General features: G+C 71.5%; 34 protein-coding genes and 1 pseudogene. 15 read left to right on the top strand and 20 right to left on the bottom strand.

Annotation, left to right across the window (positions count from 1 at the left end):
- From I5G_RS08715 to I5G_RS08690, 6 genes and pseudogenes are all read right to left on the bottom strand, one after another.
- A pseudogene (locus tag I5G_RS08715) lies at positions 1-752 on the bottom strand (histidine kinase); the annotation flags it as partial.
- 194 nt (positions 753-946) lie between these two features.
- Entirely contained in the window at positions 947-1,531 is a 585-nt protein-coding gene (kdpC, locus tag I5G_RS08710) for a potassium-transporting ATPase subunit KdpC (protein WP_022878714.1), read from the bottom strand.
- Between the two features lie 11 nt (positions 1,532-1,542).
- Positions 1,543-3,693, bottom strand: coding sequence for a potassium-transporting ATPase subunit KdpB (gene kdpB, locus I5G_RS08705; RefSeq protein ID WP_022878713.1), 2,151 nt, complete (start codon positions 3,691-3,693; stop codon positions 1,543-1,545).
- Positions 3,693-5,378 carry a potassium-transporting ATPase subunit KdpA gene (kdpA, locus tag I5G_RS08700; RefSeq protein WP_022878712.1) on the bottom strand — a complete coding sequence of 562 codons (1,686 nt, stop codon included), beginning with the start codon at positions 5,376-5,378 and terminating at the stop codon, positions 3,693-3,695. Before kdpA ends, kdpB begins: the two co-directional genes overlap by 1 nt.
- Complete coding sequence (locus I5G_RS24575) at positions 5,378-5,458, bottom strand: potassium-transporting ATPase subunit F (RefSeq protein WP_022878711.1); 81 nt, start codon at positions 5,456-5,458, stop codon at positions 5,378-5,380. Before I5G_RS24575 ends, kdpA begins: the two co-directional genes overlap by 1 nt.
- Positions 5,455-5,679, bottom strand: coding sequence for a hypothetical protein (locus I5G_RS08690; RefSeq protein ID WP_022878710.1), 225 nt, complete (start codon positions 5,677-5,679; stop codon positions 5,455-5,457). The genes I5G_RS24575 and I5G_RS08690 overlap by 4 nt, the downstream gene beginning before the upstream one ends.
- Before the next feature lie 365 nt (positions 5,680-6,044).
- Here I5G_RS08690 and I5G_RS08685 point away from each other — a divergent pair, with 365 nt between their 5' ends.
- The 4 genes from I5G_RS08685 (at position 6,045) to I5G_RS08670 (ending at position 8,373) form a co-directional block, all read left to right on the top strand.
- Entirely contained in the window at positions 6,045-6,374 is a 330-nt protein-coding gene (locus I5G_RS08685; protein ID WP_022878709.1) for a PadR family transcriptional regulator, read from the top strand.
- A 1-nt stretch (position 6,375) separates the two neighbouring features.
- Entirely contained in the window at positions 6,376-6,735 is a 360-nt protein-coding gene (locus I5G_RS08680; protein WP_022878708.1) for a DUF1048 domain-containing protein, read from the top strand.
- Between the two features lie 91 nt (positions 6,736-6,826).
- On the top strand, positions 6,827-7,615 hold the full coding sequence (locus I5G_RS08675) for an ABC transporter ATP-binding protein (RefSeq protein WP_022878707.1): 789 nt from the start codon (positions 6,827-6,829) through the stop codon (positions 7,613-7,615).
- Positions 7,612-8,373 (top strand): ABC transporter permease, encoded by a 762-nt coding sequence (locus tag I5G_RS08670; RefSeq protein WP_022878706.1) that lies wholly within the window; start codon positions 7,612-7,614, stop codon positions 8,371-8,373. Before I5G_RS08675 ends, I5G_RS08670 begins: the two co-directional genes overlap by 4 nt.
- Positions 8,374-8,617: 244 nt before the next feature.
- Here the strand turns inward: I5G_RS08670 and I5G_RS08665 are convergent, their stop codons facing one another.
- Positions 8,618-8,983: a PLD nuclease N-terminal domain-containing protein gene (locus I5G_RS08665; RefSeq protein WP_022878705.1), complete on the bottom strand. Its 366-nt coding sequence runs from the start codon at positions 8,981-8,983 to the stop codon at positions 8,618-8,620.
- 630 nt (positions 8,984-9,613) lie between these two features.
- Complete coding sequence (locus I5G_RS08655) at positions 9,614-11,653, bottom strand: APC family permease (RefSeq protein WP_022878704.1); 2,040 nt, start codon at positions 11,651-11,653, stop codon at positions 9,614-9,616.
- Between the two features lie 183 nt (positions 11,654-11,836).
- On the opposite strand from I5G_RS08655, the gene I5G_RS08650 reads away from it, so the two are divergent.
- Positions 11,837-12,904, top strand: a complete 1,068-nt coding sequence (locus I5G_RS08650) for a VanZ family protein (protein WP_022878703.1) — start codon at positions 11,837-11,839, stop codon at positions 12,902-12,904.
- A gap of 158 nt (positions 12,905-13,062) precedes the next feature.
- Here the strand turns inward: I5G_RS08650 and I5G_RS08645 are convergent, their stop codons facing one another.
- From I5G_RS08645 to I5G_RS08635, 3 genes are read right to left on the bottom strand one after another with little or no spacing between them, the layout of a single operon-like run.
- A complete protein-coding gene (locus I5G_RS08645) occupies positions 13,063-13,938 on the bottom strand; it encodes a neutral zinc metallopeptidase (protein WP_022878702.1) in 876 nt (291 codons plus the stop codon).
- Positions 13,939-13,993: 55 nt separating this feature from the next.
- Positions 13,994-14,497 carry a hypothetical protein gene (locus I5G_RS08640; RefSeq protein WP_022878701.1) on the bottom strand — a complete coding sequence of 168 codons (504 nt, stop codon included), beginning with the start codon at positions 14,495-14,497 and terminating at the stop codon, positions 13,994-13,996.
- A 46-nt stretch (positions 14,498-14,543) separates the two neighbouring features.
- Positions 14,544-15,758 carry an amidohydrolase gene (locus I5G_RS08635; RefSeq protein WP_022878700.1) on the bottom strand — a complete coding sequence of 405 codons (1,215 nt, stop codon included), beginning with the start codon at positions 15,756-15,758 and terminating at the stop codon, positions 14,544-14,546.
- Positions 15,759-15,947: 189 nt separating this feature from the next.
- Between I5G_RS08635 and I5G_RS08630 the strand changes: the two genes are divergently transcribed.
- Positions 15,948-17,141, top strand: a complete 1,194-nt coding sequence (locus tag I5G_RS08630; protein WP_022878699.1) for an NAD(P)/FAD-dependent oxidoreductase — start codon at positions 15,948-15,950, stop codon at positions 17,139-17,141.
- A 63-nt stretch (positions 17,142-17,204) separates the two neighbouring features.
- Positions 17,205-18,383 (top strand): DUF4190 domain-containing protein, encoded by a 1,179-nt coding sequence (locus I5G_RS23995; protein ID WP_022878698.1) that lies wholly within the window; start codon positions 17,205-17,207, stop codon positions 18,381-18,383.
- A gap of 248 nt (positions 18,384-18,631) precedes the next feature.
- On the opposite strand, the gene I5G_RS08615 is transcribed toward I5G_RS23995, so the two are convergent.
- On the bottom strand, positions 18,632-19,633 hold the full coding sequence (locus tag I5G_RS08615; protein ID WP_022878697.1) for a LacI family DNA-binding transcriptional regulator: 1,002 nt from the start codon (positions 19,631-19,633) through the stop codon (positions 18,632-18,634).
- A 28-nt stretch (positions 19,634-19,661) separates the two neighbouring features.
- The gene (locus I5G_RS08610; RefSeq protein WP_022878696.1) at positions 19,662-21,341 is read right to left on the bottom strand and encodes a glycoside hydrolase family 13 protein; all 1,680 of its coding nucleotides are present in this window, start codon (positions 21,339-21,341) and stop codon (positions 19,662-19,664) included.
- A 223-nt stretch (positions 21,342-21,564) separates the two neighbouring features.
- On the opposite strand from I5G_RS08610, the gene I5G_RS08605 reads away from it, so the two are divergent.
- Positions 21,565-22,089, top strand: a complete 525-nt coding sequence (locus I5G_RS08605; RefSeq protein ID WP_022878695.1) for an adenine phosphoribosyltransferase — start codon at positions 21,565-21,567, stop codon at positions 22,087-22,089.
- Between the two features lie 117 nt (positions 22,090-22,206).
- Here the strand turns inward: I5G_RS08605 and I5G_RS21475 are convergent, their stop codons facing one another.
- The 4 genes from I5G_RS21475 to uraD form a co-directional block, all read right to left on the bottom strand.
- Positions 22,207-23,454: a sodium/hydrogen exchanger gene (locus I5G_RS21475; RefSeq protein ID WP_022878694.1), complete on the bottom strand. Its 1,248-nt coding sequence runs from the start codon at positions 23,452-23,454 to the stop codon at positions 22,207-22,209.
- 335 nt (positions 23,455-23,789) lie between these two features.
- Complete coding sequence (gene hpxO, locus I5G_RS08595; protein ID WP_022878693.1) at positions 23,790-24,974, bottom strand: FAD-dependent urate hydroxylase HpxO; 1,185 nt, start codon at positions 24,972-24,974, stop codon at positions 23,790-23,792.
- Positions 24,975-24,983: 9 nt separating this feature from the next.
- Entirely contained in the window at positions 24,984-25,304 is a 321-nt protein-coding gene (gene uraH / locus I5G_RS08590; RefSeq protein ID WP_022878692.1) for a hydroxyisourate hydrolase, read from the bottom strand.
- On the bottom strand, positions 25,301-25,828 hold the full coding sequence (uraD, locus tag I5G_RS21470; RefSeq protein ID WP_022878691.1) for a 2-oxo-4-hydroxy-4-carboxy-5-ureidoimidazoline decarboxylase: 528 nt from the start codon (positions 25,826-25,828) through the stop codon (positions 25,301-25,303). Before uraD ends, uraH begins: the two co-directional genes overlap by 4 nt.
- A 676-nt stretch (positions 25,829-26,504) precedes the next feature.
- Between uraD and allB the strand changes: the two genes are divergently transcribed.
- The 5 genes from allB to I5G_RS08555 all read left to right on the top strand — a co-directional run bounded on the left by allB (position 26,505) and on the right by I5G_RS08555 (position 33,506).
- On the top strand, positions 26,505-27,833 hold the full coding sequence (gene allB, locus I5G_RS08580) for an allantoinase AllB (RefSeq protein WP_036327147.1): 1,329 nt from the start codon (positions 26,505-26,507) through the stop codon (positions 27,831-27,833).
- Positions 27,830-28,969, top strand: a complete 1,140-nt coding sequence (locus tag I5G_RS08575; RefSeq protein WP_022878689.1) for an acetamidase/formamidase family protein — start codon at positions 27,830-27,832, stop codon at positions 28,967-28,969. Before allB ends, I5G_RS08575 begins: the two co-directional genes overlap by 4 nt.
- Positions 28,970-29,147: 178 nt before the next feature.
- Entirely contained in the window at positions 29,148-30,773 is a 1,626-nt protein-coding gene (locus tag I5G_RS21465; RefSeq protein WP_022878687.1) for an AtzH-like domain-containing protein, read from the top strand.
- Positions 30,774-31,002: 229 nt separating this feature from the next.
- Positions 31,003-32,232, top strand: coding sequence for an alanine--glyoxylate aminotransferase family protein (locus I5G_RS08560; RefSeq protein WP_022878686.1), 1,230 nt, complete (start codon positions 31,003-31,005; stop codon positions 32,230-32,232).
- Positions 32,229-33,506 (top strand): allantoate amidohydrolase, encoded by a 1,278-nt coding sequence (locus I5G_RS08555; RefSeq protein WP_022878685.1) that lies wholly within the window; start codon positions 32,229-32,231, stop codon positions 33,504-33,506. The genes I5G_RS08560 and I5G_RS08555 overlap by 4 nt, the downstream gene beginning before the upstream one ends.
- A 102-nt stretch (positions 33,507-33,608) precedes the next feature.
- Here the strand turns inward: I5G_RS08555 and I5G_RS25285 are convergent, their stop codons facing one another.
- Positions 33,609-34,949 (bottom strand): hypothetical protein, encoded by a 1,341-nt coding sequence (locus I5G_RS25285; protein ID WP_036327126.1) that lies wholly within the window; start codon positions 34,947-34,949, stop codon positions 33,609-33,611.
- A gap of 218 nt (positions 34,950-35,167) precedes the next feature.
- Between I5G_RS25285 and I5G_RS08540 the strand changes: the two genes are divergently transcribed.
- Both I5G_RS08540 and I5G_RS08535 read left to right on the top strand, forming a co-directional pair.
- Complete coding sequence (locus tag I5G_RS08540; protein ID WP_187288821.1) at positions 35,168-36,034, top strand: helix-turn-helix domain-containing protein; 867 nt, start codon at positions 35,168-35,170, stop codon at positions 36,032-36,034.
- A 140-nt stretch (positions 36,035-36,174) separates the two neighbouring features.
- On the top strand, positions 36,175-37,029 hold the full coding sequence (locus I5G_RS08535; RefSeq protein WP_026095780.1) for a PhzF family phenazine biosynthesis protein: 855 nt from the start codon (positions 36,175-36,177) through the stop codon (positions 37,027-37,029).
- A 440-nt stretch (positions 37,030-37,469) separates the two neighbouring features.
- Here the strand turns inward: I5G_RS08535 and I5G_RS08530 are convergent, their stop codons facing one another.
- On the bottom strand, positions 37,470-40,292 hold the full coding sequence (locus I5G_RS08530) for a molybdopterin-dependent oxidoreductase (protein ID WP_022878681.1): 2,823 nt from the start codon (positions 40,290-40,292) through the stop codon (positions 37,470-37,472).
- Between the two features lie 43 nt (positions 40,293-40,335).
- A complete protein-coding gene (locus tag I5G_RS21455) occupies positions 40,336-40,875 on the bottom strand; it encodes an FAD binding domain-containing protein (protein ID WP_275574421.1) in 540 nt (179 codons plus the stop codon).
- Positions 40,876-41,039 lie beyond the last annotated feature (164 nt).

Genomic DNA, 41,039 nt, shown 5'->3' with positions numbered 1-41,039 from the left:
GCGCGCCGGATCAGCGTCTCGCCCTCCGCGCCGCCGGTGAGTGCGACGACGACCCGCTCGCGGGCCTGCCACGACCCCTCGATGCCCTGCTCGACGCGGTACCGCTGCAGCGCGGAGTCGACCTCGTCGGCGAGCCACAGCAGCGCGAGCTCGCGCAGCGCCGTGAGGTTGCCGAGACGGAAGTAGTTCGACAGGGCCGCGTCGATCCGCTCGGCGGGATAGACGAATCCGGATGCCAGCCGGTCGCGCAACGACTGCGGGGCGAGGTCGACGACCTCGATCTGGTCGGCCGCGCGGACCACGGCATCCGGAACCGTCTCGCGCTGCACGACGCCGGTGATCTTCTCGACGACGTCGCCCAGCGAGGCGACGTGCTGCACGTTGACCGTCGTGATGACGTCGATGCCTGCGTCCAGGAGCGCTTCGACGTCCTGCCAGCGTTTCTCGTGCGCGGACCCGGGGGCGTTGGTGTGCGCGAGCTCGTCGACCAGCGCGATCTGCGGGTGGCGTGAGAGCACGGCATCCAGGTCCATCTCGTCGAGGTCGACGCCCCGGTGCGCGACGGCGCGGCGCGGGACGACCTCGAGCCCCTCGGCCTGTGCGGCGGTGGCGACGCGGCCGTGCGTCTCGACGATCGCGATGACGACGTCGCGGCCCTCCTCGCGCAGCCGGCGCCCCTCCTCGAGCATCTCGTACGTCTTGCCGACGCCGGGAGCTGCCCCGAGCAGCACGCGCAGGTGCCCGCGCTTCACGCCGCGCTCCCGTGTGGCTGCGGGTGTTTCAGTGTCCAAGACACGCCGATGCGGGGCGCGGCCGACGGCGTGTCTTGGACACTCAATGTGCGGGCGGCGCCGAGCGCCGTGGCGCCGAGCGCGCCGAACCGCCGCCGCCCGGGGAGGGCGACGGCGGCGGCGGGAAGCGTGCGCATGTCAGCGATTCTCGCGCGTCACCGGGCGTCCAGCGCGCGATTGAGCTCGAGGACGTTCACGCGCGGGTCGCCGAGGAACCCCAGATCACGCGGCAGCGTGTGCTGCGCGATCAGCGCTTCGACGTCGGCGACCGGGATGCCACGGGCCTCGGCGATCCGCGCGGCCTGCCGTTCCGCGTTCGCGACGGAGATGTCCGGGTCGAGACCGGAGCCCGACGAGGTGACCGCGTCGGCGGGGACCGCGCCGGAACCGTTCAACTGCGCGAACGTCGCGCGGCCCTGCTGGATCGACGCGATGAGATCCGCGTTCTCCGGGCCGAGGTTGGATCCGGTCGAGGCGGCGGCGTCCCAGGAGGCGGCGGACGGACGCGACTGGAAGTACTGCGGCAGCGCGTTGCCGTCGGCATCCTGGAACGACTGCGCGATCAGCGACGAACCGACGACCGTGCCGTCCGCGGAACGCACGAGCGAGCCGTTGGCCTGGGACGGGAGGGCGAGCTGGCCGATCCCGGTGATCAGCAGCATGTAGCCGACGCCGAGGAGCACGGTGAAGACGAGCATCGCGCGGACGGCGACGCCGGCGGTACGCAGGGTGGTGCGCATGACGGGGCCTTTCAGAATCCCGGGAGCAGGCTCACGACGAGGTCGATGAGCTTGATGCCGATGAAGGGGACGAGGATGCCGCCGAGCCCGTACACGAGCAGGTTGCGGCTGAGGATGCTCGAGGCGCTCGCCGCGCGGTACTTCACACCGCGCAGGGCGAGGGGGATGAGCACGATGATGACGATCGCGTTGAAGATGATCGCGCTGAGCACCGCGGAGGCCGGCGACGACAGCTGCATGACGTTGAGCACCGCGAGCCCCGGGAAGACGCCCATGAACATCGCCGGGATGATCGCGAAGTACTTCGCGATGTCATTGGCGAGCGAGAACGTCGTGAGCGCGCCGCGCGTGATGAGCAGCTGCTTGCCGATCCGCACGATGTCGATGAGCTTCGTCGGGTCGCTGTCGAGGTCGACCATGTTGCCGGCCTCCTTCGCGGCCGACGTGCCGGTGTTCATCGCGACGCCGACGTCGGCCTGCGCGAGCGCCGGAGCGTCGTTCGTGCCGTCACCGGTCATCGCGACGAGGTTGCCGCCCTCCTGCTCGCGGCGGATGAGGGCGAGCTTGTCCTCGGGCGTCGCCTCGGCGAGGTAGTCGTCGACGCCGGCCTCGGCGGCGATCGCCTTCGCCGTGAGCGGGTTGTCGCCCGTGATCATCACGGTGCGGATGCCCATGGCCCGCAGCTCCCCGAACCGCTCGCGGAGGCCGTCCTTCACGACGTCCTTGAGGTGGATGACGCCGAGCACGCGCCCCTCGCCCGCGGGCGTGAGAGTCGCGACGACCAGCGGGGTGCCGCCGGACTGGGCGATGGCATCCGTCTCCTCCTGCAGCTGCGCGCGCAGCGTCTCGGGAACGGGCGATCCGGATGCCGCGAGCCAGGCGACCACGGCCGACGCGGCGCCCTTGCGGACCTGCGTGCCGTCGGTGAGGTCGAGGCCGCTCATGCGGGTCTGGGCCGTGAACGGGACGGGTTCCGCGCCGCGGGGCATCTCGGCGACGATCCCCTGCGCGGCGGCGAGCTCGACGACCGAGGTGCCCTCGGGCGTGGGGTCGGCCTGCGACGACATCGATGCGTACTCCGCCAGAAGCGGCCCGCCGACGCCCTCCATCGGGACGAACGCCGACGCGCGACGGTTGCCGTACGTGATCGTTCCGGTCTTGTCGAGCAGCAGCGTCGTGACGTCGCCCGCGGCCTCGACGGCGCGGCCCGACATCGCCAGGACATTCCGCTGCACGAGCCGGTCCATGCCCGCGATGCCGATCGCGCTCAGCAGCGCCCCGATCGTCGTGGGGATCAGACACACGAGCAGCGCGACGAGCACGGGGATCGACACCGGCGACGCCGCGTACGACGCGATGGGGTTCAGCACCAGGACCACGACGACGAACACGATCGACAGGCTCGCCAGCAGGATGTTCAGCGCGATCTCGTTCGGCGTCCGCTGCCGCGACGCGCCCTCGACGAGCGCGATCATGCGGTCGACGAACGTCTCGCCGGGCTTCGACGTGATCGTCACGACGATCCGGTCGCTGAGCACGCGCGTGCCGCCGGTGACGGCGCTGCGGTCGCCGCCGGACTCGCGGACGACCGGGGCGGACTCGCCCGTGATCGCCGACTCGTCGACCGTCGCGATGCCCGCGACGATGTCGCCGTCGCCCGGGATCAGCTGACCCGCCTCGACGAGCACGACGTCACCGACGCGCAGGTCGCCCGACGGCACCTCCTCGATCCGGGCGGTGGATGCCAGGGCGTCGGCCTTCGCGTCGTACGAGACGACGCGGCGGGCCGTGGTCGTCGTCCGCGTCTTGCGGAGCGTCGCGGCCTGCGCCTTGCCGCGACCCTCGGCGACCGACTCCGCGATGTTCGCGAAGAACACCGTGAGCCACAGCCAGATTGCGATGCCCCACGTGAAGCCGAAGGGCAGCGAGGCCTCGTCGGCACCGCCGTCGCCGAGGAACGGTTCGGTGATCGCGATGAGGGTGGTGAGGGCCGCCCCCACCCACACGAGGAACATCACGGGGTTGCGCCACTGCGACGCGGGGTTGAGCTTCTTCGCGGCGCCCGGGAGCGCGGCGACGATCTGCGCGGCGCTGAACGCGCGGCGCGGAGCGGCCGGGGTCGGGGCCTCGGCGGGAGCCGGGGCGTGGGTGAGCGTGGACATCAGCGCGTAAGTCCTTCGGCGAGGGGTCCCAGGGTGAGGACCGGGAAGTAGGTGAGGGCCGTGACGATGACCGCCACGCCCGCGAGGAGGCCCGCGAACTGCGGGCGGTGCGTCGGCAGGGTTCCGGCGGTGGCCGGAACGGCATCCTGCGCCGCGAGAGAACCCGCCAGGGCCAGCACGAACACGATCGGCAGGAACCGCCCGAGGAGCATCGCGACCGCGAGGGCCGTGTTGAACCACGGGGTGTTCGCGGTGAGCCCCGCGAACGCCGAGCCGTTGTTGTTCGCCGCCGACGTGAAGGCGTAGAGCACCTCGCTCAGGCCGTGGACGCCCGGGTTCAGGATCGAGGTCGACTCGACGTCGTCCCGGATGCCGGGCAGGCCGAAGCTCAGCGCGGTCCCGGCGAGCACGAGTGTGGGCGTAACGAGGATGTACAGGCTCGCGAGCTTGATCTCGCGCGGCCCGATCTTCTTGCCGAGGTACTCGGGCGTCCGGCCGATGAGCAGGCCGCCGACGAACACCGCGATCACGGCGAGGATCAGCATCCCGTAGAGTCCCGAGCCGACGCCGCCCGGCGCGATCTCGCCGAGCATCATATTGATCATCGGCATCATGCCGCCGAGCGCCGTGTAGCTGTCGTGCATCGAGTTGACGGCGCCCGTCGAGGTCAGGGTGCTCGCGGTGCCGAACAGCGTCGAGCCGAAGATGCCGAAGCGCACCTCCTTGCCCTCCATCGCACCGCCGGCGAGCTGCGGAGCCGTTCCGGCACCGGCGAGCTCGGCCCACGTGAGCAGAGCGGCGGATGCCGCGAAGATCGCGCCCATGACGCCGAGGATCGTGTAGCCCTGGCGGTCGTCGCCGACGATGCGGCCGAACGCGCGGGGGAGCGAGAAGGGAATCACGAGCATCAGGAAGATCTCGAACAGGTTCGTCCACGGCGCGGGGTTCTCGAACGGGTGCGCCGAGTTGACGTTGAAGAACCCGCCGCCGTTCGTGCCGAGGAGCTTGATCGCCTCCTGGGATGCCACAGGCCCGCCGGGGATCGACTGGGCCGCGCCCGCGAGAGTCGTGGCATCCGTGAATCCGCTCAGGTTCTGGATGACGCCGCCGGCGAGCAGCACGACCGCCGCGACGATCGAGAACGGCAGCAGCAGACGGTACGTGCCGCGGACGAGGTCGACCCAGAAGTTGCCGATCACGCCGCTGCGGCGATACGCGAAACCGCGCACCAGCGCGACCGCGATCGCGATGCCGACGGCGGCGCTCACGAAGTTCTGGACGGTCAGGGCGGCGAACTGCACCGTGTAGCCGAGCGTCGTCTCGCCCGAGTAGGACTGCCAGTTGGTGTTCGTGACGAACGAGACCGCGGTGTTGAACGACAGGGCCTCGCCCGGGGCATCGAGGCCCAGCGAGAACGGCAGCAGCGGCTGCAGACGCATGAGCGCGTAGACGAACACGACGCCCGCGGCCGAGAACAGCAGCACGGACCGCAGGTAGGCCTGCCAGGTTTGGGACCCGCGCGGGTCGACGCCGATGAGGCGGTAGGTGCCCCGCTCCACGGCGAGGTCGCGCTCGCCGGTGTAGATGCGCGCGATGTAGTCGCCGAGCGGGCGGTACGCCACGCCCAGGGCGGCGATGAGCGTGAGGCTGGTCAGGACGATGGACCAGATGCTTCCGGCATCCATCAGAACTTCTCCGGACGGACGAGCGCGATCACGAGGTAGACGATCGCGGCGACGGCGAGGACGGCGGCGAGGATGCTCATGCGGAGTCGCCCCCTCGCTCGGGCGCGGCCGTGGGGGAGGCGTTGCGCGCGGAGCGCTCGGGCGCCGGGGCGGGGGATGCGGCGGGCGGCTGGGCGCCGCGGCCGGGGGTGCGCGCGGAGGGAGCGCCGGGCTGCGGGCCCAGCTTCTCGACCCCCTGCGCGATGAGGGCGACCAGCGCGAAGAGCGCCAGGATCGCGACGAGGTAGACGACATCGAGCACGATGACTCCAGGTTCACAGAGCTTCCGCGCGACTGCTGCGGCGCGGGTGCCGCGGGGCGGCACGTGTGTCGATGCAACTCCTGTGCGCCGCGGAATCCCGCGGTCCTAACGGTTTCCCTACGGCCCGCCCCCGGACGCATACGGGGTGCATACGCGGTGTCGAGGGCCGGGCGGCGGGGCCCCGGAGGGGGGCCTCCAGTCCGCGAGACTGCACGCACCTGACGAAACCGCCGCGGCCTGCAGGGGACTTGTCAGGCGGTTGCAGTCTCGCGGCCGGGGGAGGCGCCGCCAGGCACTACTCACCCTTGCTAAGTACCGGTACTAAGTGTTACTTTCTACCGGTAGTCAACGTTGAGGAGTACCACATGGGGAGACACGACACCGAGATGCTCAAGGGGGTGCTCGAGGGCGTCGTCCTGGCCGTCCTCGCGCGGCGCCCGGCCTACGGATACGAGATCACCGCCGACCTCCGCGAGCGGGGGTTCACCGACCTCGCCGAGGGCACGGTCTACGCGATCCTCGTCCGCATCGAGCAGCGGGATCTCGTCGACGTCGAGAAGGTGGCATCCGAGAAGGGGCCGCCGCGCAAGGTCTTCACCCTCAACGACACGGGGCGAGAACAGCTCGCCGAATTCTGGACCACCTGGGGTCTGCTCGCCGATCGGCTCGAGCAGCTCCGCGACGAAGGGAACTGACATGGCCTGGTACGAGAAGATCATCGGCGACCTGGGCGCCAAGAAGCAGTGGCGGGAGTATCGCCGCCGCCTCGACGCCCTCCCCGCCCCCTACCGGCAGGCGGGCCGCGCGCTCGAACGCTACGTGCTCAACCTCGGTCCGACGGATGACAGCGATGCGCTGATCCGCATGGTGACCGACCTCGCCGACCTGCTCGAACAGGCCGCCGCAGCAGGCACGCCGATCCGCGACGTGACGGGCGCCGAACCGTCCGTCTTCGCCGAGGAGTTCATGGCGAACTACGGCGACGGCAGCTGGATCGGACGCGAGCGCGCCCGCCTCGCCCGCGCGATCGACGAGGCGGCCGAGTCCCAGGGCTGATCGCCCTCTCTCCCACGCGTCCTCCGGAACCGGCTGGCCGGAGGCGATGGCCTCGTGCGCCCTCCGGCCGGAACATCACGAGAGGAACACCATGTCCATCACCGATACCGGTCCCGCCATCCGCGTGCGGAACCTCACGAAGTCCTACGGCGACGTCCCCGTGCTCACCGGCGTCGACCTCGACGTCGAGCGCGGCACGATCGTCGCGCTCCTCGGCTCCAACGGCGCCGGGAAGACGACGGCCGTCCGCATCCTGTCGACCCTGCTTCGCGCCGACGGCGGGACGGCGGTCGTCGACGGAGCCGACGTCGCGACCCAGGCCGCCCGCGTGCGCGGCGCGATCAGCCTCACGGGGCAGTTCGCCGCCGTCGACGAGGTCCTGACCGGTCGCGAGAACCTCACGCTCGTCGCCCGCCTGCGTCATCTGCCCCACCCCGCCCGCGTGGCCGACGCGCTGCTCGAGCGGTTTTCGTTGACGGATGCCGCGCGCCGAGCGGCATCCACGTATTCCGGCGGCATGCGCCGACGCCTGGACATCGCGATGAGCCTCGTGGGCGACCCGGCGGTGGTCTTCCTCGACGAACCGACGACGGGGCTCGACCCGCAGGCCCGCCTCGAGGTGTGGGAGGCCGTGCGCTCGCTCGCCGCGTCGGGCACCACGGTGCTGCTCACGACGCAGTACCTCGACGAAGCGGAGCACCTCGCGGACCGCATCGCGATCCTGCACGGCGGACGCATCATCGCCGAGGGCACCCTCGCGGAGCTCCGCGCGCTGTTCCCGCCGACGACCGTGGAGTACGTCGAGAAGCAGCCCACCCTCGAGGAGATCTTCCTCGCCATCGTCGGCTCTGCCGGCCCGCTCGACACGGAGGAATCATGACCACGTACGCCCTGTCCGACACTGCCGTCCTCACCGGACGGTCGCTCCGGCACATCCTCCGCAGCCCCGACACGATCGTGACGACCGCGATCATGCCGGTGGCGATCATGCTGCTGTTCGTCTTCGTCCTGGGCGGCGCGGTCGACACCGGCGGCACCGCGTACGTGGACTTCCTGCTGCCCGGCATCCTGCTGATCACTGTGGCATCCGGGATCGCGTACACGGCGTACCGCGTCTTCCTCGACGTGCGCGGCGGGATCGTCGACCGGCTGCGGTCGATGCCGATCGCGCCGGCCAGCGTCCTGTGGGGGCACGTCCTCACGTCGCTGCTCGCGAACGCGGTGTCGCTCGCGCTGGTGATCGGGGTGGCGCTGCTCGTCGGCTTCCGGTCGGGCGCGTCGGTCGGTGCCTGGCTGGGGGTCATCGGCATCCTGATGGCGTACACGCTCGCCCTCACGTGGGTGGCGGTGATCGCCGGACTCGCGGCGAAGACCATCGACGGCGCCAGCGCGTTCAGCTACCCGCTGATCTTCCTGCCGTTCGTGAGCTCCGCGTTCGCGCCCACCGACACCATGCCCGGGCCCGTGCGGTGGTTCGCCGAGAACCAGCCCGTGACGTCCCTCGTGGATGCCATCCGCGCCCTGCTCGCGCAGCAGCCCGTCGGCGCGAGCGTGTGGATCGCACTGGCGTGGTGCGCCGGCATCCTCGCGGTCGCGTGGATGGTCGCGGTGGCGCTGTTCCGCCGCGCCGGGCGCTGAGCCGGGCTTCGGTCCGCCCGTCGCGCCGGGTCCCGGTCCGCCCGCCGTCGCGCGGGGTCCCGGTCCGCTCGCCGTCGCGCCGGGCCTCGGTCCGCCCGCCGCTGGCGCCGGGTGGGGGCGGTGCCGTAGCCCCGGTTCAGCGTCCAAGACACGCGGGTCGCGTCGCCGGGTGTCCGCGTGTCTTGGACACTCAACGGGGTGGGTGGCGCGGGGCGCGGGGCGCCGGGGGCGGGATGCCGCGGGCTCAGGCCGGGGCGTCGCCCTCGGCGCGACGGCGGCGCACCTGCTCCTCGAGGTCGGCGAGGTACATCTCGCGCTCGAGGTCGGCGATCTGCTGCTCGGTCGTCCGGCGGTCGTGGGCGCGCGGCGCCGGAGCAGGTTCCGCATCCTTCTGCCACCGCCGGGGGTCGCCGAACGACATCGGTTCGCCGCGCTGCTCCCACTCGCGGCCGATGGTGAACCACAGGATCGACCCGACCAACGGCAGCAGCACAATGAAGAACACCCATGCGAACTTCGGCAGGTGCTTCACCTGGTCGTCGCGGCGGGTGATGGCGTCGATCAGCGCGAACACCATGAGGGCCAGGGTGAGCAGAGCGAGGATCGGCATGGCATCCACCCTGTCCTAGGGCACGCCGCGGGGCAAGGTTCGCGGGCTGCGGGCCCGGTCGAGCGGCCCGGGGCCCTGTGCCCGCGAGACTGCACGCGCGTGACAAGCCCACTGCAGCGTGCGGCGGTTTCGTCAGGCAGCTGCAGTCTCGGTGTTGCGGGCGCGAGCTCGGGGTACCGGGGGCGAGCTCGGGGTCGCGGGGCGAGCGTCGGGCGCGCCGGTGCCGGTTGTGGCGGAGCGGTCCGGCCGCCGGGGCGATGGATGCCGAGACTGCACGCGCGTGACAAACCCACTGCAGCGTGCGGCGGTTTCGTCAGGCAGCTGCAGTCTCGGTGTCGGGGTCCGGGTAAGGGCGCCGGGCCGAGGCCCGCCGCCGGGGAGGCCGCGAGACTGCACGCGCGTGACAAACCCACTGCAGCGTGCGGCGGTTTCGTCAGGCAGCTGCAGTCTCGGCGTCGAGGTCCGGGTCGAGGGCGCCGGGCCGAGGCCCGCCGCCGGGGGGGCGCGAGACTGCACGCGCGTGACAAACCCACTGCAGCGTGCGGCGGTCTCGTCAGTCAGCTGCGGTTTCGGCGTCGGGGCTCAGCGCCCGACACCCCGCCGGAACGCCCCGGGCCGCCCGACCGCGGCTCAGGAGCCCGAGCCGCGCGGCGCCTTCGGACGGTGGGCGGGGACCTCAGCCACGGGCTGGCCGCCGCGCTGCTGGCCCGGGAGCGGGCGGGAGCGGCGACCGTAGATGACCTCGGACGAGTCGAGCAGCCACGGCACGAGGGTGATCGAGACGCCGTGCACGAGCATGAGCTGCTGCGCGAGGCGGCGCGAGCGGCGGTTGTGGAGGATCGACTCCCACCAGTGCCCGACGATGAACTGCGGCAGGTACACCGTGACGACCGCGGAGCCGTGCTTCTCGCGGTACGACTTGATGAACGACGTCACCGGCGACGTGTACGTGCGGTACGGCGACTCGATGATGACGAGCGGGATGGGCATGTCGTGCTCCGCCCACTCCTTCTGCAGGCCCGCGGCATCCTCTTCCGAGATCGCGACGTGGACCGCGAGCGTCTTGTCGTGCTTGGCGGCGAGGGCGTAGTCGATGGCCTTCACGACCGGCTTCTGCAGGCGGTTCACCAGGATGATCGCCACGTCGCCGGACGAACCGAAGTGCACCGTGTCATCCATGCGGATCTCGTGCTCGACGTCGCGGTAGTAGCGGTTCACACCGAGCATCAGGGTCGCGAGGATCGGGATCGCGATGAACACGAGCCACGCGCCGTGCGTGAACTTCGTGATCGTGACGATGAGCAGCACGAGCACAGTGAAGGTCGCGCCGAGCGAGTTGATCCACAGACCCGAGATCGCCGAACGGCGCTCGTACCGCGCGCTCTGCTGGCGGGCGGCGTCGGGGGAGAGGGCGCGGAGTCCCGCGAGCGTCCGCCGCCAGTGCTTGACCATGCCGATCTGCCCGAGCGAGAACGACACGAACACACCGATGATGTACAGCTGGATCAGGGTCGTGAGGTTCGCCTGGTAGACGATCAGCACGCCGATGGCGACGATGCCGAGGATCACCATGCCGTTCGAATACACGAGGCGGTCGCCGCGGGTGTTGAGGGCCTTGGGGGCGTAGCCGTCGCGGGCGAGAACGGCGCCCAGCAGCGGGAAGCCGTTGAACGCGGTGTTGGCCGCGAGCAGCAGCACGCACGCGGTGGCGGCCTGGATGATGAAGAACGGGATGCTGTTCATGCCGAAGGTGGCGGCGGCCACCTGCGCCATGAGGCTCGGCTGCGGATTGTTCGCGCAGTCGAAGCCGATGAGGTTGCAGGGGTTCTCGGCATAGTGCACGCCGGAGAGCAGGGCGAGCAGCGTCAGGCCGACGAACAGCGCGATGGCGATGCCGCCCATGAGGGTCAGCGTCGTCTGGGCGTTGCGGATCTTCGGCTTCCGGAACGCGGGCACGCCGTTGGACACGGCCTCCACACCGGTGAGGGCCGAGCAGCCGCTGGAGAACGCGCGCAGCACGAGGAGGATCATCGCGGCCTGCGTCATCGATTCCGCTTGGACGTCGTAGTTCGCGCTGGATGCCACGGGCACATCGCCGAACAGGGTGCGGGCGAGGCCCACGACGATCATGACGCCCACCGACCCGATGAACAGGTACGTCGGGATCGCGAACACCGACGACGCCTCGCGGACGCCGCGGAGGTTCACGATGACGATGAGGATGACGAACCCGACGGCGATCTCGACGCGGAAGTCGTTGATCTCGGGCAGCGCCGAGATGATGTTGTCGACTCCGGATGCCACCGATACGGCGACCGTGAGCACGTAGTCGACCAGCAGCGCGGCGGCGACCACCACACCGGGGACTTCGCCGAGGTTCTTGCTCGCGACCTCGTAGTCGCCACCGCCCGAGGGGTACGCCTTGATGAGTTGGCGGTAGCTCAGGACGACGACGACGAGCAGCACCACGACGGCCGCGGCGACCCACGGGCTGAGCGTCAGCAGCGCCGTTCCGCCGATGAGCAGGATCATCAGCAGCTCCTGTGGCGCGTAGGCCACGGAGGAGAGTGCGTCGGAGGCGAAGATGGGGAGGGCCATCTTCTTGGGCAGGAGCTGCTCGTCGAGTTTTTCCGACGTGAGAGGCTCGCCGATCAGGATGCGCTTGGCCATCGGCGTCTGTTCGCCGGGCTCGCGACTTTCGTCAGTCACGGCGCGCGACATTACGCGTCCTGCCGCCCGTATGCAATCTGACCCGCGGGTCGTTCACCGGGTGGTAGTCCACTGGCGAGACACAATACGGCCCGTAACGACCGCAACTCCGTGGGCCAGACATGTATTCCCTAGGATTCCCGGGTGCACAACATCGTCGGATCCGGGCTCCTCGCGGTGCTGCTCGGCGGTGTCGTCGCGGTGCTCGCGTTCGTCCCGTTCGTCGCGGTCAGCTACCGCCGTCGCGGCGGTCTGTCGTTCGGGCGCAGCGTGCTGTGGGCGGGCGCCGCGGTCTACTTCTGGGCGATCTGGACGTACACGCTGGTGCCCCTCCCCGACAGCGACGACTACCGCTGCGCGGGCACGAACCTCCGTCCCTTCCAGTTCATCGACGAGATCCGCGAGGCCGTGGCCGTCTCCGGCCGCTACCTGACGGATCCGGTCGTGCTCCAGGTGGCGCTCAACGTGCTCCTGTTCGTGCCGCTCGGCTTCTTCCTGCGCGTGCTCGGGGGACGTGGCATCCTGATCGCCGGTCTCGTCGGACTCGCGGTGAGCGGGGTGATCGAGACGACGCAGCTGACGGGTGTCTGGGGCGTGTTCCCCTGCGCCTACCGGGTGTTCGACGTGGACGACCTCATCGCGAACACCTCCGGCGCTCTTCTGGGGTCGCTCGTCGCCTTCGCCGTGCCGAAGAAGTACCGCGGGGCGGAGAAGACCCCGGATGCCGACCTCCCCCGTCCCGTCACGCGCGGGCGCCGGGTGCTCGGCATCCTGTGCGACGTGCTCGGCGTCGGTCTGCTGCAGTCGGGCGTCGCCGTGGCGCTGCAGGCGGTGCTGGTCGTGCTGTTCGAGGACCCGGGCCGCACGGGCCCGCTCTCGTCGGCGGTGGGGACGGCCGTCGCCGCGGTCGTGTGGCTCGCGGTGATCCTCGCCACCGGGCGTTCGGTCGGCGACCTCGCGACGCGCGTGCGTTACACGAACGGCGTGCTGCCCGAGTGGCTGGCGCGCGCGCTGCGCTTCCTCACCGGTGCCGCGTCGTACTCGGTGCTCGAGACGCTGCCCGCCCCGTGGGGTCTCCTGTCGGGACTCCTGCTGCTGGCAACCCTGGTGCTGCTGTTCGTGTGGAAGGACGGCCGCGGCCTCACCGGCTGGATCGGCCGGCGGCGCCTCGTCGACGACCGCGCCGGCGTGGTGACCCCGACGGTCCTCTGAGTCCCGACCCGCGGGCTCGGCCCGGGCCGTCGTGCGGAGTTCGTCGGCGACGCGCCGGGCAGGTGGCATCCGGGTCGGCGTGTCGGGTGCGAACTCCGCGGGACGGCGCGGCGCGGGCCGTGGGTGAGGACGCCGCGGGACAGGAGGGCAGCCTCGACCTACAGGCTCCCCGCCGCGACCGAGAACGTGTCGCACGCGTTGACGCCGCCGGCGCGACCCGCTTCGAACCACCGCTGCCGCTGCTCGCTCGAGCCGTGGGTCCAGCTCTCCGGGTTCACCACTCCGCCGGACTCGGCCTGGATGTGGTCGTCGCCCACCGCCGCCGCGGCGGCCAGGGCGTTCGTGATCTGCTCAGTGGTGGGCGGCTCGAGGTACGGCGTGCCGCTCTCGTCGACCTGGTCGGCCGCATCGGCGACCCAGGCGCCCGCGAAGCAGTCGGCCTGCAGCTCGGTGCGGACGCCGTTGCTCGCCGGTCCCGTGCCGTTGTTCGGGTACTGGTCCATCACGCCGATGAGGTTCTGCACGTGATGGCCGTACTCGTGCGCGAGCACGTACAGCTGCGCGAGCGGCCCGGCGTTCGTGTCGAACTGCTGCCGCAGCACCGCGAAGAACGTCGGGTCGATGTAGACCGTCTGGTCGGGCGGGCAGTAGAACGGCCCGGTCGCGTTCGACGCGGTGCCGCACTGCGTCGAGGTCGCGCCGTCGACGATGATCAGCTGCGGCTTGTTGTACCCCTCGACCGTCTTGCCCCAGAACTGGTCGAGATTGAGCGATGCGGCGGCGAGTCGGCAGTCGTCGTTGCTGTTGGCGTCCTGACCCGTCTCGCAGTTCGCGATGCGCTCGCCGCCGGTCTGCGGCGCCGCTGCGCCGCCTCCGCCGCCCACGAGGCCGGTGAGATCGGTGCCCGTGAACAGCGAGATGAGCAGCACCACGATGCCCCCGAGGCCCACCGCGCCGCCGCCGACGGCGGCCACGGTGCCACCGCGGCGCTTCGCTGAATTACCGCCGACGCGGGCGTTGTCGTTGAACGTCACGCCGGAGACCGTAGCGCGCGGGCCGCGCCCGCGGAGGGGGGTTGAAACGCGGGCGTCAGCCGTTCGCGCCCATCGGGTGCGTCGTGATGTCGAACGTCGTGAACGGGAACGGGATGAAGATCGAGTAGTTGTTCCAGTCCTCTACGCGGAGCGTCGTGATCGCCCAGTACCCGACGACGAACGTGACGAGAGTGAGCACCACGATCACCATGCGGGCGTTGTTGATGATGCGGAGCGCCCGGTCGACGGTGTCCGCGCGCCCGAGGATCCGGGTCAGCGACGACAGCACCACCAGGGCGATCGCGACGTAGACGAGCGGACTCGCGCTCATGACGACGGAACCGCACATCGGGGCCACGTCGGTCGCGCGTCCGTCGGCGTCGAGGAAGCCTCCGCTCCCGGTGACGCCGCCCGAGCAGCTGCCCATCGAGCCTTTCAGGAACAGCGCCAGCATCGTCGCCGCGACGATGGCCCAGACCAGGAGCGACCGGATGCCGACCACGATCTCGGCGCCCGGAAGCAGGGCGTTCCCGTCGGTTTCGTTCTGCGTGATGGTCATGGATGGCCCCCCGGAGGTTCCTTCCACCCTCACACGGACGGGCTGATCAGTCCAGGAATTCCCGCGCCGCGACGACGAGGTTCTCGACGCCGCGGTCGATCGTGGGCTGCATCACGGGGGCGAAGAACGGCGAGTGGTTGGTCGGGATGTCCCGTTCGACCGTGCCGCCGGCCATGGCATCCGCGAAGGTCTGCGGATCCACACCGCCCCAGAACCAGAACACGAGCGGGGCGCCGGATTCGCGCGCGAACCACGACACATCCTCGCTGCCGGTGAACATGCCCGGGTCGACGACGCTGCCCTCACCGAACGCCCGACGGAAGGCCCCGGTCAGGCGGGAGGTGGCATCCGGATCGTTGATCGTGGGCGGCAGGGTGTGGTCGGTCGTGATGGTGGGGGTCTTCTCGGCTCCGGATGCCTCGGCCTCGGCGCGGATGATCCGCTCGACCTTGCTCATGACCCGTGCGCGCGCCTCGTCGTCGGGGTAGCGCAGGCTCAGTTCGAGCTTGGCCTCGGCCGGGATGATGTTGTTCTTGAGGCCTGCATGGATCGAGCCGACCGTGACGACGGCGACATCGCGCGGGTCGACCTCGCGCGACACGACGGTCTGCAGCCGCATGACGGTCGCGGCCGCCATGACGATCGGGTCGATCGTCGAGTGGGGGCGCGAGCCGTGACCGCCGCGGCCGTGCAGCACGACGGTGAGGCCGTCGGAGGCCGCCATCTGCGTGCCCGGCCGGACGCCGATCGTGCCCGCGGGGAGCGGCGTGACGTGCTGGCCCAGCACGATGTCGGGGCGCGGGTACCGGTCGAGCACGCCGTCGGCGATCATCGCCTGTGAACCGGCGCCGTACTCCTCGGCGGGCTGGAACACCGCGACGATCGTGCCCGACCACTCCGCGGTGGTCGCGACGAGGCGTTCGAGCGCGCCGATCAGGGCGGTGACGTGCATGTCGTGGCCGCACGCGTGCATCACGGGGACGGTGTTGCCGGCGGGGTCTGTGCCGCGCGCGGTGCTCGCGTAGGCGAGGCCCGTCTGCTCCTCGACGGGCAGGCCGTCCATGTCGGCCCGCAGCCACACGACCGGTCCGGGACCGTTGTCGATCCGCGTGACGACGCCGGTGCGGCCGACGCCCTCCTCGACCGGGAGCCCGAGGTCGGCGAGGTGCCGCGCGATGACGCCCGCGGTCCGCGTCTCCTGGAACGACAGCTCGGGGTGCGTGTGCAGGTCGGTGTAGAGGCTTTCGAGGTCGACGCTCATGCGTTCGAGCCTAGGCGTCGGGTCGGCGCGGTGTCTTGCATCGCCGAGTGTCCAAGACACGCCGCATCGACCCGACGCCATACGGCGTGTCTTGGACACTGAATCGCATTGCGCACCCCGCCGCTACCCGATGCCGCGACCGCTGTCCAGCCGCCCCGCGTGAGCCGCGGCGGCGGCGAGGCTGGCGGCATGGCCACGACACACTTCGACTACCTCATCGTCGGCGGCGGGATGGTCGCCGACACCGCCGCGCGCGGCATCCGCGAGCTCGACGCCGACGGGTCGATCGGCATCCTGAGCGACGACGTCGACGAGCCGTACACGCGTCCCGCCCTCAGCAAGAAGCTGTGGACCGACGACGAGTTCACGTGGGAGAAGGTGCCGCTCGGCACCGCCGACGACACCGGCGCCGACATCCGGCTGCGCACGCGCGCGACGGCGATCCGCCCCGAGGCGCACGAAGTGGATGCCGACGGTCAGACGTTCGCGTACGGCAAGCTGCTCCTCGCCACCGGCGGGCACCCCGTGCCCCTCCCGATCGACGATCGTTCCGGCGGCGAGCGGGCCCTCACCTTCCGCACCGCCGCGGACTACCGGCGGCTGCGCGCCCTGTCCGAGCAGGTCCGGCGCATCGCGGTCGTCGGCGGCGGGTACATCGGCTCCGAACTCGCCGCCGCGCTCGTGCAGAACGGCGTCGACACCGTCCTGATCCACACCGGCGCGGTGCTCGGCGACGCCGTGTTCCCGCCCGCGCTCGCGGAGCGGTTCGAGAAGCTGTTCCGCGACGCCGGGGTCGAGATCGTCGGGGGATCGAAGGTCGAGGGTGGAGAGGCGGATGCCGATGGCATCCGGTTGACGCTCGAGGGCGGCGACGAAGTGCGCGCGGACGCCGTGGTGAGCGGGCTCGGCATCGAGGTCGCGACCGACCTCGCCGAAGCCGCGGAACTCACCGTGGACGACGGGATCGTGGTCGACGCCCAGTTGCGGACGTCGGCCGACGACGTGTGGGCCGCCGGCGATGTCGCGAGCTACCCCGACCGACTGCTCGGTCGTCGCCGCGTCGAGCACGTCGACAACGCCAACGAGATGGGCCGTGCCGTCGGCCGGAATCTCGCCGGCGCCGCCGAGGCGTACACGCACACGCCGTACTACTACTCGGCGGTGTTCGGCATCCGGTACGAGGCCGTCGGCACGCTCGACGCGTCGCTCGACACGGTGGAGGACTGGGTCGACCCCGACCGCGGTGTCGTCTACTACCTCGATGAGGACCGGGTCGTCGGCGTGCTGCTGTGGAACGTCGAGGACGCCCGCGACGCGGCCCGCGCCGTCCTCGGCGAGGCCGACACCCTGACACGCGACGATCTGGTCGGCCGGATCCGCTGACCGCAGGGCGATAGCCTGATCGCGACCATGTCACCTGCGGGGTGACGAGATCAGGGGGCACCCGTGGTGACCGCAGAGCTGCGTCTTCTTCTTCCGCTGGACCAGGCACGGGATGCCGTCGGCTCCGCGCTGGCTGAGCAGGGCTTCGCCGTGCAGCCGACGGCCGGCGGTTCGCTCGACGTCTCGCGCGGGAGTCTCGGCACGACGATCGTCGCGGGCGCGTTCGCCGGGCAGGACATGCACGTGCGGTTCGACGTGCATTTCACCCCGGATGCCGAGGGCACCCTGGCCGCGTTCGAGCACTCCGCGGTCGGGGGTTTCTTCAAGGGCGGGGCCATCGGCGCGGCCAAGGCGGGCGATGTCGTCCGCGTCGCGGCGCACCTGGCCGGGGTGCGACTGGCGCAGCAGGGGGTCCTGGTCGGGGGTGTCCCGGACGGAGTCGTTCCCGAACCCGCCGCCGTCCCGATCGCGGGCGACCCGACGGCTTCTGCTGCTGCATACCCCGCCCCGCCGGTCGGGTCCGCGCCGGTTCCTCCGGACCTCCGGTACGGCGCTCCTGCCCCGGTTCCGGGCGCACCGCAGCGGACGAACACGGTTGCGATCGTGGCCCTGGTCCTCGGGTTCGTGTTCCCGATCGGCGGTATCGTCGCTGGCTCCGTGGCCCTCGCGCAGGTGAAGCGGACGGGGGAGAAGGGCCGCGGCCTCGCGATCGGCGGCATCGTTGCGGGCGCGGTCATGATGGTGCTGACCGTCCTCGCCGCCATCGGTCTCTTCCTCTTCTTCACGTTCGCGGCGGCAACCTCGTCCAGTGCGGGCTCCCCGGCGGATCCGTTCGTCCCGCCCAGCGACGAGACCTCCACCCAGGCCGAGGATCCCGCACAACCCGATGAGTCGTTCGCCCTCCCGGTCGGCTCGTGCCTCGACGACGTGGCCAGCGGCTTCATCACCAGCGACAACGTGCTGGACTGCGCCCAGCCCCACACCTACGAGGTGTTCTCGTCGTTCCTGGTCGACGACGGAACCTTCCCGGGCGACGACGCGCTGCAGACTCAGGCGACCGATCGGTGCGGTGCGGTGTTCGGCGACTTCGTCGGCATCCCGTACGCCGACTCGGCCCTCGACTACTCCTACGTCTCGCCGACCGCCGACACCTGGGCGCAGGGCGACCGCGAGATCCTGTGCCTGATCTACGACCCGGCGGCCGCGAGCACGACCGGATCGTTGGCGGCCTCGCAGCGCTGACACGCTGCATCCGCCGCGGTGCTGACCGGCCGCATCCGCCGGTGCGGGGCGCGCACAACTCCTGCGGTTCCGGGGCGCCGGTGCTCCGACGCGGCCTGGCGCGCGGGGTGTGCAGGAGTTGTGCCGGGCGCGCAGGCGGGGCCTGGGGCCGCGCACAACTCCGGCGGAATGGCATCCGACTTCGCCTCTGCGGGTCCGTCAGCCGCGGAATGCAGGAGTTGTGCCGGATGCCGCGCCCCGCCGCGGCCTCAGCAGCCCGGCGCCACCGCCGTCGAGCCGCGCTCGAGCAGTGCGAACGGCAGCGTGCCGCGGCGGGTGACGGGCTCGGCGCCGTCGAGTTCCGCGAGCACGGCTTCGGCCGCCCGCTCGCCCTGGCCGCGGGCGAACTGGTCGATCGTGGTCAGCCCGAACCAGCGGCCGAGGTCGTTGCCGTCGACGCCGATGATCGAGACGTCCTCGGGCACGCGCAGCCCGAGCTCCCGCGCGGCGAGCACCGCACCGATCGCCATCTCGTCCGACGCCGCGAAGATCGCCGTCGGGGGGTCGGCGCCCTCGAGCAGGTCTCGCGCCGCAGCGGATCCGCCGTCGATCGTGAAGTCACCGGCCGTGTACTGCGGCGCGGCGCCGGCGGCATCCATCTCCTCGGTGAACCCGCGCCGACGCAGGGACGGGACCGACGACACGGCGTCGGTCGTCGCGTCGGCGCCGATGTGCGCGATGCGGCGGTGTCCGAGGTCGAGCAGGTGCCGTGTGGCCAGCCGCCCCACGGCGAGGTCGTCGACGGTGAGGGTCGTGAGCAGCGGTGTCGGCCCGGCGATCGCCACGATCGGGATGCCGAGACCCCGGAGCAGCGCGGACTCGCCGCCGTCCAGCTCGAGGGCGATCGTGATCACCCCGTCGATGCGACGGCGGCGCAGGTGGTCGTCGAACACGCGGCGGCGTTCCGCGCGCTCGCCGCTGACGCTGTAGAGCGTGATGTCGTAGCCGCGTCGGACGAGCGCGTCGGAGATCCCGGCGAGCACGGTGCTGAAGAACCAGCGGTCGAGGAACGGCACGACCACGCCGATCGCGCGGGTGCGTCCGGTCGCGAGCGCCGACGCGGGCGCCGAGACGACGTACCCCAGCTCGTCCGCGGCGGCCTGCACACGCTCCCGGGTCGAGGGGGAGACGGGGCCTCGCCCGCTGAGGGCCCGCGAGACCGTGGCCGTCGACACGCCCGCCCGGCGGGCGACCTCGTCGATGCCGACCACGGTCTCGTGAATCCCGGATGCCGGCGGCTCAGGCCGCGGCGATCCAGACGGTCGTGTCGGTCGGGAGCGTGTCGCCGTCCAGCGGTCCGCTCGCGACGAGGACGTCGCCGGCCGGCAGCTCCACCGCGCCGTCGCCGAGGTTGGCGATCACGGTGACCGGCCCGTTGCGGAACGCCACGACGTCGTCGCCGTACCCGTCGAGCCACTCCAGCGACCCCGCGCCCAGGCCGTGCGCGCGGCGCTCGGCGAGCAGCGAGCGATAGAGCGAGAGAGTGGATGCCGGGTCCTCACGCTGCACGTCACGCGCGAACTCCGCCCACTCGGCGGGCTGCGGCAGCCAGGCGGCGCCGGTGTCGTTGAAGCCGTAGGCGGGGGCGTCGGCGGTCCACGGGATCGGGACGCGGCAGCCGTCGCGACCGTAGCGCTCGCCCTCGGTGCGGAACCAGGTGGGGTCCTGGCGGGCGTCGTCGGGCAGGTCGATGACCTCGGGCAGGCCGAGCTCCTCGCCCTGGTACAGGTACGACGAGCCGGGCAGCGCGAGCATCAGCGAGGTCGCCGCGCGGGCGCGACGCAGGCCCTTCACGGGGTCGGGCTTGCCGGGGGACTTCGGGCCGATGCCCGCGCCCTGCGGGTTCTCGGCCGTGAGCGCGAGGCGCGACGCGTGGCGCACGACGTCGTGGTTCGACAGGACCCACGTGCTCGGCGCGCCGACGGCGGCGTACTCGTGCAGCGACTCGGTGATCACGTCGCGGAGGGCCTCGGCATCCCACTTCGTCTCCAGGTAGGCGAAGTTGAAGGCCTGGTGCATCTCGTCGGGGCGGACCCACAGCGCCGTCTGCGCGACGGTCGGGAGCCACGCCTCGGCGCACAGCGCGCGCTCGCCGTCGTACTCGGCGAGCACCTCGTGCCACTCGCGCCACACCTCGTGCACGCCGGGCTGACCCCAGTACGGCACGCCGGCGGCGTCGCCGCCCATCGAGCCGCCCTCGGGGTCGGGCGTGAAGTCGGGGAGCCCCGCGGCCTTGATGAGACCGTGCGCGACGTCGACGCGGAACCCGTCGACGCCGCGGTCGAGCCAGAACCGCAGGATGCTCTCGAACTCCGCGCGAACTTCGGGGTTCGTCCAATCGAAGTCGGGCTGCGACTCGTCGAAGATGTGCAGGTACCACTGGCCCGGGGTGCCGTCGGCCTCGGTCACGCGCTTCCACATGCCGCCGCCGAACACGGACTCCCAGTTGTTCGGGGGCAGTTCGCCGTTCTTACCCTTGCCGTCGCGGAAGATGTACCGCGCGCGCTCGGGGCTGCCGGGGGCGGCGTTCAGTGCCTCCTGGAACCACACGTGCTGGTCGCTGGAGTGGTTCGGCACGAGATCGACGATCACCCGGATGCCACGGTCGTGGGCGCCCGCGAGCATCGCGTCGAAGTCGGCGAGGGTGCCGAAGATCGGGTCGACGTCGCGGTAGTCGGCGACGTCGTACCCCGCGTCCTTCTGCGGCGACCGCTGGAAGGGGCTGAGCCAGATGGCATCCACTCCCAGCTCCTTGAGGTCGTCGAGGTGCGCGGTGACGCCGGGCAGGTCGCCCAGGCCGTCGCCCGACGCGTCGGCGAATGAGCGGGGGTAGATCTGGTAGATGACGGCCGTCCGCCACCACTCGGACCCGGGAGCGGACTCGAGTTCGGGGCGCGCGTCCTGCTGCGTGAAAGTCATGGGTCCAGGGTAGTGCAAGCGCTTGCAGTGCGGCGAGGGGCGGCGGATCGAGTGTCCAAGACACGCCGCATCCGCCCGCGGGCTTACGGCGTGTCCTGGACACGCGCGTGGGTGACCGCCCCCGTGAAGGCTTTCGGTGTCCAGGACACGCGGACCGCGCGGCCGGGCATCCGCGTGTCCTGGACACTCGGCGGGGCCGATGCCCCGCGTCTAGGCTGGGGAGGTGCCCGACGCCTCCGCTCTCTCCCGCGCCGAATCGCTGATCGGCAGCATCCCCGACTACCCCGAGCCGGGGGTGACGTTCCGCGACATCACGCCTCTTCTGGCGGATGCCACGGCCCTGCGCGCCACGATCGACGCGCTGCTCGAGCCTTTCGCGGGCCGCTTCGACGTGGTCGCGGGCATCGAGGCGCGCGGGTTCCTGCTCGCCGGAGCCGCGGCCGTCGCGGCGGGCGTGGGGCTCGTGCCCATCCGCAAGGCGGGCAAGCTGCCGAGGCCGGCGGCATCCGTCTCCTACGCGCTCGAGTACGGAACCGCCGAGATCGAGATGCACGACGACATCCCGAACGGCACGCGCGTGCTGCTGCTCGACGACGTGCTCGCGACCGGCGGCACGCTCGAGGCCGGGCGCGCGCTCGTCGCCCGCCTGGGCGGCGAGGTCACCGGCACCGCGGTGCTGCTCGAGATCGACGCCCTCGGCGGCCGCGAGGTGCTCGGCGGCGACGTCCACACGGTCTTCCACGTCTGACCCGCGGGGCGGCAGGGCGCCGGCAGAACTCCGGCGATCACCCCTGGCATCCCGGATGTGGATGCCAGGGGCGCCGTCCCCGCAGGAGTTGTGCCGCCGCGCGGGGGGATGCCGCGCCTACCGCCCCGCGAGTTCCGGCGCCGGCTCGGGCTCGGCGCTGCGGCGCCGGAACGGCGCGGTGATCGTCGGCACGATGTCGCGCCGGTGCACGATCAGCATCGCGATGGCGATCGCGACCTGCACGGCCGAGAGCACGTAGCGGCCGGTGGTGTCGGTGACGAAGAACTGCACGGCGAAGATCGCCGCCAGTGCGACGGCTGACTGCCAGTGGAACCGCAGCGCCATGATCACGGCCACGCCCATGAGGGTCTGCGTGCCGGTGAGCACGAACTCCTCGATCTGGCGGGCGTCGAGCGGCAGCGCCGTGCTCCCGCCTCCGAAGAAATGCGCCAGCGGAAGCGAGCCGACGAGCAGGCTCCACTGGTTGATCTTCGACGCGATGAGCGTCCCGATGGCCGCGGCACCCCAGCCGCGCAACGCGAACATGACGGCGACGATGAACTCGGGAGCTTCGGATGCCAGCGGCGCGAGCCACTGCACGAGGAAGTAGCTGTCGATCCCCAGCGCGGACCCTGAGGCCACGAGCGCCTCGGCGAAGGGCTCGGCACACGCCAGGATGATCGCCGCCGCGACGACGAACAGCACGACCACGGTCCACCGCCGCGGGCGTTGCGGGAGGTCGGCGATGAGCTTGGCGGGACCGACGAACTCCTCCTCCTCCTCGTCGGTGTGCGCTTGGCTCGCGCGCCACAGGTAGAAGGCGAACGCGGCGATGAGCAGGAGACCGAACCAGATCGGGATGCTTCCGACGAGCGGGATGGTGAACGCGACGACGGCGAGCACGGCGAGGAAGCCGACGTCGAGCCGTGACTCGGTCGGCAGCTGCAGGAAGCTGCGCCGCGCGGGGTTGCCGCGTCGCAGACCCCGATTCGCGACGAGGAGCGCGACGATGACCACGAGCGGCCACCCGAAGCCCAGCAGCAGGCGGTTCGAACCGGTCATGTTCGCCGCGGCGAACTGCTCGTAGGCCGCGTCGCTTCCGGAGCGGAACGCGTAGTACAGGTCGACGGCGTACTCGGGCAGCACCGCGATGAGCGCGAGGATCGCGATCGCCAGCGCCCCCGAGATGTCCTTCTGCGCGGCCTCGGCGGCCCACGCGAGCAAGAAGCTCGCGGCCACGACGGCCGCGCCGAAGACGAGCAGGTCGAGCACCGGGTTCGGTGCGAAGCCGAACAGGCGGAACGTGATCGCCGGTGCGGCGATGAGCAGGCATACGCCGATGCGGCGCAGGAGTGCAGGGGGCAAGACGACCTCCGGTCAGTCATGACCGAAGACGGGTAGGGGTGTCCTCGGCCTGGGCGGGCCGAAGGTCTCGCTCGTCCGGTGACGGATGCCATCCGGATGGAATGCCGGGCCGTCGCCATGACGGCCAGTGTGTCGACATCTCCGCGGGCCGATCACCGGCCCGGAGCTACTCCCCTTCGCTGGGAACGAGCCTGGCCAACACCGAGTGGCGCTGCAAACCTCCCCCGAGGATTCTGAGCATTTCGGGCCGCCGAACCGCGTGTTTCCGGGGGTCGTGCGGCGGCTCACTCAGGGTTTCGAGGCCCCGAAAGTCCGGCGCCGCCGCGCTCACGGCCTCAGCGCAGCACCGACGCGCCGAGCTCGACCGGGCTGCCCTCGATGTTGCCGACGATGCCGCGGATGACGCCGGTGCCGTCCTCGCGGCGGAGGCCGTCGTACCAGGCCTGCGTGGCCTCGACGTCGAATGCGTGCGTCTCGTGCGCACGCTTGCGCGCCCGCAGCACGAGGTCGCCCGCGCGCTCGGTGCGGATGCGCTCGTACCGCTTCAGCGAATCCTCGACGCCGAGCGTCGTCGTGGCGAACACGATGCCGAGGGCGAAGCTGTCCTCGAGCGCCGAGCACGCGCCCTGCCCGATGTCGGGCGCCGTGTTGTGCGCGGCGTCGCCGAGGATCGCCACGCGCCCGCGGACCCAGGTGTGGAAAGGGTCGATGTCCCAGATCTCCACGCGGTTGAGCGAGGCGTCGGGGTCGATGGCATCCAGGAGGGCTCGGACGCCCGGCGCGCCCCACGACCCGAACGCGGTCTCGAGCGCCGCCGCGCGGTCCTCGAGCACGCCCGAGGGTCCGGGAACGTCGACGAAGAAGTAGAAGCGGTCGCCCGCGACGGGCATCACGGCGCAGCGCTTGCCGTCGCCGACGTAGGTCGTCCACTGGTGCGGCGGTCCGATGCGGGGGTCCGCCGGCACCAGGCCGTTGTAGTTCACGTAGCCGGAGTAGCGCCGCTCGGGACGGATGCCCGTGGGCTCGGTGACGTAGTCCCGCACGAGCGAGCGCGCTCCGTCGGCGCCGATGAGGAGGTCGGCCGTGTCGGTCGAACCGTCGGCGAACGTGGCGGTGACCGTCTCGCCGTCGTCGGAGACCTCGACGAGCTGCATCCCGAGGTGGATGCGGTCTGCGCCGACGGCATCCATCATCAGCGCCTGCAGGTCGGCGCGCGCGACCGGGTAGGGTCGCTGCCCGGTCTGCGAGGTGACGGATGCCAGGCTGAACCGGCACATCTCCTCGCCGGTGTGGCCGTCGTAGTAGGCCATGTCGTCCATCTGGCCGCCGAGGGCGGCGACCTCGGCACCGAGTCCGAGCCAGTTGAGCACCTTCACGCCGTTCGACCACAGCGACAGCGCGGCGCCGACCGGGCGGTTCTCGCGCATCCGGTCGTACACGACGACCTCGTGGCCGAGCTTGAGCAGCGCGAGGGCGGCGGAGGTCCCGCCGATGCCCGCGCCGATGACGATGACCTTCATGGCTCCTCCTCAGCTGCCCCGGTAGGTCGAGTACGCGAACGGGCTCAGCAGCAGCGGCACGTGCAGGTGGCCCTCGCCGCTCACGGTGAACGCGACCGTCGCGACGGGGTGGAACGACGCGACCCCGCGCGCGCGGAAGTACGCGCCGGTCCCGAACGTCAGCGCGTAGTCGCCATCGTCGAGGCGGTCGGGACCGAGCGCGAGGCGGCCGTCGGCGTCCGTGACGCCCTCGGCGATGGTCTCGCCGCCCAACAAGGCCAGCGTCACGGCGACGCCGGCCGCGGGCGTGCCGGTCGCGGCATCCAGGACGTGCGTGGTGAGGTGCGTCATTCGGCGGGCTCCGGTTCGTCGGGGACGTCGTCCGCGAGGGTGGTCCGCAGGCGCAGCAGTGCGATCTCGGCGAGCTGTCGCGTCGCTTCGAGGGTTTCGGCGTCGGGCGCGTTGCCGAGGCGTCGCTCGAGTTCGGCGCGGATCTCGCCCGGCGTCCGGCCCGCCGCGCGGATGAGGAACACGCGACCGAACCGCTCCTCGTACGCGGCGTTGCCGGCGGCGATCGCGGCGACGTCGTCGTCGGCGGCGGTGGTCATCGCGGCCTGTTCGCGACGGGATGCCGCAGCCTCGGCGTTCTCGCCGGAGACCTTCGCGCCGATGCGCGGGTGGGCGTGCAGGGCCTGGGCGAGGTCTTCCGGGGCCCAGGTGGCGGCGAGGTCTCCGGCGTAGGCGGCGAGGGCATCGACGTCTGTGTAGGGGCGACCGGCGACGACGGCGTCGACCCACCCCGGGATGTCGGCCCACACCCGGACGACGTCCGTCGCGTCGGCCGACGAGGCCGCGTTGAAGGCGGTGAGGTGCATGCCCGCAACGCTACGGGCGCCGCGTTACGGGGCTGTGGCCGGATGTGTCCGCAATGTTGCTGTGGGGAACATTTCGGGTGGGTGCGCCCGTCCTGCGGCGCGCTCGCCGTGGCCCGCCGCGTGCCGTGTGGGCCTGCGCCCGCGGCCCGCCGCGTGCCGCACTCCGGAGAAATCGGGCTGGATGCCGGAAGTCCGGGGTTCCGCGGGCCGGGAAGTGCCGAAACTCCGGAGTCTGGCACGGGCCGCGCGGGGCACCGCCAGCACCGCGTCGGCGGCCGGCCCGCGCCGTGCGGGCCTGCGCCCGGCCCCCGCCGCGTGCCGCACTCCGGAGAAATCGGGCTGGATGCCGTGAATCCGGTGTTCCGTGGGCCGGGAGGTACCGAAACTCCGGAGCCTGGCACAGGTCACGCGGCGCACCCCGGCACGGGGTCCCGGCGCGGGGTGCACCCGGGTGGACGCGCCGGTTCCTTCCGGGTTTGGGGCGGATTCCTCGCTTTGGGGCGGAGAACTCACGCCCCGAAGCGCGGATCGCGCCCCGAACCCCGCGACCACCGCCCCGAACGCCGGCGCGGCACCGGGCCCCATGCCCGCCGACCCCTCCTCCACGGGCCGAGTGTTCGCATGAATGTTGATGACGGTTACATCGGCGAAACGCGGGGCCTTTAGCGTGATCGGCATGAGCACCAGGATCGCCGCCCGCCGCACGTTCGTGGACGGGCGTTTCGTCCCCGCGACCGTCGTGATCGACGAGGGTCGCATCACGGACGTGACCGTCTTCGACCCGATGGCCGACCGTGTGCTGCCCGACGACGCCGTGCTGCTGCCGGGCCTCGTCGACTCGCACGTGCACCTCGACGAACCCGGCCGCACCGAGTGGGAGGGCTTCGCCACCGGCACCGCGGCCGCCGCGGCCGGGGGAGTGACCACCGTCGTCGACATGCCGCTGAACAGCTCGCCGGTCACGACGACCCCGGAAGCCCTGGATGCCAAGCGCGCCGCCGCCGTCGGAAAGCTCGCCGTCGACGTGGCGTACTGGGGCGGGGCGGTCCCCGAGAACCTCGGGTCGCTGCGTGCGCTGGCGGATGCCGGGGTCGTCGGGGTCAAGTGCTTCCTGTCGCCGAGCGGCATCGACGAGTTCGGACACCTGGATGCCGAGCAGCTCGAGGCGTGCCTCGCCGAGCTCGCGGAGTTCGACGGGCTGCTGATCGTGCACGCCGAGGATCCCGCGCACCTGCACGCCGACGGCGCGCTCGGTCCGCACTACGCCGACTTCGAGGCCAGCCGCCCGCCGGTCAGCGAGCGCGCGGCCATCCGCCGGGTCATCGAGGCGGCCCGCCGCACCGGCGCCCGCGCGCACATCGTGCACGTGTCCGACGGTGAGGCGCTGGACGACGTCCGTGCCGCGAAGGCCGAGGGCGTGCGCCTGACCGTCGAGACGTGCCCGCACTATCTCACGCTGGACGCCGCCGAGGTGCCCGACGGAGCCGCGGCGTTCAAGTGCTGCCCGCCGATCCGCGGCGCTGCGAACCGCGACCTGTTGTGGGCGGGGGTGGTCGACGGCACCATCGACGCCGTCGTCAGCGACCACTCGCCGGCGACGGTGGAGCTGAAGTCCAACCCCGACTTCGGCCTGGCCTGGGGCGGGATCGCGGGACTCCAGACCGGCCTGTCGTCGGTCCATACCGCGGCGCGGGGGCGTGGCATCCCGCTCGAAGACTTCCTTCCGCTCGTGACCACCGGACCCGCGCGCATCGCCGGGCTCGCGGGCCTCGGCGTGATCGCCCCCGGCGCTCCGGCGCACCTGGTGGCGTTCGCTCCCGACGAGGAGTTCGTCGTGGATGCCACGGCCCTCGAATACCGCAACCCGGTCTCGCCGTGGCACGGGCAGACGCTCACGGGCGTCGTACGCGAGACATGGCTGCGCGGGGAATCGGTGTTCCGCCGCGGCGAGCCCGTGACGGTTCGCGCGGGGCGCGAGCTCGTGACCACGGTGGTGGAGGCATGAGCGCCGTGCCGATCCTGCAGCCCGGCGTCGGGGACATCCCCGGCGACCACTACGTCCGCGCGACGCCCGACACCGTCCTGTGGGGGCGGCTTCCCTGCGCAGCCGACGCGGCGGTGCTCGAGATCGCGTCGGGTGAGACCGTCACGTTCGACACCGTGAGCCACGAGGGCATCCTCGACGATCAGGGCAAAGACCCGGCGGCGTACTTCGCTTCCCACGGTGTCCCGATGGAGCAGGTGCTCGACGACGCGATCGAGATCGCGGCATCCGTTCCCCGTGACGTGATGGCGGACGGTCCGCACGTCGTCGTCGGGCCCGTGCACGTGCGCGGCGCGCATCCGGGCGATCTGCTGAAGATCACGGTCGAGTCGCTCGCCCCGCGCGTGCCGTACGGCGTGATCTCGAACCGCCACGGCAAGGGCGCGCTCGTGGGCGAACTGCCCCGGGGGGAGCACAACGTCAGCGTGTTCGCCTCCGTCGCGGCGCGCGAGGACGGGTTGTACGGAACCCTGCCCGTCGTCGAGGGCGGTGAGCCGGTGGTCGCGTTCCCGCTCGCGCCGTTCCTCGGGACGATGGGCGTCGCGGTCGCCGGGCACGAGCGTCCGCACTCCGTCCCGCCCGGAACCCACGGCGGCAACATCGACATCAACCTGCTCGTCGAGGGGACGACGCTGTTCCTCCCCGTGCAGGTCGAGGGGGCGCTCGCGTACGTCGGCGACCCCCACTTCGCACAGGGCGACGGGGAGGTCGCGCTCACCGCGCTCGAGGCCTCGCTCCGAGCGACGCTGCGTTTCGAGGTGATCCCCGCGGATGCCGCCCGCGCGGCGTTCGGAGAGGTCGTCGGCCCGCTCGTCCGGACGCCCGAGTACCTCGTGCCGACCGGTATGGACCCCGACCTGGATGCCGCGATGCGCGCGTGCGTCCGCGCATCGCTGTCGCTCCTCGGGGGCCGCTGGGGCATGGACGAGCACCTCGCCTACGCGTACCTCAGCGCCGCGACCGACTTCGACATCTCGCAGGTCGTCGACATCGTGTCCGGCGTGCACGCCCGCATCCGCGAGGCGGACTTCGCCGGGGTGGACGCGGTGGATCCGGTGGCGCTGGGCCGCGACGACGCGCCCGGAGACGCCGCATGACCCCCGCGCTCGCCGCCGCCCTCGCCCGTGCCGAGGCCGCGGATGCCGCCGGCGCCGCCCCCGGCATCGTTCCGCGGCGGCGAGCCGCCGATGATGGTTCAGTGTCCAAGACACGCCGTATCGCGCGGGTCGCACGCGGCGTGTCCTGGACACTCGATCCCGTCGGGAAGGGACAGCGATGACGGATGCCACGATCCCGGGCGACCTGCGGGAGGCGTTCGACGCGTACGAGCGGGCGATCGTCGCCAACGACCTCGACGCCCTCGACGCGTTCTTCGCCCCCGGCGACGACACGCTCCGCGGCGACACCGCGGGGCTCCTCGTCGGACACGACGCGATCAGCGGGTTCCGGGCGCTGCGCGGCGGCGTTCCCCCGCGCGAGATCGCCGAGGTGCACTACCGCCCGCTCGCCCGCGGCGGCCAGGCCATGGCATCCGGTGCTGACGCCGAAGAGAGCACCGACGGCGACGTCGCGCTGCTGATCTCGGTCTCGGCGTTCCGCGGCGGCGGGCGGGGGCTGCAGACGCAGGTGTGGCAGCGGATCGATGGGCGCTGGCTCATCGTCGCCGCGCACGTGACCCCGCGCACGCCCGCGCTCGACCGCACGATCTGGCGCAGCGTCGGCGATCCGTTCCTGCAGGGCGCGTGGGAGGGTCCGCTCGCGGGACTCACCGTCGCCGTGAAGGATCTGTTCGCGATCGCGGGGTTCCGCATCGGCGCGGGCAATCCGACGTTCCTCGAGGAGGCGCGCCCCGAGAAGGCCACCGCCCCGGCCGTCGCCGACCTCCTCCGCGCGGGCGCGTCGCTCCGCGGCATCGCCCGCACCGACGAGTTCGCGTACTCGATCGCGGGCGACAACGTGCACTACGGGACTCCGCCGAACGGCGCCGTCGTCGGTGCGCTGCCCGGCGGCTCGTCGAGCGGACCGGCCTCCGCCGTCGCTCTCGGCCACGCCGACATCGGCCTCGCGACCGACACGGCCGGGTCCATTCGCGTGCCCGCGTCGTACCAGGGGCTGTGGGGCCTCCGCACGACCCACGACCTCGTGCCGCGGCAGGGGATGTTGCCGCTCGCGCAGTCGTTCGACACGATCGGCTGGCTCACCCGCGACGGCGAGACCCTCCAGCGCGTCGCCGACTGGTGCCTGAGCTACGACGGCTCGGCCTCCACCGAGAACGTCTACGGAGCCTCCGGCGACGACCTCCCGTGGCGGTTCCTCGTGCCCGAGGAGATCCTCGCGTGCGTCGAACCCGACACCCGCACGGCCTTCTCGCGGTTGCTCGCCGCGCTCGCGGCATCCGACGATCCGCCCCCGTTCCGCGCCGTGGATTCGGGAGATCTGGATGCCACCTTCACCGCGTTCCGCACGGTCCAGGGCGCCGAGGCCTGGCGCAACGACGGGGAGTGGCTGCGCGCGCATCCCGGGGCGGTGGGTCCGGCGGTTGCGGAGCGCTTCCGCGTCGCGGCCCAGATCACCCCGGCCGAGGAGGCGTCGGCCCGCGCCGCGCTCGAGCCGATCGCCGCGCACCTGGCCGAGCTTGTCGACGGCGCCGTCCTCATCTTCCCGACCGTTCCCGGCCCCGCGCCCCTGCGCACGGCGGACGTGGATGCCGTCCGCGCGGCGACCCTGCGCATGACCGCTCCCGCGGCGGCGGCGGGGCTCCCCGCGGTCTCGGTGCCGCTGCTGACGGTCGCCGGTGCGCCCGTCGGCGTGTGCCTGGTGTCGCGCGCCGGCACCGACATCGCACTGGTCCGGCTGGCCCGGCGTCTGGCGGCGCTGGTCGGGGCGGGGGCCGGCCGATGACCGCGGCACAACTCCTGCAGAACCGGCACAGCTCGGCATCCACCGCCCACCCCGCCCGGATTGCCGGAGTTGGGCCGAACGTGCCCCCGCCCTGCGCGACACAACGAAGGAAATCCCGGCGCCGGACCGGCGGCTGGCGCGCCCTGGCGCTGAGGCAGAAGCCGATTTCCTTCGTTGTGTTCCGTCCTGAGCCCGTCCGCCCCGCCCACCCCCGCACCACGGAGCCAAGATGACCCACCTCCCCGGCCCGATCGACCCGCCCGCGCGTCTGCTGATGGGCCCCGGCCCGATCTCGGCGTACCCCAGCGTCCTGCGCGCGATGGGCGCCCCGCTCGTCGGGCAGTACGACCCGTTCATGACCGCGACCATGAACGAGACGCAGGAGCTGTACCGGCGAGTCTGGGGCACCGAGAACGACGCGACGCTGCTCATCGACGGCACGAGCCGCGCCGGCATCGAGGCGGCGATGGTGTCGCTCATCCGCCCCGGCGACCGCGTGCTCGTCCCGGTCTTCGGCCGCTTCGGCCACCTGCTGAAAGAGATCGCGGAGCGCGCGCTCGCCGAGGTCCACACGATCGAGGTGCCGTGGGGAGAGGTCTTCCCGGTCTCGACGATCCGCGAGGCGATCGAGCGGGTGAAGCCGCACCTCGTCGCGTGCGTGCAGGGCGACACGTCGACCACGATGCTGCAGCCGCTCGACGAGATCGGTGAGATCTGCCGCGCCCACGGCGCCCTGTTCTACACCGACGCCACCGCGTCGCTCGGCGGGAACCCGTTCGAGATGGATGCCTGGGGCCTGGATGCCGCGACCGCGGGCCTGCAGAAGTGCCTCGGTGGGCCCTCCGGCTCGGCGCCGATCAGCCTGTCCGAACGCGCCGTCGAGGTCGTGCGGTCGCGCGCCCGGGTCGAGGCGGGGATCCGGGAGGAGGGGGATGCCGAGGCATCCGACTTCATCCGCTCGAACTACTTCGACCTCGCGATGATCCTGGATTACTGGGGTCCGCGGCGCCTCAACCACCACACCGAGGCGACCACGATGCTCTATGGCGCGCGGGAGTGCGCGCGCGTGCTGCTCCTCGAAGGTCGCGACGAAGTGATCGCGCGGCACCAGCTCCACGGCGACGCGATGCTCGCGGGCGTCGAGGGCCTGGGACTCACCGTCTTCGGCGACGTCGCGCACAAGATGACGAACGTCGTCGCGGTGGAGATCCCGGATGCCGTCGTCGGCGACGCCGTGCGCGCCGAGCTGCTGACCGACTTCGGGATCGAGATCGGCACGTCGTTCGGTCCGCTGCACGGGCGCGTCTGGCGCATCGGCACGATGGGCTACAACGCCCGAAAGGATGCCGTGCTCACGACGCTCGCCGCCCTCGAGACGGTGCTGCGGCGCCACGGTGCTTCTGTCGCCGCAGGCGGGGGCGTCGAGGCCGCGCAGGGCGTCTACGGAGCCGCGGGATGAAGACCCGGCTCCAGGTGGCGCCCGAGCGCATCGCCTCGGCCGCGCGCCGCGTGATGGGGCGCTGCGAGGAACTCGCCCGCGTCACCGCGATGACCGGCGGCATCGAGCGCGTGTACTTGTCGCCCGAGCACGCGCGCGTCAACCGGCTCGCCGCCGAGTGGATGCGCGAGCTCGGCATGACCACGCGTCAGGACGCGGCAGGCAACCAGGTCGGCCGCCTCGCCCCCGCCGGAGACCGCGACGCTCCGGCCCTGTTGATGGGGTCGCACCTCGACACGGTCCCGGATGCCGGTCGCTTCGACGGCATCGTGGGTGTGCTGATGGCGCTCGAGGTGGTGCGGCTGGTCCGTCGCGTGGACGACGAGGGTGTGGCATCCAGTCCGTTCCCGTTCGCACTCGAGGTGATCGCGTTCTCGGACGAGGAGGGCACGCGCTTCGGCAAGGCGCTGCTCGGGTCGTCGGCCGTGGCCGGGCAGTGGGACCCGTCCTGGTGGGACCTGACGGATGCCGACGGCTCGACGCTGCGGCAGGCGTTCCGCGAGTTCGGCCTCGACCCGGGCCGTGTCGGCGAGGCCGCGCGGAAGCCCGAGGAGCTCGTCGGCTATCTGGAGGCGCACATCGAGCAGGGCCCCGAGCTCGACCGCGCCGGGCTGCCGCTCGCGGCGGTGTCGTCGATCGCGTCGGCGCGCCGGTTTCAGCTCGTCGTCGAGGGCGAGGCCCGCCACGCCGGCGGCACGCCGTACGACATGCGCCGCGACGCGCTGCTCGGGGCGAGTGAGGCGGCGCTGGCGGTGGAGCGGATCTGCCGCGCCGAGCACCACATCGTCGGCACGGTCGGCCAGCTGGAGGCGTTCCCGGGAGCGGTCAACGTCGTGCCCGGTGAGGCGGTCTTCTCGCTCGATCTGCGCGGCGAGTTCGACGAGACCCGCGACCACACGTGGTCCCAGATCTCCGCGGAATTGGATGCCATCATGGGCCGCCGCGGCCTGCGCTGGCGGTCGCGCGAGGTGCATTCGGCGCCCGCGGTGTTCTGCGAGCCGCTGCTGCAGGACGTCGTGCGGGCAGGTATCGGCGGTGAGGCCCCGACCTTGTTCAGCCGCGCCGGTCACGACGCGATGGCGATCGGGGCCATCACCGGGGTGGGGATGCTGTTCCTCCGCAACCCCGACGGGATCAGTCACCACCCCGACGAGGCCGTTTCCGCCGCCGATGTCGCGGCGGGGATCCGGGCACTCGCCGAGGCGGTGCTGGGGCTGGGGGCGGAGCGGGGGTAGACGCCCGATGGACCCGAGGTTCGCGTGTCCGGCGCCGGTAACGGGCACTCAGGTCGATCGCGATCAGAACCTAGCGAGCGCCAACGTTCCCCCGGTTCGATGTCAACAACTTGCTTGAACGTATGTGACGTAGTCGATGTTGTTGGCGCTGTTGGCGATGGGCTTCACCGCGTTGGTGAGGACTTTGTTGTCGCGGAACCAAACGTCGGTTCCGTCGAGGAAGAACCCGTATCCTCCGAGGGGAACGGCCGTCGCCGGTGTGTTGGTGCTCCACGAGTCGGTGCTGACGGGCGAGGCGGGGGCCGAGGCTGAGAAGAGAGCGCCCCGGGCTTTGCCGCCTTGGATGAAGGTGACGTAGTCGTAGCCGTTGCTACTGTTGGCGACCGCTCGAGTCACGTTGGTGAGGACTTTGTTGTCGCGATACCAGACGTCGGTCCCATCGAGATAGAACCCGTATCCACCGATAGGAACGGCTGTTGCTGGTGTGTTTGTAGACCATGAGGCCGTGCTCGTAGGTGCAGAGGGCGACGAGGACGCAAACGCCGCTCCTGTGGCCTTACCGTTCTTGATGTATGTGACGTAGTCGATGTTGTTGGCGCTGTTGGCGATGGGCTTCACCGCGTTGGTGAGGACTTTGTTGTCGCGGAACCAAACGTCGGTTCCGTCGAGGAAGAACCCGTATCCTCCGAGGGGAACGGCCGTCGCCGGTGTGTTGGTGCTCCACGAGTCGGTGCTGACGGGCGAGGCGGGGGCCGAGGCTGAGAAGAGAGCGCCCCGGGCTTTGCCGCCTTGGATGAAGGTGACGTAGTCGTAGCCGTTGCTACTGTTGGCGACCGCTCGAGTCACGTTGGTGAGGACTTTGTTGTCGCGATACCAGACGTCGGTCCCATCGAGATAGAACCCGTATCCACCGATAGGAACGGCTGTTGCTGGTGTGTTTGTAGACCATGAGGCCGTGCTCGTAGGTGCAGAGGGCGACGAGGACGCAAAAGCCGCTCCCTTCGCTCCGCCGCGAACGGGTGCATTGAGGGGCGCCGATGCGGTCGATCCGGAAACCGGGGCACTCGCCATGGCCACCCCGGCGCCTCCCCCTGCCGGCACAGTGATTGCCGGTAGGTCTATCTCCCCGGTGCTATCGGTGCTTTGGGTATTGCTGGTTGAGCCGCCTGCAAAGGCGTAACGTCCGCTCAACGTTGTCGTCACGGTGATGTTCGGAGTCGGAACTCCCCCGACCGTGACCGTTAGACGTGCGCCCGAAATGGTGCCGCAGGATACGCCCAGGTATGAAGCTTGATTGAAGGTGAGCTGTGGAACGCCGGAAGCCGCCGCGGCAATTGGAGCAACACTGGCCGCGGCTATCACCGGAACGGACCACGCCGCACCTACGAGCACCGTGCGTCGGGAAGCCGCCGGAGTGGCGCCAAATTTGGTATCGGAGGACATATGTATGCCTTTCAGGTTCGGGTGGCGCCAGCATCCGCGGGTGCCCCGAGCGACTCCAACTCCAGGTTTACGCGACCGGTGCGGGTGACGACGCCCGGGTGGGTGGCATCCGGTATCGAACGGTGAAGTGAACCGGGAGGTGAATGCATCCGGGGCTGGCGGAGCGGGGATCGACGGGGCGGCGACCCTGGAGGGACACCTGCTCAGATCGGAGCCGCATGACCCGAAGTGTGCGCGCCGAAGGCCCGGCGGCGCGCGAGTGGTTCGCGCAGCGCTCCCTCGAGTGGACCCCGATGTCGGAGGGGCCCGCGATCCTCATCGTCGACGAGGCGGAGATGTCGGCCATCGTCATCCGGCGCCTGTGGCACACCGCGGCGCGCATCGCCCCCGCGCCCGCGCTCGCACGCAACACCGGCGCGACGCTCGTGCTCGAGGCCGAGGGGCGTGTCGACTACTTCTTTCGCGACGGGCGTGATGTCCCCGCCGACACCGCGGGCGCGCTCGTCTTCCCGAACGCGTCGTTCGCGGGGTTAGTGTCGCAGCAGCCGAGCGCGCGCATCGAGGTCGTCGCGACGCACCGGCTCCTGGACGGGCCGTCGGTGCTCCCGGGCGCCGACGATGGGCCGGCGTGGCGGGCATTGGCATCCACGATCAACGCGATCCTCAACACCGATCGGGCCACGACCCCCTCGACACGCGCCGCGCTGGGACACGCGATCGAGAGCCTGTGTGCGGCCCTGATCGCCGACCGCGCGGGGGCCGGGCCGGATCCGGCGTTCCGCTCGGCCGAGGGCACCTTCGCGGCGGCGATGCAGCTCGTGGACGAGCAGGCCGACGACCCCGAGTTCACCGTCGAGCAGCTCGCCGACGCGTTGGGGGTGTCTCGGCAGTACCTCGCCCGGGTGTTCTCGAGGCGGGGGAGCACGCCCCGCAACGCGCTGCGGACCCGACGGCTCGAACTTGCCGAGGCGTTCACGGCGGTAGGGATACCGACGGCCGAGGTCGTGCGGCGCTCGGGATTTCCGTCGCAGCGGGCGTTGTCGCACGCGCGGCGTGAGCGTGACGCGCAGCGCTTCGAGCTGTGAGGCGGGGGCGTAGGTGAGATTAGCGGCGTTGTTGATCTAGGTTGTGGGCCGCAACCTGGATCAGCGAGGCCGAAACCCCGCAGTCCACAGATCCCCCACTGGCCCGCGACGCCCCGCCCCGCGGCCGGAAGAATCGACGCATGACCGACGCTCCTGGCATCCTGCACCTGCTCGCCTTCGCCGCGGAGCCGGGCGGCGGCAACCCCGCCGGAGTGGTCCTGGATGCCACGGCCCTCGACGACGCCGACATGCTGCGGATCGCGGCTGACCTGGGGTATCCCGAGACGGCGTACGTCACGGCCCGCGACGGGGAGCGGCTGCGAGTGCGCTACTTCTCGCCCGAGGCGGAGGTGCCGTTCTGCGGACACGCGACGATCGCGACGGCGGTCGCCCTGGCCGAGGCATCCGGGCCGGGGGAGTTCGTGTTCGAGACCTCCGCGGGCGACGTGCACGTCTCGACTCGGGACGACGGCGGCCGCATCGCGGCGGGCTTCACGAGCGTCGAGCCGACGGTCCGCGACTTCGCCGACCCCGCACCGCTGCTCGCGCTCCTCGGACTCGACGCCGACGACCTCGACCCGCGGATGCCGCTCGCCGAAGCCTTCGCCGGGAACTGGCATCCGGTGGTCGCCGTCCGCACGATCGAGCGGTTCGACGGATTCGGGTACGACCCGGACGGGCTGCGGGTGCTGATGGATGAACGCGGCTGGACGGGCACCGTCACGGTCGTGCACGTTCCCGGCGACGTCGCCGACGGCGCGGGGATCGAGGCCCGCAACCTGTTCCCGGTCGGCGACATCACCGAGGATCCGGCCACCGGCTCAGCGGCCGCGGCGCTCGGCGCCTACCTCCGCGACCGCGTCGGAATCGCGGCGCCGTTCCATGTCACCGTGCACCAGGGGCGGCACATCGGTCGCCCGAGCATCCTCGAGGTGGACGCGTCGCCGGTCGGTGGCATCCAGGTGTCCGGGACGGCCGTGCCGCTGGAGGGATAGGCCTGATGTCCCAGTTTGTGCAGATTCCGGCCTAGAGATCTGCACGAAGTGGGACATGCCTGGTGGGGGTGCGGCGAGGGCGGGCGCCGCTCCGACGGCTACCCGCCTGATGTCCCACTTCGTGCGGGTTCGCGTCGGTGAAATCGCACAAAGTGGGACACGCCGGTAGCGGTGCGGCGACGACTGGCGCCTAAGCGACGGCTACCCGCCTGATGTCCCACTTCGTGCGGATTTGCGCCGGCAGAATCGCACAAAGTGGGACACGCCGGTAGCGGTGCGGCGACGACTGACGCCGAAGCGCCGGCGACCCGCCTGATGTCCCACTTCGTGCAGGTTCGCGTCGGTGAAACCGCACAAAGTGGGACATGCAACACCTCACCGCGCCCGCAACGTCTCACCGCGCCCGCAACGCTTCACCGCGCATCGAGCGCCCCCGCGCGTCACTCCCCGCCGGCGAGCCTCCACACGCGGTCGCGCGAGAACGGCAGCTCGTACCCACGCCGACCCAGCGCCCGCGAGACGGCGTTGCCGATCGCCGCGCCCACCGGGTTGTACGGCGATTCGCTCATCGACTTCGCGCCGAACGGTCCGAGGGTGTCGTCGGTCTCGGCGAAGTACACCTCCGTGTCGGGCACGTCGGCGAACTGCGGCACACGATACGTGCGGAACACGGCGTTCTGCACCACGCCGTCCTCGAGCAGCACCTCTTCGTACAGCGCGCCGCCGAGGGCCTGCGCGGCGCCGCCCTCGATCTGCCCGCGGCACTGCTCCGGGTTGATCACGACGCCGGCGTCGGCGGTCTGGATCGACTGCAGCACTCTCACCGTCCCCGTCGCGGGGTCGACGGCCACCCGCACGGCGTGCACGTTGAACGCGAGCGAGCGGAAGTCGCCGAACTCCGCACCATCGGCGGTGAGCCCGTGTTCGTCGCGCATCGTGGCGGGGGCGGCATCCACGATCCGGTCCCACGGAACCAGCTCGTCAGCGGCCAGAATTCCGGATGCCACGACCTCGGCGGAGTCGGCATCCCCTCCGGCCAGCTCCACGGCGACGTCGATCATGCGCCGCCGCAGCACCGAGCACGCGCCGTGCAGCGCCTTCCCCGCCACGGTGGTTCCGGCAGAGGCGAAGGCGCCGGTGTCGTGGCGGACGGCGTCGGTGTCGGCGGCCCAGAGCTCCAGACGGTCGTGCGGAACGTCCAGGACCGTCGCGGCGATCTGCCGGTGCACCGTGGACGTGCCGTTGCCGAACTCGGCGGTGCCCACGCGCAGCAGGAAGGTGCCATCGCGGCGCAGGGTCGCCGTCGTGTGCGCGATGTGCCCGCGCGGGGCCATCGTCGCGATCATCGCGGCGGCCATGCCCTCGCCGACCGCCCAGCCCTCGGGAGCTTCGACGCCGTTGCCGCGGCGCAGCGCGTCCTGCGCGAGATCGAGGCACTGGTCGAGGCCGTAACTGCCCCAGATCAGGTCTTCCTCGTACTTCTCGTCCTCGTCGGGGTGGAGCGGGTCGCCCTCCTTCACCGCGTTGATCCGGCGGAGGTCGAACGGGTCGATCCCCAGCTCCTCGGCGAGGGCGTCCATCGCCGACTCGACCGCGAACACGACCTGCCCGAGCCCGTACCCGCGGAACGCACCGGAGGGAGGGTTGTTCGTGTACACCGCTTCCGCGTCGATCCACTTCGTCGGCACGCGGTACAGCGTCGTCGACTCGGCGCACGAGTGGAACAGCACGCCGATCGCGTGGTTGCCGTACGCGCCGGTGTCGCTGAGGACGTCGAGCTTCATCGCGGTCAGACGCCCGTCGGCATCCGCCCCCAGCGTGGTGCGCACGCGCATCGGATGCCGGAGCGAGGCCCGTACGAACTGGTCGGTGCGCGAATACTCGTACGCGACCGGACGGCCGAGCTTGAGCACGGCGAGGGCCGTGAGGTCTTCCGTGAACAGTTCCTGCTTGCCGCCGAAGCCGCCGCCGACGCGGTTCGCGAAGACGCGGATGCGATCCCGCTCGAGGCCGAAGATGTGCGCGAGCTCGTTGCGGGCGAGGAACGGCACCTGCGTCGACGAACGGATGACGAGACGCCCGTCGTCGTCGAGCCACCCGACGGCACCGTGCGTCTCCATCGCCGCGTGGGTGACGCGCGAGGAGCGCCACTCGCCCGTGACGGTGACGGGGCTCGCGGCGAGAGCCGCGTCGATGTCGCCGCCGTGACCGGTGTGGAAGCCGGCGACGACGTTGCGTCCGGCATCCATCACCCGCTCGTCGGGCGTCCGGTCGGGGTGCAGCAGCGGTGCCCCGGGCCGTCGCGCGTCCTCGGGGTCGAAGACGGCGGGCAGCACCTCGTACTCGACGCGGACCGCGCGGCAGCCGGCATCCGCGGCCTCCGCCGTTTCCGCGACGACCGCCGCGACCCGCTGGCCGACGTGGCGGACGACGTCGTCGAGCATTCGGGTGTCGTCGGGGTCGTCGGTGCGGTGTTCGTGACGGCCGGTGGAGTAGAGGGTCTCGGGAACGTCCAGGTGGGTGAAGACCGCGACGACACCGGGGAGCGCGAGCGCGGCGGTCGTGTCGATCGAGGTGATCCGGGCGTGCGCGTGGGGTGAGGTGACCACGCGCAGCACGAGGGGCGGGCCTCCCGGGACGGGCTCGTCGAAGGTGAAGGGCTCCTTGCCCTGCACGATACGGCGGGCGGCCTCGGGGGCGACCGAGGCGCCGACGCGCCCGGCGCTGCTCTGCTGACTTGGGCCATGTGTACGCGCGGGGTGGGTCTCGGCGGGCGTTTGGCCGGAGTCAGCGGCGAGGGTCACGGCGGACGCGCCGGTCTCGCGGACGGGGCCCAGCACCGACTCGCGGATCGCCTCGCGGATCGGGCGATACCCCGTGCAGCGGCACAGGTTGCCCTTCATACGGCGGTCGAGGTCGTCGAGGTCGTGCTCGCAGAGCGTGGATGCCGTGACACTCATGCCCGGAGTGCAGAAACCGCACTGGAACCCGAATCCGGATGCCAGGGCTTCCTGCACAGGGTGGAGCTCGTCGCCCGGGGCGAGACCTGCGGCCGTCGTGATCGACCGCCCCTCCAGGCGCACCGCGGGGATGATGCACGAGTGCGTCGGTGCGCCGTCGAGCAGCACCGAGCACGCGCCGCAGTCGCCCGCGTCGCATCCCTTCTTCACCTCGACATGCCCGGTCTCGCGCAGCAGCGTGCGCGCGCACTGACCGGGCCGCGGGTCGGCCTCGACGGCGGACCCGTTGACCTGGAACTTCACTCGGTGTCCTCCTGCTGGACCGTGCCGGCTCGGCGTCGCGTGCTCACGCGGCACCCTCGTGCGACTCGCGGGCGAAGCCCGCGCGCAACCGCTCGGCGAGCACGACGCTCACCCCGCGACGCCAGTCGGCGCTCCCCAGCGGATCGGTGTAGAAATCGGTCGCGGATGCCACGGCATCCCGCAACTCTCCGGCCCCGGGAATCCGCACGAACCGCAGCACGCGCGGCCGACGCACCGCCGCCGTGACGACGAACACGGACGATCCGTCGGGGTCGACGCGGGCCGTGACCACGGCCCCGGAGCGTCCGAGCTCCGCCAGTGCGATCTTCTGCAGCGCCACGCGCGACGTGAGCGCCGCCGCCGGAATGTCGAGCGCGCGGAGCACCTCGCCCGGCGCGAGGGAGGTCACGGCGTTGTCCACGATGAGCTCGGCGACGGCGATCCGGCGCTCGCCGCCGTCGGGCGTCCACACCAGGGCCGTGGCATCCAGGGTCGAGAGGAACGCGATCATGGCGCCGGCCGCGAATGCGCGGCAGACGTTTCCGCCGACCGTGGCGGTGTTCCAGATCTTGAACGACGCCAGCAGCGCGTCGGCGGCGGGGCGGGCGAGCCCGAGTGACGTCCACTCCCGCTCAGTCGGTCGTGGAGACGCGCGGTCTGCGCATTCATCCCGACGATCTCGACGTTGGTGCCGAGGCGGGCGTACCGGGTCTCGACCGCATCGAGAGCGGCCACGGTCGAGGCGTC

It is taken from the genome of Microbacterium sp. B19 (assembly GCF_000333395.1).
GTDB lineage: Bacteria > Actinomycetota > Actinomycetes > Actinomycetales > Microbacteriaceae > Microbacterium.
Note: the sequence above shows the minus strand (reverse complement) of the source record. Positions and strands in the feature narration are given on the sequence as shown.

What these genes read in the sequence shown, in the direction of transcription:
- I5G_RS08535 (WP_026095780.1), top strand. Translation starts at nt 36,175, where the DNA reads ATGACCGACGCTCCTGGCATCCTGCACCTGCTCGCCTTCGCCGCGGAG.
- I5G_RS08560 (WP_022878686.1), top strand. Translation starts at nt 31,003, where the DNA reads ATGACCCACCTCCCCGGCCCGATCGACCCGCCCGCGCGTCTGCTGATG.
- I5G_RS08630 (WP_022878699.1), top strand. Translation starts at nt 15,948, where the DNA reads ATGGCCACGACACACTTCGACTACCTCATCGTCGGCGGCGGGATGGTC.
- hpxO (WP_022878693.1), bottom strand. Translation starts at nt 24,974, where the DNA reads ATGAAGGTCATCGTCATCGGCGCGGGCATCGGCGGGACCTCCGCCGCC.
- I5G_RS08640 (WP_022878701.1), bottom strand. Translation starts at nt 14,497, where the DNA reads ATGACCATCACGCAGAACGAAACCGACGGGAACGCCCTGCTTCCGGGC.
- I5G_RS08610 (WP_022878696.1), bottom strand. Translation starts at nt 21,341, where the DNA reads ATGACTTTCACGCAGCAGGACGCGCGCCCCGAACTCGAGTCCGCTCCC.
- I5G_RS08670 (WP_022878706.1), top strand. Translation starts at nt 7,612, where the DNA reads ATGACCACGTACGCCCTGTCCGACACTGCCGTCCTCACCGGACGGTCG.
- I5G_RS08555 (WP_022878685.1), top strand. Translation starts at nt 32,229, where the DNA reads ATGAAGACCCGGCTCCAGGTGGCGCCCGAGCGCATCGCCTCGGCCGCG.
- I5G_RS08675 (WP_022878707.1), top strand. Translation starts at nt 6,827, where the DNA reads ATGTCCATCACCGATACCGGTCCCGCCATCCGCGTGCGGAACCTCACG.
- uraH (WP_022878692.1), bottom strand. Translation starts at nt 25,304, where the DNA reads ATGACGCACCTCACCACGCACGTCCTGGATGCCGCGACCGGCACGCCC.
- I5G_RS08680 (WP_022878708.1), top strand. Translation starts at nt 6,376, where the DNA reads ATGGCCTGGTACGAGAAGATCATCGGCGACCTGGGCGCCAAGAAGCAG.
- allB (WP_036327147.1), top strand. Translation starts at nt 26,505, where the DNA reads ATGAGCACCAGGATCGCCGCCCGCCGCACGTTCGTGGACGGGCGTTTC.
- I5G_RS08655 (WP_022878704.1), bottom strand. Translation starts at nt 11,653, where the DNA reads ATGGCCAAGCGCATCCTGATCGGCGAGCCTCTCACGTCGGAAAAACTC.
- I5G_RS08575 (WP_022878689.1), top strand. Translation starts at nt 27,830, where the DNA reads ATGAGCGCCGTGCCGATCCTGCAGCCCGGCGTCGGGGACATCCCCGGC.
- kdpA (WP_022878712.1), bottom strand. Translation starts at nt 5,378, where the DNA reads ATGGATGCCGGAAGCATCTGGTCCATCGTCCTGACCAGCCTCACGCTC.
- I5G_RS25285 (WP_036327126.1), bottom strand. Translation starts at nt 34,949, where the DNA reads ATGTCCTCCGATACCAAATTTGGCGCCACTCCGGCGGCTTCCCGACGC.
- I5G_RS24575 (WP_022878711.1), bottom strand. Translation starts at nt 5,458, where the DNA reads ATGAGCATCCTCGCCGCCGTCCTCGCCGTCGCCGCGATCGTCTACCTC.
- kdpB (WP_022878713.1), bottom strand. Translation starts at nt 3,693, where the DNA reads ATGTCCACGCTCACCCACGCCCCGGCTCCCGCCGAGGCCCCGACCCCG.
- I5G_RS08665 (WP_022878705.1), bottom strand. Translation starts at nt 8,983, where the DNA reads ATGCCGATCCTCGCTCTGCTCACCCTGGCCCTCATGGTGTTCGCGCTG.
- I5G_RS08540 (WP_187288821.1), top strand. Translation starts at nt 35,168, where the DNA reads ATGACCCGAAGTGTGCGCGCCGAAGGCCCGGCGGCGCGCGAGTGGTTC.
- I5G_RS08685 (WP_022878709.1), top strand. Translation starts at nt 6,045, where the DNA reads ATGGGGAGACACGACACCGAGATGCTCAAGGGGGTGCTCGAGGGCGTC.
- kdpC (WP_022878714.1), bottom strand. Translation starts at nt 1,531, where the DNA reads ATGCGCACCACCCTGCGTACCGCCGGCGTCGCCGTCCGCGCGATGCTC.
- uraD (WP_022878691.1), bottom strand. Translation starts at nt 25,828, where the DNA reads ATGCACCTCACCGCCTTCAACGCGGCCTCGTCGGCCGACGCGACGGAC.
- I5G_RS21465 (WP_022878687.1), top strand. Translation starts at nt 29,148, where the DNA reads ATGACGGATGCCACGATCCCGGGCGACCTGCGGGAGGCGTTCGACGCG.
- I5G_RS08635 (WP_022878700.1), bottom strand. Translation starts at nt 15,758, where the DNA reads ATGAGCGTCGACCTCGAAAGCCTCTACACCGACCTGCACACGCACCCC.